Source organism: Centipeda sp. (in: firmicutes) (assembly GCF_057271695.1).
Genome location: NZ_DBHIVL010000012.1, coordinates 1 through 41,379 on the forward strand (window position 1 = coordinate 1; position 41,379 = coordinate 41,379).

Here is a 41,379-nt window from a genome sequence, read left to right on the forward strand (position 1 = left end):
ACAGGACAAAAAATCTGCACTAATCCGACGGACTTCATTTTATCAGCGATTCCTTTACTAACATAAAATATTCAGAAACGTCAACAAATGAGTGACCTGCGCGGCACAATATGGTATACTAAGAAAACAACATTAACGAAATGGGGAAACGCCCCCATTTTACGGAAGAGGAGAATTGCCCATGAAACGTGAAGAAGTCGTCAGCCACCTGAAGACATTTGACCCGGAGATCTACAACCTGCTCGAGGAGGAGCGCGAACGCCAGCGGTACACCCTCTCCCTCATGCCGAACATGAACGCCATGTCACCGTTCGCAAAGTACCTTGAGGGCAGCGTGCTCACGAACAGCATCTTTGACCGGCGAGACGATACCCCGACGGGTGGGCTGCACCTTGCCGGCATCGTCCGCCAGCGTGCCATAGATCTCTTTCGCTGCGACCATGCCATCGTCCGCCTCGGCAACATTGTCGCCGCCTCGCGCGTCGTCTTTCAGGCACTCCTGGAGCCGGGCGACACCGTCCTTTCCTTTAACCTCAGGAAAAAGGATCACGTCGCGGGTCTCTCCTACAAATTCGAGAACTACGGCATCGAGCCGGGCACGCAGGAGATCGACTGGGGCGCAGTACGGGCGCAGGCGGAGCGCGTAAAGCCGCGTCTCATCGTCTTCTCCCCCGTCAGCTATCCGCGCACCATCGACTACCAGATCCTCTTTGAGATCGCCCAGAGCGTCGATGCCTACTTCTGGGTCGACATCAGCCAGAGCGTCGGGCTCGTCGCGTCAAAGCTCGTCCCCTCGCCCGTGCCGCTTGCCGATGTCGTCACCTTCTCCACGCGCGACTCACTGCGCGGCCCTGACGGTGCCGTCCTCCTCACGAAGCAAGAGCTTGCTGCACGCATGGATACCGCCGTCATAAACACGGGGCACGAGGCGCTGCACATGAACCACCTCGCCGCGCTCGGCGTCGTCCTGCGCGAGGCAGGCAGTGAGAGCTACCGCACCTACGCCGAGCAGGTCCTGCGGAACGCACAGGTACTCGCACGCACGCTCGCCGACCACGGGGCATCCGTCCTCTGCGGCGGCACGGATACGCACCTCGTCCTCGCCTCCACCGCCGCCGGCATCGACATGCGCGAGGCAGTCAAGGCGATCGGACGCATGGGCATCCGCGTCAAGCCCGACAGCGTGCCCACGATGAACTCGGGGCTCTTCCTGCATGCCCTGCGCCTGTCGACCTCGAGCCCGACCACGCGCGGTATGGCAGAGCAGGACATTGCCTACATCGGCTCGCTGCTCGCCAAGCCGCTCACCACCATCCTCACCCCCGAGGAGATCGAAAAGACCCGTCAGGAAATTGTCGCCCTCGTCAAGGATGCGCCCATCTTCGACGATGAGTGGATGTGCGATTCCGAGGAGTGAGCACTCGGATTTCGACATTTGCATATTTGCATACAGCATAGAACCGCGCCCCTCCGAGAGATTCGGAGGGGCGCGGTTTGTTTTCATCCATTTTCATCTTGAGTTTACAATCTAAGGAATCGCTGATAAAATGAAGTCCGTCAGATTGGCGTAGATTTTTTCGTCCGAACAAGGAGACAAACCGGACGCATAGCAAGGGCTATGTGGAGGATCGAGGGCACAGTGCGGGCAAAAAAGATACGTCAAGATGGCGTGGCTGAATTTATCAGTGCTTCCCTAAGTGCAACGGCAAATAAAAAAGAAAACGTGACACATAGGAATCTGATACAATGGTGTTTGCAAAGAGCACATTGATCAAGGAGCATCCTATGTGTCACTACCACCATCTTACACTAATTGAACGGGAAAAGATAATGTTTTTTGCGCCCGGGGCAAAAATCTCTCAGTGATTGCCAAAGAGCTTGGACGCTCCAAGGCGACCATTTCAAGAGAACTGCGACGCAACGGCAGCGACACATTATATATTCCTGCAATGGCGCATAAACAGTATCGTACACGTCGCAAGAAATGCCGTCCGCACAAAAAACGGGACAACCCAGACCTGCTTGCTCTCGTCAAGGACAAATTCATCAAACATCAATGGTCGCCGGAAGAAATCGCAGGACGTTTACGTTTGAAAAAACATTGCGCATCCATCAGCTACGCTGCGATCTACCGAGGAATCTATGCAGGGATGTTCGATGAGGCGAAGCGATCCCGCGGCGCTCGTGGTGCAGCACGCAACCTGAGGCACAAGGGAAAAATGCGCCATAAGAAAGGGTATGAGGAGCGCCGTGGAAAAATTTATATCAGCAACGAGCTTTCTGCCCGTCCACGTGCAGGCAATCATCGGAGGCGGCTTGGTGATTGGGAGGGTGACACCGTTGCAGGAAAAACGGGGCGGGCATGTCTTGTCACACTCGTTGACCGAAAGAGCCGCTTTGCCACCGGCGGCAAGGCGGACAAAAAGAACGCATGTGAGGTCAACCGTGTCATGATTCGTGCGCTCCAAGGGCTTCCCGTAAAAACCATCACACCGAACCGCGGGAAGGAGTTTGCCCGTCACGCAGAGGTAACATCCGTCCTACAGGCATCATTCTACTTCCCTGAGCCACATCAACCTTGGCAGAGGGGAACCAACGAGAACACGAACGACTTGCTGCGAGAATATTTCCCGAAAGGACAGGATCTTACGGATATTTCGGAAGATCACATCCAAGAGGTTTTTGATGAGCTGAACAAGCGTCCACGTAAATGCCTCGGGTATCGTACGCCCTATGAAGTTTTCTATAAGAAAAAGTTGCACTTGACTTGACAATTCGCCGTCAAAAGCATTCTTCCACCCCGATGATTTCCTTCCATATATATCCCTCGCGCACGCCCGAGTCGCTGTAGAGGATATCCTCTGCGGCAAAGGTGTCGGCAAGAGTATGGGCGATGATCATGCCGGGGACGATGGTGTGAAGACGGTCGGGGGCGGAGCGGAGGAGGACGGCGGTATCGCGTTCGCTAAGTTTCTGCCCGCTGCCAAGCCGCTCGATCATCGCGGGGAAATGCGCGACGCGCAGGAAACGTGCGGGCTCCTCGGGGTAGAGGAACGCGTGCATGCGGCTCGCACTGCTGAGCACGCCGCCCATACCAACCATGTGAGCGGCACGCAGAGCACATACGTCGGGGGCATCCGCGAGGATGTCCTCCACCGCCGCACGGATTGCTGTGCACTCCGCAGAGGTCGGGAGCAGCCCCGCAACGTGCGCCTTGCTTATGGCGAGCGAGCCGAGGGGCAGACTCCACCGCCCCTGCATCTCGTGTGCAGCGTAGTGAATGATCTCGGTGCTGCCGCCGCCAATGTCCACCATGATGCCGTCCGCGTGGGCAATGTTCTGCGTCGCACCGACGAAGTCGTACGCCGCCTCCTCCTCTCCGCTGATGATGCGGATGTGGACACCCGAGCGACACGTGATCTCCTCCACGGCAGCGCGGCTGTTCGTTGCGGAGCGCAGAGCCGCCGTCGCAAAAGCATGGACATGCGGGATACCAAACGTCTCAATAAAGTCCATGAATCCGCGCAGGATCTTGACGGTCTTTTCAATCCCCTCACGTACGAGGCGGCCGTGGTCGAGGTAGCCCGCAAGTCCCACGGTATGCTTGCGCTTGAGCAGGAGGTCGAAACTGCGCCCCTCGATCTGATAGACCGCCATGCGGATGGTATTCGAGCCAATGTCGATGATGGCGTGCAGCATGGACTACCGCTTCAGCCCGCTGCCGGGCACGGGGATGACGACGCGATAGTTGTCGGGCATCCCATCCGCAAAAAATGTACGCGCCCCCGCCAGTGCCGCCGCAGCCGTGAGTTCGGCGTAGACACCGCGTCGGTTGAGCGTCTTTGCAGCCTTCAGGATATCGCTGTCCTCAACAGCAACCGCATCGCCACCGCTCCGACGCAGGGCTTTGACAATCCCCTCCATGCGCGGCGGTGCGCCCACGCGGATGGTCTCGGCGATGGTGTTCTTGCGCGGCGTCTCGGGCAGCTCGTGGAACGCCTCGACGACGGGTGCGCACTTCGTACTCTGGACACCGATGAAGTGCGGCAGCCGTCCGAGCGCGGCAAAGCCCTGATAGAGACCGAGGAGGAGCGAACCATTTCCGATGGGGACAAAGATGTAGTCAGGCACGGCATCGCCGAGCTGATGGTAGATCTCCTCCGCCATGCTTTTAATCCCGTCGGCAAAAAGCGGGTTGTAGACGTGGGAGGCATAGTAGTCGCTGCCCAGCTCCGCACGCAGCGTACTGCTCGCATTCATGCGCCCGTTCGGTACGCGCACAACCTCTGCACCGTATGCCGTAATCTGCTTTGCACGCTCGGCGGAAATATCGTCGGGGACGTAGACGCGGCACGTCATGCCCGCCGCCGCCGCATATGCCGCGACTGCTGCCCCGGCGTTGCCTGCCGAGTCGACGGCGACGTGGTTAATGCCGAGGTGCGCAAGCTCGCCGATGAGTCGTTTCGCCCCGCGATCCTTGAACGAGCCGGTCGGCTGGCGATCCTCCATCTTGAAGTAATACCTGCAGCCGTCAATGACGACGGGCAGCAGCGGCGTCTCCGTCTCGCCGAGCGTCACCGCCTCGTGACGGTCATCTGCGTCCATCGCGCTCTGATACAGACGAAAAAGCCCCCCGCATTCGCACAGATAGGCGTGCGTTGCGATGGGGTATTCCTTTTTGCAGTGCTCACAGTAGAAGTGCATGACGACTCCTCCTTTGGAACGTATGAAGTTTCAATTTTATCATAAGAATGGCGCGAAACACCGCTATGCGTACTCCACGCAGCACTGCATAGCTACTGCGCCTTTCCCTCCATCTTCAGCCCCTCATCTGTCGTATCCTCCGTCAGTGCGTGGTTGCCGAACATCGTCGTCAGCGTCTCACGCGTGAAGCCGTAGGCGGGGCTTGAGAAATCCTGCCGCGGGTCGTAGCGGTTCGACGGTGCGCCGAGGAGGCCGCAGACCGTATCGTACATCATGTCGTTGGTAAAGTACGCCTCGCGCCGCCCGGCAAGCGTCGCCGCCCGCTGCGGCAGTGCCGCACGATACTCCGGCGAGAGGTAGATAAAGAACGGAATGCGCACCATGTCGAAGGTGAACACGTCGGGATTGTGCGAGATCTTGAGATTTTCCCCATGGTCGGAGAAATAGACCATCGCGCGGAGGTTCAGATTCTTCTCGGCGTAGCTGAAGACCTGCGAGAGAATGTAGTCCGTGTAGAGAATGCTGTTCGCGTACGACGGTGCACTTGTCATCGCCGATTCGCCATCTTCAGCGGCGAACTTCGCCCATTCATCGGGATAGCGGTTGTTGTAGTAGATGTGACTGCCCATCAGATGCAGGACAATGAAGTTGTTCACGTTTGGGTCAATACGCGTGAGGTACGGGAGCAGACTCTCGTCAAACTTTGTCGTAAAGGTGTACGAGTCATCCGTCCACTCCGCCACGTCCGCCGTCTTTGCAACCATCGTGATTGCACTGTCGAACTGCCCGTAGCGCCCCTGATTGCTGAACCAGTAGGTGTGGTAGCCGATTTTTTTTGCCACGTCGAGGAGGGAGGCCGACTCGAAGAACTCCTTGTCGTTGTACTGGCTCTTTTCCGTCAGGGCACGCTCGAGGACAGGCACGGTCTGCGTCCACGAGGAATAGGTATTGCGGTAGACGAGGAAGCCCTCGCGCTCCGCCGCCATCTGCTCCATCCACGGCGTATTCTCGTACGGGAAAGACGGCGTGTAGTAGTGCATATAGTTGCGCGATGCCGACTCGCCGATGATGAAGATGACCGTCCCCGGCGCACGCGCCGCGAGGGTATTCTCCGTATCAATGATGAGCGACGCATACCGCTCGTCCTGATTCAGACCATACGACTGCGTCTCCTCAACATACGTCGTCACGTCCTTGTAAAGTCCCGCGATCGAGCACTCCGGAATGAGGACGATATGTACCCCCGCCGCGACAATCATGACGAGGACGAGACTGCCCATACGCGAGCCCTCTGCACCGGGGTATATACGACGTGCAAACACAAGATAACTGCGGTACGAGAGATAGATGAGCAGGAGCAGGATCAGGATGACAAGCGTGGCAGGCAGAATCCCCACCGTCGACTCGATGTAGTCCCCCGCCTCGTGCCAATTTGTCAGGTAGAGTGCCATGAGCGATGCAGGGCTGAGTGCGTGCCAGACCGTCATATAGTAGGCGATCTGCGTGAGCGGAATGAGCGACAGGAGGAAGCCGAGCACGGCGAGTGCCGCCGCCGTCAGACGTTTGTGTCCGAGGTGGAAGAGCACGCCGCCGAGCGCGGCGAGCACGAGCATATGCGCCGTCCCGATCAGAAAATCAAAGAAGATCAGCGAACGATACCAGTCCCGCGCGTACGTCCATGTGTAGAGGAGCGGGAAGGTCAGACACCAGAGCAGCCCCGGCACCATCGCCGCGATCATACCGCGTGAGAAGAGCGGCACGCCCGTCCCGTACTGCATGAGCATGAGAACACCGAGGACAGGAAGGAGCGCGGGGAGAAAATACTCCGCGCCCATATCCTGTCCCATATTGATATAACACGCGGTCAGCGTCAGGAAATATGCGCCCGCCGCGACTGCTGCGCGAATCCACTCATTCGCCCGCTCCGTTGAAAGATTCATCGTTTACTGCACTACTCCATGATAAAGATTTCGAGATCCTGCCGTCCAAACATCAGAGCCTCTGCATGCGTATCAAAGGCGACATCAATACGGTGTCCACGAATTGTACCACCGATATCCTCTGCGACCGCTTCGCCATAACCGGGAATAAAGACGCGTGTGCCGAGCGGGATGACCGAGGGGTCGACTGCGATCACACCACGCCGCACAAGGGTTCCCGTCGCCGTACGGTTGCCGTTGCCGGGGTCATGTGCGCTGTACGCCGTCGCCGACACATAGAGCGCACGCCCGCCGCCGCGACTGACCTCATGAGGACGCTCCTCGTGAATCCCGAGTGCCACGGGGTCGTATTCTGCGCCGCCCGAGAGCGCACGATAGGTCGCCGCACCGCAGATGCCATCCACCGTAAGACCATGATCCTTCTGGCACGCCTCAATCGCCGCCCGTGTCAGAGGCCCTGCGACACCGTCCGCCGCTCCATCCAGATAGCCGCCCTTGATGAGCAGCTCCTGTACGTGCTGCACCGCCGCACCGCGCATCCCCTCCTCCACGCGGATGTGCGCCGCCTCAGCGGGCGCATGGAGTGCAAGCGGCGCAGTGACGGCAAGTGCTGTCCCAACCGAAAGCGCACTGCGAAATCGCCGCAGTTCCCTGTGCTTCCGTGCCCTCCGCATGAGGTTTTGCGCTGTCAAAAGGAGTTTCCGTATCTTCATTCCATCGTGCTCCCTTTATTTCTCTTTCGATAATATCTCTTATAGATAGATAGATAGATAGATAGATAGATAAGAATATTTTACTATAAAGAAGGGGGTTACGTCAAACGCGTGCGAGCGCGATCTCAGGTGCGTGGTCGATCAGACCGTCCTGTGCCGCATATTCGTAGAACAGGCGCAGCCCCGCGAGCGTCGCCGCGTCCAGCTGCCAGACCACCGCACTGCCAAGGTACTCCGTCAGCTGCGCACGTGTGAATCGCCCGTCCGCGAGCACCTCCGTAATCGCCGCCGCCTTCACCCTGTCCCAATCACGAAAGGCCTGCGCAATCCGTCCGTGCACCATCCGCAGGGCATCGGGCTGCGCCTCGGCGAAGGCACGCGCCGCCGCCCAGATGCCGAACACCATGCGTGCGCCCGTCAGCCGCTTCCACTCCTGCGCGAGATCATAGATGCGCAGCCCATCGGGTGGATTGTGATAGAGTTCGAGCGCATCGTCCCCGATGAAGAGCGATGCCGCCGCCCCCTCGGGTACGGGATCGGACGGCACGAGTGCACGCGTCTCGTACTGCGGCGCGGCATCGTACGCACGGCGCAGGATAATCTTGAGGAGCGCGTGCGAGGACGCGGACTTGTCCGAGAGCAGAACGCGCGCATTTCCAATCTTCTCCGCAGGAATGCGGCTCACGAGCAGCACACTCCGCACATCACCATCGGACGCGATGCACACATCCGGCAGAACGAGGAGATCATCCGCATGCCGCGCATATGTGATCGAGGAGACCCCTGACACATCCAGATTTTTCGCCTCGAGCCGCCCGTTCAGCTGCGCGGGCGTCGCACGCAGAATCTCCAGCCCCTCCGCAGCCCCGTGCGCGAGCGCGTACGTCAGCGGCAGCACATTCAAAAACGCAATATGACCCAGACGCGGTACCATGCACATCCCCTCTCTTTCTCTTTCTCTATTATAATCCTTCCGCACAGAAAAATACAGTATCTTTTGAACCTTGCTCTGCGTAACGGGCAATAAAAAAGAGCTGACCGTGTATCACGGCAACGCCTTTTCTGTGTCTATGATTCGGCAGGATGGTACATCCGTCAAATCGTTTTATGTGTGCGCCATTCATACCTCAGTTGAAAATCTCCCCGTGCACCGTTATAATGGAAGCACAGCAACACACTGCGAGAAAAAGGAGCGCTCACGATGAACGAAATCGAACTCAAATACGGCTGCAACCCGAATCAGACGCCTGCCCGCGTCTACGCAGAGGGCGGGCTGCCCTTCACGGTGCTGAACGGCCGTCCCGGCTACATCAACCTGCTCGACGCGCTGAACAGCTGGCAGCTCGTCCGTGAACTGAAGGCAATGTCGGGACTGCCCGCCGCCGCCTCGTTCAAGCACGTCAGCCCCGCAGGAGCAGCACTCGGGCTGCCGCTCTCGGCGACACTGGCACGTGCGACCCATGCGCCGGGGGGCGAGCTCTCGCCTGTTGCGTGTGCCTATGTGCGTGCTCGCGGCGCGGATCGCATGAGCTCCTACGGCGACTTTGCCGCCGTCTCCGATGTCTGCGACGAGAGCCTTGCAGAATTCCTGCGCGGCGAGGTGTCCGACGGCATCATCGCACCGGGCTATACGGAGGGTGCACTCGAAATTCTGAAATCCAAGCGCAAGGGCAGCTACCTCGTCCTCCAGATGGACGAGAACTACACGCCGCCTGCGCTTGAGCGCAAGGACGTGTACGGCGTCACCTTCGAGCAGCAGCGCAACGACGTAGCAATCACGGAGGACTGCCTTAGTGACCGCCCGACGGCAGTGAAGGACATCCCCGATGCCGCGCGCCGCGACCTGCTGCTCGCCCTCATCACACTGAAATACACGCAGTCCAACTCCGTCTGCTACGCCCTAGGCGGACAGGCGATCGGCGTCGGTGCGGGACAGCAGTCGCGCGTCCACTGCACCCGCCTTGCAGGAAACAAGGCGGACATCTGGCAGCTGCGCCAGAGCCCGCAGGTGCTTGCCCTCCCGTTCAAGGACGATATCCGCCGCCCCGACCGCGACAACGCCATCGACGTTTATGTGGCGGGCGACGAGGACGACTACGCGCTCCTCGCGGCAGACTGGCAGCGGCTCTTTACGGAGAAGCCCGCGCCCTTTCCCCGTGCGGAAAAACGCGCCTACCTCAGCACCATCAAGGGGGTCGCGCTCGGCTCGGACGCATTCTTCCCGTTCGGCGACAACGTAGAACGTGCCCACATGAGCGGCGTTTCCTACATCGCGCAGAGCGGCGGCTCGATCCGCGACGACAACGTCATCGAGACCTGCGACAAGTACGGCATCGCAATGGCGATGACCCATATCCGCCTGTTCCATCACTGAGAATGTAGATGTGAAACGAGCCAAGAGCACGAGCAAAAGCGCAGCGTGATTGGAGGACGAGTCCCCCGTTTACGGGGCGAGGGGTGTTGTACGAAGTTTTCGGCTTCGTACAACACCCTTTTTTGGTCTCATAAATTGCGCATCAATGAAGGAAACGCGGCTAAATGCAGCTGCGCCATCTTGACGCATCTTTTTTCCCGCTCAATGCCTGCAAATCCTCCCCACAGCTTTGGCTATGCGTCCGGTTGGTCTCCTTGACCGAACAAAAAATATGCACCAAACCGAAGATCCATTTTATGAGCGATTCCTTAAATTTTCTGCTTGCGGTATTTATCCGAATTGTGGTATGATTCCCTTATCATCTAATAGAATGACTCTCATTCGACGCTTTTATTCTGTAACATCAGGAGGTGTTCCTATGTCCCATCTCACCGCGCGTCGCTCACACCGCGCACTCGCCCTTGCCATTCCCGCCGCGCTCCTCGGCGTCCCCGTCTGTGCGGCGGCCGCTGATGGCGCAGACACCCGTGCGGTGTTCACCGACGCGATTATCGTGACCGGCTATCAGGCGCGCACACCACTCACACTCATAACCGATCCGCGTGAGCCGCGCCAACCCATCCCCGCTGCTGACGGTGCGGGCTATCTGAAGACGATCCCCGGATTCTCCGTCGTCCGCAAGGGTGGTGTCAGTGCCGATCCAATGATGCGCGGCATGGGCGGATCGCGGCTCATGATGCAGATGAACGGCGGCATGATGGGCGGTGCCTGCCCGAACCGCATGGATCCTGTCGCGACCTACGCCTTTCCCGAGACGTTCAGCAGCATTACCGTGACCAAAGGCCCGCAGAGTGTCCGCTACGGTGCAAGCGTCGCGGGCAGCGTCGTCTTCGAGCGTGAGACAACGCGCTTTGAAAATCCCGGCGTGCGCGGCAACATCTCCGTCCTCGGTGCATCCAACCATCGCTTTGACAATGTTGTCGATGTCACAGCGGGTGGCAAGGAGGGCTACCTACGCCTCATTCAGACACGCAACTATGCGCAGGACTATGCAGACGGGAGCGGGCATCGCATCCACTCCGGCTACGGACGCCACAGTCTCTCAGGAATCGTCGGCCTCACCCCTGACTCCGACACCCTCTTCGAGCTCTCTTACGACCGCAGTCGCGGCTGGGCAAAATTCGCCCACGGCATGATGGACGGCGCACAGTTCGACCGCGACAGCTACGCGATGAAGTTCGAGCGTGCCCACATCTCACCCGTGGTGGAAAAGCTCACACTCAATTTCAACCACGACACGGTTGACCACATTATGGACAATTACAGTCTGCGCCCCGGCGGTATGATGGGCATGGAAGTCACGCGGCGGCAATACAGTGCCCGCGCCGTAGCGGATCTGTATTTCTCCCCGCGCACGACGGGTGCGCTTGGCGTTGATCTCAACCACGCCGAGCATACCTTTGCACGCGCAAACAAGGGCGTACCGCGCGGCGCGGAGAACACGGACATGACAATCGGCAATGTCGGCATATTCGCCGAGTACAACCGCGACCTCGCCGCACACTCACACCTTTTCACAGGGCTGCGCTGGGATCGCATGACCGACCACTATCACCGCTACATGACGTTCACACAGGGCGACACGACCGATCACGCAGTCAGCGGTTTCATCCGCTGGGAGCGCGACAGCCAGGAACGTCCGCTGACCTTCTACGTCGGACTCGGGCACGCCGAGCGTCCCGCCGACTACTGGGAGTCGTTCCAGACGTGGCGCGCGTATGCGAATACAGCACCGTCCGCGACGCGTCCGCGCAAGGAGAAGAATACGCAGCTCGATCTCGGCTGGATTTACACGAGTGAGAAAACAAATGCAAATCTCTCGCTCTACTACGCGCACATCGACGACTACATCCTGCGTCTGCCCCCTCTCGGCAGAAACATCCCCTATGGCAATGTGGATGCGCGTCTCTATGGGCTGGAGGCGGAGATCACGCACACGCTCTCTCCTCAGTGGACGCTCGGCGCGTCACTCGCCTACACACGCGGCGACGACCGCACGAACGATGCCGCACTCCCGCAGATCGCGCCGCTCGAGGCGAATCTCACGGCGAAGTACCGGCAGGGCAAGGGCGAGGCGAATGCTGTCTGGCGTCTCGTCAGTCGTCAGAACCGTTACCACAAGAACTACGGCAGCGTCACGGGCATCGACTACGGCCCCACGGGCGGATTCGGAATTCTCTCGCTCAGCCTCGCCTACCGTCCCGACGAGAACCTCACTTTCTCCCTCGGCGTCGACAATCTCTTTAACAAGACCTATGCCGAGTTCGTCAACTACAGTGAGGCGGCGATCAGCACCCTCGGCGTCACGGGCGGCGGACACATCACCGAGCCGGGACGCACACTCTGGCTGAGAACCAACTACAGCTTTTGATGCCTCCCCACCTGCAGCAACTGCCGCCATTCGCGCGGCAGTTTTTCATTGCGTACAAAAATGCGGGTTCGTACGAATCCTTTTCCCTTCCCCTTTTCGCTCCTCTGTGCTATAATGACTTATTATAAAAATGTCACACAAAGCGCGGGGAGGTGGTTGGTCGTGATCGAAGCGGCCAAGACATTCAAGGAATATATTAAGAAGGAAAATATCACGGGGTTTCAGATCCGTGAGGCGGGCGACGACCGCAGCACGACGATCTTCGAGAGTGAGATTGAAGTGGAGGGGCGGCGGCTCCCGATCGTCGTCATCATCGACGCGACCGCCTACGCGACCATCCGCATCCGCCTCGCGCAGAACGCCGTGGACGATACGAATGCCATGCTGCTGACGGGTTGGCTCATGCGGCAAAATCAGGACAGCCGCCTCGTCAAGTTCTACCTCACCCCAGACACCGCCATCCACGCCGATGTCGTCGTTCCGCACAACCCCGAGGCGTTCGACCCGGAGGTCATGGTGAGCGTCCTGCGCGTCTTCATCCGTGACATCACGAAGCTCATGCCCGATCTCGCCATGCTCCTGCCCGAGGAGTAAGCCCCCCATTGCATTACAGCCCCCTAGGCCACTTGCCTTAGGGGGCTTTTTTGTAAAAATTTTTATTGTACCTATTGGCGTTATGTTTTTTGCGTGCTATACTCCATTTATAACCAAGTTGATTACAAAACGTTTTACGGAGGTATGGAATATGAAAATTGCAGTTGTAGCATCCAATGGAAAGGCAAGCCAGGCAATCATTGCGGAGCTGATCGCACGCGGCCATGTGGTGACAGGCTTTGCACGGAGCGAGAACAAGAGCGCGGCACAGAATTTCGTGCAAAAGGACATCATGGCACTCACAAAAGAGGAGCTGGCGGGTTTTGATGCCGTCGTTGACGGATTTGGCGCGTACACTCCGGAGACGCTGCCGCTGCACACGCAGACGAGTCAGCACCTCGCAGATCTCATGGCGGGCACGGCGGCACGGCTCTATATCGTGGGCGGTGCGGGCAGTCTCTATGTCGATGCGGCGCATTCGGTGCAGCTGCTCGATACACCGGAGTTCCCCGCTGCATTCTACGCACTAGCGAAGGCGCAGACGGAGGAGCTCGCGGCACTCCGCTCCCGCACGGATGCAAAGTGGGTCTTCGTCAGCCCTGCGGCGGACTTCCGCGCGGACGGAGAAAAGACGGGCAAGTACATCCTCGGCGGCGAGGAGCTGACGCTCAGTGCCGCAGGCGAAAGTGTCATCAGCTATGCGGACTATGCAGTCGGGATGGTCGATCTGATTGAGAGCAGCGCACATATCGGCGAACGCGTATCGCTGGTACAAGCGTAAATAGGAAGGGGCGCCCCTTCCACCGCTTGCGCGGTCCCCCTCCTCCGTGTCGCACGGAGGAGGCTTTGCATTACAGTATATTAGGGAAGCACTGATAAAATAGACCCTCAGATTGGCGTAGATTTTTTGTCCTGTCAAGGAGACAAACCGGACGCATAGCAGAGGCTATGTGGAGGATCGAGGGCGCAGAGAGGGCGAAAAAGATGCACCAAGATGATTGGGCTGAATTTCCCCCGCCGAAGCGGGGGAAGTGGCGAGCCTGCGAGCCGATAGGGGCGTTCGTGCAACAGGCTCTTCTGTTATGCAATTCTAAACACGAGGCATACGGGCGCCTTGTGCCTTTTTTATTTCCTTCATCTACACAAAAACGAAATATATTTTCTTTTACATAATAGATATAAAATATATTAACCTTTTTATAAAATATAATTGCATTTTAGTCTAAACTGTGTTATATTACAGGAGAATTCAGACAGATACACAGAGAGGAGTATCGCAATGCGTATCATTTTTACGGATACCTATAAAAAGATGAGCGAGGAGGCGGCAAAGATCATTGCGGGGCAGCTCTGGATCAAGCCGGACTCGGTGCTCGGGCTTGCAACAGGCAGCACCCCGGTCGAGCTGTACCAGAACCTCGTCTGGCTGTATAAGACGGTTGGCCTGGACTTCTCGCAGGCGACCTCGTTCAACCTGGACGAATACGTCGGGCTTCCGGAGGACGATCCGCAGAGTTACCATCGCTTCATGCACGAAAACCTCTTCGACCATGTGAACATCCGCAAGGATCACGTATTCTTCCCGAACGGGCTCGCTGCAGACAGCGCGGCGGAGAGCGAACGCTATGAGGCAGCGATCACTGCGGCGGGCGGTATCGACATGCAGCTCCTCGGGATTGGACGCAATGCACACATCGGGTTCAACGAGCCGGCGGACGCATTCACACGCATCACACACAAGGTCGCGCTCAAGGAGAGCACGATCGAGGCAAATACGCGCTTCTTCGCGTCGCGGGACGAGGTTCCGCGCGAGGCAATGAGCATGGGGATCGGCACGATCTTCCGCGCACGCCACATCGTCCTGCTCGCGAGCGGCGCGGAGAAAGCAGAGGCGGTACAGGGCGCGGTACAGGGCGCGATCACGCCCGCCGTCCCCGCCTCCATCCTCCAGCTGCACCCCAGCGTGACCCTCATCGTCGATGATGAGGCGGGCGCGCTCATCAAGGCGAAAGCGTGACCCCTGATGAAAGTCATTCAAAACGGCATTCTCATCCTGCCGGACGAGCGCGGACGGTTCACGACACAGACGGAGCACATCCTCTGCTACGATGAGCGGATCACGCGCATCGTCCCCGCAGCGGAGTTCACGGCGGAGGGGGTGGATGAGGTGATCGACGCGGCAGGCGCATACGTCGCCCCCGGCTTCGTGAATGTACACATCCACGGCTGTGACGGTGCGGATACGATGGACGAGGATGCGGATACCCTCGGGAAAATTGCCGCATTCCAAGCGCGGACAGGCGTGACCTCCTTCCTGCCGACCACGATGACCTGCGCCTACGACGCAGTGGAGCGGGCACTCGACCGCATCCGCCGTGCAATGACGGAGAAGCCGCACGGTGCACGCATCCTCGGCGCACATATGGAGGGGCCCTTTATCAGCCCCGCAAAGAAGGGCGCACAGGACGAGCAGTACATCCTCCCCCCCACATTTGCAAGGATCGCGCCCTACCGTGATGTCATCAAGATCATCACCGTTGCGCCGGAGATGATTGCGGAGGAAGACTTTATCGAGAGCTGCTGCAAGAGCGGCATCATCGTCTCCCTCGGACATACGGCAGCGGACTATGAGACGGCACGCGCGGCGATTGCGTGCGGTGCATCGCACATCACGCATCTGTGCAATGCGATGACGGGGCTGAATCACCGAAAGCCCGGCATGCTCGGCGCAGCACTCGACACCGATGCGAACTGTGAGCTGATCGTGGACAATGTACACGTCCACCCCGCCATGCAGCGCATCATCTACGCAGCAAAGCGCGGTGCGCACATCATCCCCATCACGGACTCCATGCGTGCCTGTGGTCTCTCGAACGGCGTCTCGGAGCTCGGCGGACAGAAGGTCTACGTCAAGGGAACGCTCGCAACCCTTGCCGATGGGACAATTGCGGGCAGCGTGCTCCGCATGAACGACGGGCTGCGCATCCTCCACGGGAATCTGGGCATTGCCATTCCCGCCATCGTCGAGATGGCGACGCGCACCCCCGCCGAGGAGCTGAATGTATATGATAAGCTTGGCTCACTCAGCGTCGGAAAATACGCGGATATTGCGATTTTCGATGAGGATTTCCGGATACGGCGGACAATCGTCGGCGGTACAAGCTATTTTGTCGAAGCGTAAAGAGTGATGATACTCCAAAGCACCGCTAGTAAAACAAGTGCGTAAAGCGTACAAGCACGCGGTCACTTGCGCAGCTAAGCGTTCGCGTTGGGTAGTCTCATATAGCGAAATCAAAAGCAATACATTTAACTATAAAATATTATGCTATAAATTACGATAAATAATAATAAATTGGAGGCGCTTTTATGGATTTTTTCTCAGCCGTGAAGGGAAAACTCATCATCTCCTGTCAGGCTCTGCCCGATGAGCCGCTGCACAGCCCGTTCATCATGGGGCGCATGGCGCGTGCGGCAAAGGAGGGCGGCGCGTGTGCAATCCGCGCGCAGAGCGTTGCGGACATCGAGGAGATCCGCGCCGTCGCGCAGCTGCCCGTCATCGGTCTCATCAAGCAGAACTACGCCGACTCCCCCATCTACATCACCCCGACCATGCGTGAGGTGGAGGCTCTGATCGGAACGGGCTGCGAGATGATCGCCCTCGACATGACGGCGCGTGAGCGTCCGCAGAAAACCGACGTGCGCGATCTCATCGCACGCATCCACGAGGCGCATCGTCTCATTCTCGCCGACATCTCCACCTACGAGGAGGGCATGAAGGCGGCGGAACTCGGTGTCGATGCCATCTCGACCACGATGTCGGGCTACACCCCGTACAGCCCGCAGCTTGCGGGTCCCGACTACGAGCTGATGCGCCGCCTCGCGCAGGACGCATCCATCCCCGTCTTTGCCGAGGGTCGGATCAACACCCCCGAGGAACTGACCGAGGCGATGAAGACAGGCGTCTACGGCGCGATCGTCGGCTCGGCCATCACGCGTCCCCAGCTCATTGCGCGTCGCTTCACCGACGCGATCGCATAAAGGATATACCTTATTATGGAGCTTGCTCCCCACCCAACCGATTCTAAGGAGGAAATCATCATGAGAGAACTCAAAGGCCTTTATTCCGCACTGCTCGGCGCGTTCCATGAGGACGGCTCGATCAACGAGAAGGGACTCCGCCAGATCATCCGCCACAACATCGACCACAACAAGATGGACGGACTCTATGTCGGCGGCAGCACGGGTGAGAACTTCATGCTCTCCACCGACGAGAAGAAGCGCATCTTCGAGATTGCAAAGGATGAGGCGAAGAACGACATCACCCTCATGGCGCAGGTCGGCTCCATCAACCTCAAGGAGTCCGTCGAGCTCGCGAAGTTTGTCGTCGATCTCGGCTACGATGCCATCAGTGCAGTCACGCCGTTCTACTATAAGTTTGGCTTCGACGAGGTGCGCCACTACTACGAGACCATCGTCGCCGACGTCGACACGCGCATGGTGATCTACTTCATCCCCTTCCTCACCGGCGTGAACATCAGCATAGACCAGTTCGCCAAGCTGTTCGAGAACAAGAAGATCGTCGGTGTCAAGTTCACGCAGGGCGACTTCTACCTCCTGGAGCGTATGCGCAAGGCATTCCCCGACAAGCTCATCTTCGCAGGGTTCGACGAGATGCTCCTGCCCGCAACCGTCCTCGGCATCGACGGCGCAATCGGCTCGACCTACAACGTCAACGCCGCCCGTGCCCGTCAGATCTACGACCTCACCCGCGCGAACAAGATCGCCGAGGCACGCGAGGTGCAGCACGTCACGAACGACCTCATCACCGACATCCTCGACAACGGCCTCTACGGCACGATCAAACTCCTCCTTGAGGAGCAGGGCATCGAGGCGGGCTGCTGCCGCGAACCAATGAAGGGATATACGCCGGAGATGCGTGCCCGCGCAAAGGAAATCTACAAAAAGTATTTCTGAGCTCTATAATCATCTCAGGAGGAGATAACTATGCAACAGGGATTTACCTGGATTGACACGGCAGTCCTCGTCATCTACCTGCTCGGCGTTCTGCTCGCAGGTCTCTACTACTCGAAAAAAGAAATGCAGGGCAAGGAGTTCTTCAAGGGCGACGGCACGATACCGTGGTACGTCACCTGCGTCTCCATCTTTGCGACGCTGCTCAGCCCCATTTCCTTCCTCGCCATCCCGGGCAACTCATACCACGGCTCGTGGATCTTCTGGTGGGCACAGCTCGGTATGCTGTTCGCGATCCCGCTCACAATCCGCTACTTCCTGCCGATCTACAGCAAACTCGAGATCGACACCGCGTACCACTACCTCCAAAAGCGTTTCCAGAGCGGCAACCTCCGCATCCTCGGCGCACTCATGTTCATCGTCTATCAGCTCGGACGTATGTCCATCATCATGTACCTCCCGTCCATGGCACTCGCCGAAGTCACGGGCCTCGATGTCAACATGCTGATCGTCGTCATGGGCGTCATCGCCATCATCTACTCCTACTCCGGTGGTCTCAAGGCGGTTCTCTACACCGACTTCATCCAGGGCATGGTTCTGATCGTCGGCATCGCCCTCTCGCTTGTTGTCATGATCGGCAGCATCCACGGCGGCTGGGGAACGCTCTGGGATACCCTCACCACGGGGCATAAGTTCATGCTCGAAAACGAAGTCTGGTTCAGCCCCGACATCGTCTCCTCCAGCGTCTTCATCATCTTCATCGGCGGAGGTCTTGGCACATTTGCATCGTACATCTCCAGTCAGGACATTGTCCAGCGTTTCACCACAACCACGGACATGAAGCAGCTCAACAAAATGACGCTCGGCAACGGAGTTGTCTCCATCTTCGCCGCGACGGTCTTCTTCCTTGTCGGTACGGCACTCTTCGTCTTCTATCAGCAGAACCCCGACCTGCTCACAACCGATCGCCGCGACCTCGTGCTCGCAGCCTACATCACATACGAGCTGCCCGCAGGTCTCACGGGTATCCTCCTCGCTGCCCTCTTTGCAGCGGCGCAGTCCACCCTCTCCACAGGCATCAATTCCGTTGCAACCAGCTGGGTGCTCGACATCCAGTCCATCCTCAACCCCGCGATGGAGATGAAAAAGCAGACGCGCATCGCGCAGTTCATCTCTCTGGGCATCGGTATCCTCTCCATCGTCGTCGCCATCGTCATGGCAGGCAGTGACATCCGCTCGGCATACCAGTGGTTCAACAGCTTCATCGGACTCGCACTCGGAGCTCTGGCGGGCATGTTCGTCCTCGGTGCGTTCTGCCCGAAGGCAAACGCCAAGGGCGCACTCATGGGCTTCATTGTCGCGACGGCAGTCGTCCTCTACCTCAAGTACTTCGTGCCGTCCGTCTCCTTCTGGTCGTACACACTCATCACCATCGTCATCTCCCTCATCGTCGGCAACGTCGTCAGCCGCATCACCGAGCCGAACTACGAAGCTCCTGCGGGCACGACGGTGCAGAGCACGCGGAGCTGATAACGATTGTAAAAAAACCGTAAGGAATCGCTGATAAAATGAAGTCCGTCAGATTGGCGTAGATTTTTTCGTCCGAACAAGGAGGCAAACCGGACGCATAGCCAAAGCTATGTGGAGGATCGAGGGCGAAGTGCGGGCAAAAAAGATGCGTCAAGATGGCGCGGCTGAATTTATCAGTGCTTCCGTAAGTTTGATAGGATAGACAGGCAAGTTGTTCACTGCTCCTCGCGAGCCCCTCACAAACGAGGCGTTCGCGAGGAGCATGAACAACACCTGCATATATCGACTGATGCAAGGAGGTTCTATGATCTACGGCAGCATCTACCACGAGAAGACCTACGCATTCCTCCCGCCGCGCGTACAGCAGGCACTCGCCTTTGCCCGCACGCACGACCTTGCCGCGCTCCCCAAGGGGCGCAACGACATCGACGGCGAGGATGTCTACGTCAACATCGCCCACTATACCACGGGCGAACGCAGCGAAAAGATCTGGGAGGCGCACCGCGCCTACATCGACATCCACATCCTCGCCGAGGGCACGGAGAAAATCGACGTGAGCCTCATCGAGCGGATGCAGACGCACCCGTACGAGGAGGACAAGGACTATGTGCCCGCTGACGGCGCCCTCACCCAGACCACCATCATGCGTCCCGGCGACTTCCTCATCTGCTTCCCCGAGGACGTACACCGCTCCGGGGTGAAGGTCGATGAGGCAGCCCCACTGAAGAAAGGAATTTTCAAAGTAAGGGTTGGATCAATATCGGAGTAGAGAGGAAAATACGATGTATATCTGCATCGACATCGGCGGCACTGCCATCAAATACGGTGTTGCAACAGCGGAGGGCACATTCCTCACACGCGGCTCCATCCCCACCAAGGCGAAGGGGTACGGCGGCAGTGGCATCGTCTGCAAAGTCTCCGCCATCGTGCGCGAAGCGCAAGAGACACACACCATCACGGGCGTCGCCATCTCCACGGCGGGCATGGTCGACCCGAAGGCGGGCTGCATTGTCCATGCGCTCGAGGCTGCCATCCCCGACTACACGGGCACGGACTGGAAAGCCCTCATGCACGACGCATTCGGGCTTCCCGCCTCCGTCGAGAACGATGTCAACTGCGCCGCGCTCGGCGAGCTGTGGAAGGGTGCGGGGCAAGGCTGCTCCTCCCTCTTTGCCATGACCGTCGGCACGAGCATCGGCGGATGCCTTATCGTGGATGGGCGCGTCATACACGGCGCATCCATGAGCGCGGGCGAAATCGCCTATATGCGCGTCCCCGGCGGACGGCTGCACGAACGCTGCTCCGCGACCCGCCTCGTCTCCTCCGTCTGCCGCACAAAGGGACTGCCCGCCGGCAGCATCGACGGGCACGCCGTATTCGACCTCCTCGCCAAGGGTGACCCCGTGGCAGCGGAAGAAGTCGCGGAACTCATCGATGCGCTTGCAGATGCCATCACCAATGTCGTCTGCGTTGCCAACCCTGAGCGCATCGTCCTCGGCGGCGGCATCATGGCGCAGGAGACGGCACTGCGCCCCCTCCTCGAGGAGGCACTGCATGAGCGCCTCTCGCCCCTCGTCTACGAGGCAACCACCATCGCATTCGCCGCCACACAGAACGACGCAGGTATGCTCGGCGCACTTCGCCACTTTTTGCAGGAGCACGGAGATCTCGCATAACGATCTGCATGTAAAATGCCGCCCCACACGGACGGCGTTTTCTTTTTCATCAAAATCTGCTATGATAGCCGAGGAACACTGATAGATGCAGCGATTCCCTCAGAAGAACGGAAGAGGTGATACCATGAAGATACTCAGCCGCCTCGATGATCCGCCGTTCCGCGTTTCCAAGGGCGACCGCAAGATCATTGAATGCATCCGCGCGCGTCTTACCGACATCCCACGCATGACCATCTCCGAGATCGCAGCCGCGAGCGGCACCGCTGAGGCAACCTGCACCCGCTTCGTCCGCAAAATGGGCTTCGCTGGACTTGCCGACTTCAAGGCGGCACTCGCCGAGGAGGGCGCGGAGCTCGGCCGCTACCTCGGCCGCAGCAACATACGGAACAACGAACCCCCACGCGAGACCGCGCACAAGCTCCTCTCCGCAAATATGATTGCCCTCGAAAAGACGCGGGATCTCATCCGCAACGAGACCATCGACCGCTGTGCGCAGTTTCTCATCAGCGCACAGCGCATCTCCTTCATCGGGCTCGGCTACTCCGGCATCATCGCGCAGGACTCCTATTTCAAATTCCTGCGTATCGGCATGAACTGCATCGCCCCGCGCGACAACCACAGTATGCGCATGATCGCCGCCATCATGGAGCCGGGAGATGTCATCTTTGCCATCTCCCACTCGGGCGAGACCGCAGAGATCCTGGACACCGTCGCCCTTGCGCGCGCGCGCGGTCTCAGGATCATCTCGCTCACTGAGAACCACCCATCTGCCCTGCGTGACGCCTCCGACGTGAGCCTGACCTACATTTCAGAGGAGACACCGCTCGAGACCGGCTCCATCGCCTCGAAGATTGTGCAGTTCTTCCTCGTCGACCTCGTCTATACCGAGGTGCTGAAGATCCTCCCCCCGAGTGCCATGGAAAAAAAAATCCGCACGACCGAAGCCGTGCGGCAGAAAAAATAGCACCCCAAGGGAACACATACAAAAAAGGGGCTGTTGCACGAAGCTAGAAAACTTCGTGTAACAGCCCCATTTTGTATCCCATCAGAGCGGTGGAAAGACCAGCCGCCCCGCATCCAATCCGTAGCGAATCGGAAGATGTGCGTCGGCAGCGTAGTCCACCGCATACGAGCAGACCGGCTCACGCGTCGTGATGTACGCATCCGATGCCTTGAGTGCCGCCACCGAGAAGGGCTGCGCCCCGCCGCACCGATGCGTCAGAATCAGCGGCGCACGCTCCCCCATCTCCGCCACCCGTGCGGCAATCGCCTCAGTGTAGGCATCTACGCCTTTGCCATTAGGTATGGCAAGCACGAGCGCCGCCGGATCCTGTGCCGTATATGCTGCGAGGAAGCTGTCAACCACGCGTGTCCAAACAGCGTATGGGACTTGAATGTTAAAGTCAGGAATAAAGTAGGAAACCGTATAGCCCTGCGCCCGAAGACGCCGAATGGCATCCGCCGTCTCATCCGGCTCCTCTGTCTCCTCCGACACATCGAAGCGATCCAAAAAAGCCTCCATATCATCGTTCAACGCCGGAATATGCCGCTCAATCTCCTCCTGCGGCCAGTTCCACCATTTGATTCGCTGGAGACGTTCGATGGTCTCTGCGTCGAAGCGGTACTTGATCACGCGTGCGGGATTGCCGACCACAACGGCATAGGGCGGCACATCCTTTGCCACCACCGCCCCCGCGCCAATGACCGCGCCGTTGCCAACGTGCACCCCGCTCATCAGCATCACATCCGCGCCGATCCACACATCGTTTCCCAGAATGAGCTGGTGGCGGTTGTAGGCAGCGTGCTCATTGCCCTGCGCACCCGTCAACACAGACATGGGATAGCTCGTGACCGCACGATGATTATGACTCAGTCCCAGATAAAAATGCAAATTGTGAGCGAGAGAACTGTAATTGCCGACGAGAATGTGCGCGTCCGTCGTATAGCTCTCCCCCACACCGCCCACGAGATAGCTCCGTGCGCCGAGCGTCATGAGCGACATCTCCGGATATGCCTCATAGGGAACTTTACGCCAGGATGGCGAGAAATCCGTCATTACAATCGACTGATACACTCCTCTGATCCCCTTTCACGGGAAATGCCGCTGTGTTTTGATTCGGTTACTCGCCCGTGCTGTCGACGATGCGGTTCATGGTTGCCATGGAGGCGACGCGGTCGCTTTCGCCGAGGGTCATGAGCTTCACGCCCTGTGTGTTGCGGCTGATGAGGGAGATCTCGTCAACCATGGTGCGGATGACAAGCCCATCGGTCGTGATGAGCATGAGTTCCTGGTTCTCACGGACAACGCGGATGCCGACGACGGGACCGGTCTTGTCGGTGACCTTCATGTTGATGAGCCCCTTGCCGCCGCGCGTCTGCGTGCGGTACTCCTCGGCGGTGGTACGCTTGCCGTAGCCGCCCTCGGTGACGGTGAGCACCTCGGAATCCTGCTTCAGGATGTCCATCGCGACGACCTCATCGCCGTCGCTGAGATTGATGCCGCGCACGCCGCGCGTGACGCGCCCCATGGAGCGCACGCCGTCCTCGGGGAAGGCGATTGCCTTGCCGTGGCGTGTGCCGAGCATGATACGGTTCTCACCGTCGGTGAATTTCACACCGATGAGCTCGTCGTCCTCGTCGAGGTTGACCGCCCGCAGCCCGCTCTTGCGGATGTTTGCAAACTCGGCGAGCGGGGTTTTCTTCACCACGCCGCGCTTCGTCGCGAGGAAGAGGAAGCGGTCGGCGCGGAACTCCTTGATCTGGATGACAGCGGTGATGCGCTCATCGCTCTCAACGGCGAGGAGGTTGACGATGGCGGTGCCCTTCGCCTGCCGCCCGCTCTCGGGGATCTCGTATGCCTTCAGCACAAACGCACGCCCACGGTTGGTAAAGAAGAGGATGTCGTGGTGCGTCGTCGTGATGAGGAGGTCGCTGACGATGTCCGTCTCCTTCGTCCCCATGCCCTTCACGCCGACGCCCCCGCGCCGCTGACGGCGATAGGTGTCGAGCGGGATGCGCTTGATGTAGTTGTTCAGCGTGAGCGTGACGACGACATCCTCCTGTGCGATGAGGTCGGTAATGTCCATCTCGCTCGCGTCAAATGTGATCTCTGTGCGGCGTTCGTCGCCGTATTTGTCGCGTACCTCGATGAGCTCGTTTTTGATGATGGCGAGGACTTTCATGCGGTCGGCGAGGATGCCCTTGAGCTCCTCGATCATCCGCAGTACCTCTTGGTACTCCTCCTCGATCTTCTCGCGCTCAAGACCGGTGAGACGCTGCAGTCTGAGATCAAGGATCGCCTGTGCCTGCTTCTCCGTAAGTTTGAACCCATCCATCAGTGCCGTGCGTGCGATGTCCGCTGTACGGCTCTCGCGAATCGTTGTAATGACAGCGTCGAGATGATCAAGGGCAATCGTGAGTCCTTCGAGGATATGGGCGCGTGCCTGTGCCTTTGCGAGCTCGTACTGCGTGCGCCGCGTGATGACCGTTTCCTGATGGCTGATGTAGTGCCCGAGCATCTGCTTGATGTTCATGATGACGGGCTGCCCGTCCACGAGGGCGAGCATGATGATGCCGAAGCTGTCCTGCAGCTGCGTGTGCTTATAGAGCTGGTTGAGTATGACGTTGGGCGCACTGTCGCGGCGCAGCTCAATGACGATGCGCATACCACTGCGGTCGGACTCGTCGCGCAGATCCGTCACGCCGTCGATCTGCTTGTCGCGGACGAGCTCGGCGATTTTCTCGATGAGACGTGCCTTGTTGACCTGGTACGGGAGCTCGGTGACAATGATGCGCGGCTTGCCGTTGCTCATGGTTTCAATATGGGCGCGTGCACGCATCTTCACCACGCCGCGCCCCGTCATATATGCCTTGCGGATCTCCTCCGTGCCGAGGATGAGCCCTGCCGTCGGGAAGTCGGGGCCCTTGATAACGCCCATGAGTTCCTCGATGGTTGTCTCGGGGTTATCAATGAGCATCAGCGTGCCGTTGATGACCTCGACCATGTTGTGCGGCGGGATGTTCGTCGCCATGCCGACGGCGATGCCCGCCGTGCCGTTGACGAGCAGCTGCGGGAATTTCGCGGGGAGGACGGTCGGCTCTTTCTCCGAGCCGTCGTAGTTGTCCGTAAAGTCGACCGTTTCCTTGTCGATGTCACGCAGCATGAGCTCTGCGATCTTCGACATGCGTACCTCGGTGTAGCGCATCGCCGCCGCAGAATCCCCGTCGACCGAGCCGAAGTTGCCGTGCCCGTCCGCGAGCATATAGCGCATGGAGAAGTCCTGCGCCATGCGGACGATCGCGTCATAGACGGAGGTGTCGCCGTGCGGGTGATATTTACCGAGCACTTCACCGACGATACGCGCCGATTTTTTGTACGGCTTGGAGCTCGTCATGCCCGAGCCCTGCATCGCGTAGAGGATGCGGCGGTGTACGGGCTTCAGTCCGTCGCGCACATCGGGGAGGGCGCGTGCGACAATGACGCTCATCGCGTAGTCGATGTAGGAGTTCTTCATCTCGTGTTCGAGGTTGACCGGGACGATGCGCCCCTGTCCAAAATCCAGATCCAAAATGTCACCTCTTTATGTTCGTTCGATAATATTCCACGATGATTATAGCATTTTCACGACGAAAAGTCTATGTCTGCGGGGAATACGGGGGTGTCCTTCTACTTGTGCGCTCCTCGCAGAACCCTCGTTACGCAAGCGGCCGCACACTTATCTGCCTAAATACCTGCGGATTCCAAACGCGCTTCGCTTGAACGGTTAAAATCCGCAGGGGGCAGAACGTGTGCTTTTCCCGCTCGCTTCACTAGGGTTTGCTACGGAGCACACATAGCCGCAGGATAGCGGTAATAAAGGATTTCCCTGCGCCCTCGTCGAATAACAATTTGAGGAAGCACTGTACGGAGGAGGCGGACGCATGAAGAAGATAGCGGCGCGGCGACAGAAGATGCTCGTGCGGGCGAATGCGCTGTATGAGGCGCGGGAATATGCACGCGCAGCGGAGCTGACGGGGGAGATGCTCGCCGCTCTGCCCGAGGATGTAGAGATGCGCTACATCCGTGCAGCGGCACTGACGGGGCTTGGGACGTACGAGGAGGCGCGTGCGGAGATTGCACGCATCCGTGCGCTGCGTCCCGACCACGTGGGCGCGGCACGGCAGGAGATCTACATCGACCGCGCCGAGGGAAAGTTCTGCACCGCGATCACGCATCTGCGCTCCTTGATCGCCGCACTCGAACAGCGCATTGCCGCAGGGGACAATCCTGCCTACCACACAGTCTTTCTCGCGAGTGCCTACAGTCTGCTCGGCGAAGCACTGACGGTGACGGGCGCGAGCGCGGCGGCGGTCGATGCCTTCCGCGCATCGAGCCGTCTCGAAACGACGCGTGAGAAGAAGGCGATCGAATACAGCAACGCGCTCTTTGCCGCGAACTATCTGCCCGCCGCGCAGCGTTCCTCCTACGCAAACCTCGCACGCGGCTACGCTGCGCTCTATGCGGATGTCACGCCGCTCGCATCTCGTGCAGACGCTATGCGCGGGCACGACCGCATCCGCATCGGCTACATCTCGCCTGACCTGCGCGCACATCCCGTCGGAACGCTCGTGCGCCCGCTCCTGCATCGCTCGGATCGCTCCCGTTTTGCCGTCTACTGCTACATGAACGGCGCGGAGGATCGTGTCTCAGAGGAGTTCCGCGCACAGGCGGATGCGTGGCGCAACATACAGGGGATGGCCGCAGAGGAGATTGCGGCACGCGTACGCGCGGACGAGATCGACATTCTCGTGGATCTTGCGGGGCACACGCAGAACAACTGCCTTCCCGTCCTCGCGCACAAGCCCGCGCCCGTACAGGTGACGGGCATCGGCTACTTCAACACGACGGGACTGCCCGCCGTCTCGTATATGCTCTCGGATGTGTACGTCGATCCCGTAGGCACGGCGGACGATGCCTTTACCGAGGAGATGATCCGCTTGCCGCGCAGCCATTTCTGCTACACGCTGCCCGCAGATCTGCCCGCCATCACCCCGCCGCCGATGGAGCGCAGCGGCTCTGTCACGTTCGGCTCGTTCAACAATTTCAACAAAGTGACCGATGAGGTACTCCTTCTCTGGCGGGAAGTGCTTGCGGCAGTGCCGGGGGCGCGTCTCCTCCTCAAGAGCAAGCTGTTCGGCAGTGCGGAGGGACGTGCGCACGCGGCGGAGCGTTTCGCCCGCTGCGGAATTCCCGCAGAATGTGTGGAGATGCGCGGATTCACCCGCGACCATCTCGCGGAGTACGGGGATATGGACATCGCACTCGACACATTCCCCTACACGGGCGGCATCACCACCTGCGAGGCACTGGCGATGGGCGTCCCCGTTGTAACGCTTCGCGGGGAGAGCCACGGCGCACGCTTCGGCGAGAGCCTGCTCATCAACGCGAATCTACCCGAACTCATCGCGAAAGATCCCGCAGACTATGTGCAGATCGCACGGACACTCGCCTCCTCCCCCGAAACGCTGTGCGCTCTGCGGATGAATCTGCGTGCCATACTGGGACGCGCACCGCTGACCGACGCGCCGCTCTACGTCCGTGCCGTGGAGGATGCATACGCGGAGATCTGGGAGAAATTCGTACACAAAGTTTGAAAAGAAAAACACCGCCGAAAGACGACTGCCCTTGGGCGGTATTTTTTCGTTCGAAAACGGAATGATTAGGGAAGCACGGATAAATTCAGCCACGCCACCTTGGCGCATCTTTTTCGTCCGCACGTCGGCGGGAAATCCCCACAGAGCACCGCTCTGCGTCCGGTTTTCCACCTTGTTCGGATGAAAATCTACACCAATCGGGAGGACTTCATTTTATCAGTGATTCCTATTAAAAAATGCCGCCGAAGGATTGTTGTCCTTCGGCAGCACTGCGTTTATGCTTATTGCATCAAGCAACCGTATGTCCCAAGAGTTCACGCGTATGGGCGGCGACGGCCTCGGGTGTGACGTCCGTCAGGCGGGCGACGCCGGTGTCGAGCGCAGCCTTTGCGACGGCGGAGGCGACGGCGGGTGCGACGCGCGGGTCGAGCGGGCTCGCGATGATGTTGGTCTCGTTGAGCTCGCACTCAGGGATGAGGGAAGCGATTGCATTCGCGGCAGCGATCTTCATCTCATCGTTGATCTCCTTCGCACGCACGTCGAGTGCCCCACGGAAGATGCCGGGGAATGCAAGGAGGTTGTTGACCTGGTTGGGGAAGTCGGAGCGACCCGTGCAGACGATGCGTGCGCCTGCCGCCTTTGCCTCGTCGGGCAGGATTTCGGGGACGGGGTTCGCCATCGCCATGATGACGGGATCCGCATTCATGCTCTTGATCATCTCGGGGGTGAGGCTGCCGGGCGCAGAAACGCCGATGAAGATGTCCTTGCCCTTGACGATTTGTGCGAGCGTGCCCTTTTCCTTCTGACGGTTGGAGACCTTTGCAAGCGCGTCCTTGTAGGGGTTCATGTTCTCCGTACGCCCCTCGTAGACCGCGCCCGTCGTGTCGCAGAGGACAACGGTCTGGATGCCGTAGGAGAAGAGGAGGCGCGCGATTGCCTGTCCTGCCGCGCCCGCACCGTTGATGACGATCTTCGCCGTGCGCAGATCCTTGTCGAGGTACTTGTAGGCGTTGAGGAGCGCGGAGACAACGACGATGGCAGTGCCGTGCTGGTCATCGTGGAACACGGGGATGTCGAGGGTCTTCTTCAGCTCGCTTTCGATGTCAAAGCACTGAGGTGCCTTGATGTCCTCGAGGTTGATGCCGCCGTAGGTGGGGGCGATCAGCTGGCAGACCTTGACCACATCCTCGACTTTCTGGCTGTTCACGCAGACAGGGACGGAGTCCACACCCGCAAAGCCCTTGAAGAGGATGGATTTGCCCTCCATGACGGGCAGGCCTGCGCCCGCGCCGATGTTGCCGAGGCCGAGAACGGCGGTGCCGTTCGTGACGACGGCGACCATGTTGCCCTTGGTGGTGTAGTCGTAGATGGTCTCGGGGTTCTCCTTGATCGCAAGGCACGGCGCAGCAACGCCCGGTGTGTAAGCGCGGCTGAGGTCGTCGCGCGTCTCGAGGGGAACAGTCGGTGTGATTGCGAGTTTGCCCTGATAGCGTTTATGGAGTTCGAGTGCCTCTGCGTCAAATTTGCTTGCCATGATACATCTTCCTTTCTGCGGGAAACCTCCCGTATGCTCTCCTAAGGAAGCACTGATAAATTCAGCCCAATCATCTTGGTGCATCTTTTTCGCCCTCTCTGCGTCGACAAATCCTCCACATAGCCTCTGCTATGCGTCCGGTTTGTCTCCTTGACAGGACAAAAAATCTACACCAATCTGACGGACTTCATTTTATCAGTGATTCCCTAAAAATTATTCTTCCTTGCCCGTGTCCGCACTCCCGCGCGTTGGCGCATCGGAGCTCGCACTGCGGGTTGTCCGCGCGGCGGGCTGCTCCACGGGGGCGTCTGCGCTCTGCCGCGTGCTCGCGTGCCGCCCCGAATCGGTGGCGGGGACGGGTTCACTGCTGCGACCGGGACGCGTGGTGCGCTCGTCTGCCGCGTCACGCGCTTTTGTGCGCGTGTCCGTGTGCGTGCGCTCGTCAGTGTTCGTCCTGCGCTCGTCGGCATCCTCTTTCGCGGTGCGGTCGGACGATTTTTTCCGACTGCTGCCGAGGGCCTCATCGACACTGACGGCGTGTCCGACGGAGGTATCGCCTGCGGGCAGCTCGGTCGCATCTGCGGGGATGGAGTCCTCATACTCACGCACGGCGCGCTCCATGCGGCTGCGCTCGGTGTTCGTGAGGGTGACGCCGAGGGCGTTCGCCATGCCGCGCCGCAGCTGCGCCATATCGGGCACCCAGTAGCTCACGCCGTCGATGTAGAGCGGGCGGCCGGGCACCATGTCGGTGCGCAGCCCCTTTGCCTGCGACTCCTTGAGCGTGCCGATGAACTCGAGCATCTGGCGGACGCTGAGGTCGGTCTTGACGCTGTCGATGACGCTGCTGATGATGCCCGGCAGGCGCGGCAGGATCGCGGGCGTGGTGACGGCATCGACGCACGCACGCATGAATTTCTGCTGGCGTTTGACGCGCCCGATATCGCCCTCCTCGTCGCGGTAGCGGACGTAGGTGACGGCGGTTTTGCCGTCCATGTGCTGCCGCCCCGGGCGCAGGTCGATGATGAGCCCGCCATCGTCGTCCCACGGGTCTTCATAGTACATCCGCTTTTCCACGTCGATGTCGATGCCGCCGATGGCATCGACGATCTTTTGAAATGCGTGGGTATTGATGATGACATAGTGGTCGATGCGCACGCCGAGGAGATCCTCGACGGTGGTCTGCGTCAGTTTCTCCCCGCCATAGGCGTAGGCGGCGTTGATCTTGTCGTATCCGTTCCGCGGGATGGCAACGCGCGTGTCACGCGGGATGGAGAGGAGTGCAGTCTCATTGCGCACGGGGTCGATGGTGGCGACCATGAGCGTATCGCTGCGCCCCACGTCGCCCTCGCGCTCGTCGACGCCCATAATCATGATCGTCGCCTTGTCCTTTGCAACGAGAAGCTCCTCCTTGTGGTCGCTCTTCGTGCGGTCGAGCAGACTGCTCTGGGCGAAGAACGCGCCCGCAACCGCTGCGAGCACAAAGATGAGGAGGGTGCCGAGCAGGACGTACGGCCAGATGCGCTTCTTCGTTGTGCGTCTCTTCGGTGGTAATGTAGTCAAAACGGGATCGATCCTTTCCTCCCTTGTATTCCTGTGGGCGAAGCATTCCCTGCCTGCGGATGTGTATTCAGCGCGGTGTGGTTGCGCTCCGCAAAAAGTGCTGTTACAATAACTCCATCCGTTCAGTATCACATAATATATAGCAAACGCGCGGAATATGCAAGGTATTCTTCAATAGAATCCAGAAAGGACGCGGCTTCATGGGTGTTGAAATCGAACGAAAATTCAAGGTTGCGAATACGTTCCGACCGACAGGCATCGGAATTGAAATGGCACAGGGCTATCTCTCGCGTGATCCGAATCGAACCGTACGAATCCGAACGGCAGGTATACAGGGATTCCTGACCATCAAAGGAAAAACAGAGGGAGCGCGACGACTCGAATACGAGTATAAGATCCCCCTTGCCGAGGCGCAAGAACTGCTCGCGCTCTGCGACGAGCCGCTTGTGGAAAAAACACGCTATGTGGAAAACTATGCCGCGCACATCTGGGAGGTGGATGTTTTCCACGGTGCGAACGAGGGGCTCGTCATCGCGGAGATCGAGCTCACGTCCGAGACGGAGGAGTTCGCCCTGCCCCCATGGATTGACACGGAGGTAACGGGGTTGAAACGCTACTACAATGCAGCTCTGATCGCACATCCCTATCGTGTGTGGCGTGTGGAGGAACGCTGATGGGGCTGTGCAAAACTGCGGGAGCATCGTGGAAAGTTTTCCCTGTTTTTTCCCGTCGGGCTGTGGATAAGTTTACCGTTCCATCGCACAAAATATAGATTTTCATATATTTTTCACTCCATATATGGGGTTATCCACCGTTTTATCCACATTATCCACAGAAATTGTAAAATCGTTCGTAAAAATTATGAACACTGTGTAAAACTATGTGGATAAAGGCGTTTTCGGACTTTTGAACAATTTTGTCCACAGAGTTCTGCACAGTTGTGGATAATGTGGAACAGTGCTCATCTGTACTCCTTGCGAGGAATACGAATTTGACAAACATATATTTATAGAAGGGAAGTATCTCATGCAGGAATGGGAGATCTGTCTGCGTCTCGTGCTCTCGTGCGCGATGGGCGGAATCATCGGCTATGAGCGGCAGATGCGGCACAAGTCTGCAGGGCTTCGGACAAATATGCTGGTTGCGCTCGGCTCGTGCCTTATCATGCTGATGTCACAGGCACTGTACGACAACGTGGAGGGGAAAACGAACGCCGACCCCGCACGACTCGCGGCGCAGGTCGTCAGCGGCATCGGCTTCCTCGGCGCGGGTGCGATCATGAAGGAGGGGCTGACCGTCACGGGGCTTACGACGGCGGCGACGCTCTGGGTGGTCGCAGGCGTGGGGCTCGCGGTCGGCGCGGGATTCTACCTCAGCGCAGGTGTGACGACGGCGATTGTCTTCCTGATCCTCGGCAACCTCTCGCGCCTCGACGCGTGGGTCGACCACGATCACATGCTCTCGCTCTCCATCCACACCGTTGACCGCCCCGGGCAAATCATGCGCATCAGCGCGTGCATTGAGGATCTGCACCTGCGCTCGCGCGGCGTGAAGGTCAAGACGGACGAGGACGAGGCGGAGACTCCCGGCGAGCGGCGCGTCTATCTGAACTTCGAGGTGTATAACGGCGAACATCTGAAGCCCACATTCATTGTGGACACACTGCGCCAGATCGACGGCGTGCTGCGCGTCGACCTCGTGTGAACGCAAAGCATACGCCGAACCGCAGGGGTGTGTCACCCCTCTGACCGAGCAGATGTCCTGATAAGGAGAAAGACCACATGATTATTCCATCCCAAGACCACTGTGACGTGCTTGTGCTCGGCGCGGGCATTGCCGGTGTCTGTGCGGCGATTGCGGCGGCAAAAGAGGGCTGCGCCGTCGTGCTCACGAGCAGTACGGAGATCTTTTCCGGCTCCAGCTTTTTCCCGGGGACGTGGGGACTGGGGCTGATCGGTCCTGTGGACGCGGCGGACGAGGACGACCTTGCCGCAAGCATTGCACGAGTCGGGGCAGGGATGACGACACCCGCGCTCGTCAAAACCTTCGTACACAAGATCAATCCCGCGATCAACACGCTGAAAGCACGCGGCATACGGCTGCGGACGGCGGAAAAATCCGATGAAAAAGAGTTTATCCCCTGTTTTGACCACAAGCGGCGAAATTGGAACGGTCTGGAAGCCGCCCGTATGCGTGCCGTCTTCCAAAAGGAGCTGTCGGAATACGGGGTGCGGCTCTGCCCCCATCATGAGGCATTGGAACTCGTTCAGCGCAGCGGACGCGTGTGCGGCGCAGTGTTCGCAGCGAAGAACCGCCTCCTCGCCATTCGCAGCAAGGCGGTCGTCCTCGCCACGGGCGGTTACAGCGGGCTGTTTCAGAACTGTCTCACGACCGCCGATGTCACGGGGACGGGACACGCCTTGGCACTGCGGGCGGGGGCACGGCTCATCAATATGGAGTTCATGCAGATGATGCCCGGCTTCCTCTCCCCTGCGCCAAAGACCGTATTCAATGAAAAGACCTTTCGTTTTGCCACCTTCTGCGACGCGGACGGAAACGACATCTTGGCGCATCTGCCGAACCGCGCCGCACTGTTGGCGCAGCGCTCCACGCACGGGCCGTTTACCTCTGCGGGCGCGGATCGCGCGGTCGACTTCGCCATTGCACGCGCGGAGCAGAGCGGCGGGGCGTATGCGAGCTATTCGGACGAGATGAAGCAAAATCCGCCCGAGTTTATCGCGACCTATTTCGACTGGCTGCGCGAGAAAAAGGGGCTGACCCCGAACGATCCCGTGCGAATCGGGATGTACGCCCATGCAGCGAACGGCGGCATCGTGATCGACAGCGATGCCGCAACGGATGTCCCCGGCCTTTATGCCTGCGGCGAAGTGACCGGCGGGATACACGGGGCGGATCGGATCGGCGGGCTGTCCAGTGCAAACGGGCTTGTATTCGGAGAGATCGCGGGCAAATCCGCCGCCACGGAGGCGCGCGGCACAATGGCTGCGGACGATGCGATCCTCCTGCACGCGCACAGCATCCCCGACGCAAACGCCACACGCAGCCGTCTCCGCAGCCTGATGACAGAGAATGCCATGATCGCACGCAGCGCGGAGGGGCTGACGCGGGCAATCCGCTTCTGCACGGATGCACTGGAGGAAATGGAGCGTAATGCTCCCGCGACGGCTGCAGCGGATGCAGCTGCATCCCTTCGCCTGTCCGCCCAGCTGCGGACGGCGACGGCAGTTCTGACAGCAGCTCTGCTCCGACGGGAAAGCAGGGGCGCACACTACCGCACGGATCACCCCGACACACTGAAATCGGAGGAAAAGAGGATCACCGTTACCGAAACGAACGGCGCAATCACGGCGCGGCACGAAAGTTCCGAAGAATGCATGAATAATATGAAAAATATTTGAATTTTATCGTCAAATATGCTATCATTTCCTTGTAAAAATAGAAAATATTTTAAGGACTCGCTGATAAAATGGAGTCTATCGGATTGGTTCAGATTTTTCCCGTCAGAGAGATCGGTCGAATGCATAGCCAAAGCTAAAGCTGTGGGGAGGCTCGACAGCGCAGTACAGGTGGAAATATGCGCCAAGATGATGGGGACTGCGTGTATCCGCGCTTCCTATGCCCCGATACAAAAGGAGGAAATGATATGACTCGTTCATTCCGTCACGCCGTGCTCGCGGCACTCATCGCCCTTGCCCCGCTCACGGCTGCAGCCGCGCCCGCCGAGGTCGGCACACCTGCGCTCGCGTGGCAGTCGGTCGGCACACTCTCCCCCGCCGCAGGATACGCGGAGAACATCGGCGTTGCGGGTCTCGTACAGGGGACGTTCGGCGACTGCATCATCGTCGGAGGCGGCGCGAACTTCCCCGATGGCGGGCCGCTCACGGGCGGGGCAAAGGTGACCTATCCCGACATCTACGTCCTGCGCGCCACGCCAGCAGGGCTCACCGAGACAGATCACGCGCAGATGCCGTACCCCGTCGGCTACGGCGTATCCGTGACGACACCGGACGGCGTGCTCTACTTCGGCGGCAGTACCGACGAGATAGGGGCGCGTGCAGTGACACGCCTCACCGCGCCGAACGGAAAACTCCATACAGAGACGCTGCCCGCCCTGCCCTTTGCCCTCCAGAACGGTGTTGCCGCCTATGACAAGGGCACAGTGTACCTCGGCGGCGGCAAGCAGGACGGCACACTCAGCAAGCAGTTCTACACCTACGATGTACGGACGGGAACGCTCACCACACTGCCCGACTTCCCCGGCGAGGCACGCGAGCAGTCCGTTGCGGAGTTCCTCGGTGGGCGGCTCTACGTGTTTAGCGGCGGCGCGAACGTAGCGTACACGGACGGCTATGCCTACGATCCGAAGGCGCGCACGTGGACAGAGGTCAAGGGGCCGAACGTGAACGGCACCCCCGTCTCGCTCCTCGGTGCGCGTTCCGTACGTCTCAATGCGGACGAGATGCTGGTCGTCGGCGGCTTCAACCACGAGATTTACAACTGGGCAGTATCGAATCTAAGCACTCTGCAAGGCGAGGAAAAAGACGCATTCCGCGCCCACTACTTTACCATGTCCCCCGAGGACTACCATTGGAATCGCGACATCCTCGTCTATAACGCCAAGACCGACGCATGGCGCACCGTCGGACAGCTGCCGTTCCCCGCACCCTGCGGTGAGGCACTCGTCATGGCAAAGGGCGCACTCTACTCCATCAGCGGCGAGATCAAGCCGGGCGTGCGCAGCCCGCGCCTCTATCGCGGACTCTTCGTGAAGTGAGCGCAACGCTTGACGAACTGCGCGAATTGAAGTAAAATAAGCATAGAAAAAGGGCACTGCCGATGGGCGGCCGCCCCTAATGCTAAAGCAGAGAGATTCCCCGCCTACGATTTGGAGCGCAAGGCGGGGTTTTCTCGTTTATCTTTTTACTGACAGAATCAGTATGGTATATACTATGAGAAATGATAGGAACTCATAGGTATCCATGTGTATTCCCCCTTTCGGGGGCGAGATTAGCCGCCTACCGTTTTTGACAGCAGTGCCTTTTCTCATTATAACAAACGAACGTATGTTGTGCAAGGAGAGTAGTATGATTATCTCTTGGGACGAATACTTCATGGGTGTTGCGATCTTCTCCGCCTACCGCAGCAAGGACCCGCACACGCAGGTCGGCGCGTGCATCGTCAACGAGGACAAGCACATCGTCGGCGTCGGCTACAACGGCATGCCGAACGGCTGCGATGACCGCGAGTACCCGTGGGGGCGGACGGGCGAATTCGCCGAGCAGAAATACCCCTACGTCGTGCACGCCGAGCTGAACGCCATCCTGAATGCGAGCACGTCACTGAAGGGCTGTCGTATCTACGTCTCCCTGTTCCCGTGCAACGAATGCTGCAAGGCGATCATCCAGAGCGGCATCCGCGAGGTCATCTACCTCTCGGACAAATACGCCGCGACCGAGGCGACGAAGATCTCCAAGCGGATGTTTGACTCTGCGGGCATTCGCTGGCGGCGGATGGAGACAGAGCTGCGCGAAGTACCTGTGAATTTCATTGTATCGGAATAACACAAAGATAACATATTTTATGTGACATAATCCAAAGGAATCCTGATGTGAATACCACTACAGATTATGATATCATCGTGATTGGCGCAGGTCATGCAGGTGTCGAGGCGGCACTTGCCGCCGCGCGTCTGGGACAGCGCACACTCATCGTCACGCTCTCGCTTGACAACATCGCTATGCTGCCATGCAACCCCTCCATTGGCGGCCCCGGCAAGAGTCATCTCGTCCGTGAGATCGATGCACTCGGCGGGGAGATGGGCATCGCCGCCGACCGTGCGAGCATTCAGCGGCGTCTCCTCAACACGGGCAAGGGGCCTGCTGTCCATTCCCTCCGTATGCAGGCGGACAAGTTCCTCTATCAGCGCATCATGAAGGAAACCGTCGAAAACACCGAGAACCTCGCGGTGCGTCAGCTGCTTGTGACAGAGCTTCTCACAGAGGAAACTGCGGGGGAAAAGCGTGTCACGGGTGTCCTCTGCGAGACGGGCGAACGCCTCACCGCACGCGCCGTGATTATCGCCACGGGGACGTACCTGCGCGGGCGCATCATCCTCGGTGAGACCATCTACGACAGCGGTCCGAACGGACAGCGTCCTGCGATGGCACTCTCGGACTCGCTCAGCGCACTTGGCCTGAAGCTCATGCGCTTTAAGACCGGCACGCCCGCACGCATCGACCGCCGCACCATCGACTTCAGCAAAACCACCATACAGGCGGGTGACCCGACGGCACCTGCATTCTCCTTTTTGACGAATACGATGCCGGACGAACAGACACCGTGCTACCTCGGCTATACAAACGAAGTGACGCACGAGGTTATTCGTGCAAATCTCCACCGTGCCCCGATGGCGAACGGTGTGATTGAGGGCGTCGGGCCGCGCTACTGCCCCTCCGTCGAGACGAAGATCGCACGCTTCCCCGACAAGGAGCGTCACCAGCTCTTTCTCGAACCCGAGGGACTGCATACCAACGAGATTTACGTGCAAGGCATGTCCACCAGTCTGCCGACCGACGTGCAGGAGGCATTCCTCACGACCATCGCGGGACTTGAGCACGCGCGCATTATGCGCCCCGGCTACGCCATTGAGTATGACTGTCTCGACCCGCTCCAACTCGCCCCAACGCTTGCCGTCATGCACATCCGAGGGCTCTACTCTGCCGGACAGTCGAACGGCACGAGCGGCTACGAGGAGGCGGCGGCGCAGGGACTCATCGCCGGCATCAATGCCGTGCGCGAAATCAAAGGGGAGGAGCCGCTGATCCTGCGCCGTAGCGACGGCTACATCGGCGTCCTCATCGACGATCTCGTGACAAAGGGTACAGACGAGCCGTACCGCATGATGACAAGCCGTGCCGAGTACCGCCTCATCCTCCGGCAGGATAACGCCGATCTCAGACTCACCCCCATTGGCCGCACCATCGGTCTCGTCAGCGACGCACGGTGGGCTCGCTTTACGGCAAAGAGGGATGCCATCGAGGAGAGCCTGCATCGCTTGGAAGCGACAAAACTCAGCCCGAGTGCCGATACCGAAGCGCGTCTTGGCGCAGCAGGTCTATCCCCCCTGCGCGTCCCCATGACGCTTCTCGCCCTCCTCTCACGCGAGGGAAGCTATGACGCGCTCGCCCCGCTCTTTGACCTCCCGCCTCTTGCGGCAGATGTCAAGGAGGAGGTCGAGATCATGGCGCGGTATGACGGATATATAAAGAAGCAACGCGAACAGATCGCACGCACGCAGCGTCTGGAGAGCTGCCGCATCCCCGATGGGCTGGACTACAGTGTCATCACAAGTCTGCGCCTTGAGGCGGCGGAAAAACTCGCCGCCATCCGCCCGCGCTCCATCGGACAGGCATCCCGCATCAGCGGTGTCTCCCCCGCCGACATCTCCGTCCTCCTCGTCTACCTTGAGAAGGAACGGCGCACGGAACAGGGATAACCGCCGCATCATCGAAATGCACGTGCACCGATCCGACAGATTTGACAAACGCTGCCGAATCTGCTATCATAGGACTGTTCGCGGGCGTAGTTCATCGGTAGAATGAAAGCTTCTCAAGCTTATATTCCACACTTTGGAGCGAATCCCGTAGAGCAAAGAATACCAAGCCTTTGCAGAATTTTCTCAGAGGCGAAAAACGAAGTCCTTACACCTTATTTACACCTTATCGGGCTTCCAAAAATTGCGGGCATAGTTCATCGGTAGAATACGAGCTTCCCAAGCTCGGGAGGTGGGTTCGATTCCCATTGCCCGCTCCATAGAGAGCACTGCACTGTCAGGAATGATGGTGCTTTTTTGTTTTCTAGCACTTTCGTTTACTATTTATAAACGTTTCTCGTGGTTATAAACAGTGTTTTATGCTATAATATTCTCATAGGAGGAGATTTTATGACAGATTCTATCAAGATACTCCGCATACGTTATGAGAACATCCCACTCTTTCATGATGGTTGCTTTGAGTTTAGTCTCATGGCTGAGGATCGTGTCTCTGATCCTACACAAGTATTTCAGGTGCGTAAGAGTCTCTATACACAAAAACTTGCTGCATTTGTTGGCATCAATGCATCCGGCAAAACATCTTCACTGAAACTAATTTTTTTTGCCATGGCATTTCTCTTAGACCATGTAAGTCTCAATGAAATTTCATACGGGAAGGAGCTCTTACAAGAAGGAACAAAAATTATCTTAGACTTTTCCTATCGAGGTATGTGCTATGAGCTGAGCTCTATTATAGGCATAAGAAAAGCGTCTCGGATTGCTGACACAGAGCTTTATTTTCAAGAGGAAATCCTTTTCAAGAAACCTCTTGCATCTATGAAGTCAAAAAAGGACGTACTATATTTTGGTGACACAAAGCCGATGCTTTATCGGTCAAAGTTACCACAAGAAACTCTTGTTTTTTTACAAGATGACGATAGCATAATAATAAGAATCGCACGTAGTCAGCGATCTTGTTTATGTTCGTTAATTAATTCAGCAAACATCAATTTTTTACACCAAAGAGGATCTTCGCCCACTGAGATTCTGAATGTTTTTGACCCAACTCTGGATGAACTCACTGCCTCTGAGTCAAATGATGATGTTACCTATACTGTAAAATTCAAAAATGATTCGCGCCCTATAAGTGGCACAAATGTGTGGAGGATCAATAACCTCGTCTCCTCTGGTACAATCAAGGGGCAGAACATCATGATGCTCATTGAGAATGTTCTCCAAACAGGTGGGTATCTTATTGTTGATGAGCTTGAGAATCACATGAACAAAGAGCTCGTGCGCATGATTACGAATATCTTTAAAAATGAGCGTATCAACAAGCATGGCGCATGCCTCATTTTCTCCACGCACTATGCAGAAATCCTCGATTTTATGGATCGCAAGGATAACATCTATATTACGCGCCGTAATCAGACAGACGCCTCAATCGAGCTGCTGAACTACGCATCCGAGGTCAAGCGGAATGATGTCAAGAAAAGCGATGTAATCCTCTCGAACTATATTGAGGGAACGGCTCCGTCATACGAGAGCATTCAGGCGTTGGAGGACTATCTATGCAGCAAGATGGGCTAAACTTCGACCACCTGAAAGAAGAATATGTCATCTGCATCTGCGAGGGCGCGGCGGAGCAGGCAATCATTGAATTGCTGCTCGACCATAACAGCCTCGTATTTGCTCATGATAATCTGGTTGGAAGAGAAGTCACCCGCAAGCGAAAGTCCTCTGAGATTCAGTCTTCCTTTCTGAATCGAGCATACCAACGGCGTGTGAATATCCTGCGGATTCTGGATTCCAAAAAGGATTCCTTCAAACTCCCACCCCTCTATGCAGAACGCTATCCTGTGCATAACATCTACACACGCCCAGAAATTGAGATGCTACTGATTATCGCTGAAGGGCAAGTCGAGAAGTATCTGCAAAAAGACAAGACGCGCTATAAGCCCAGCTCCTATTGCGCAGAGATCCTCTTTCCGGGCGAGCACATCAAAAGTCGCGATTTCATACAGCGTTACTTTGCGGATATCGATAAACTGCATAATGCGATCCGCCTCTACCATGAACAGTCAGGAAAACGTGGAGAAGCCCATCTGTTTCACCTACTCTCTGCAAACTTGATATGGACGCCGTAAAGCGTTGTGAGATCTCAGAGCTGTCATTGCTGGCAGCTCTTTTTGTTATGCTCCCGCCAGTGCCCGCTTCTGACAGTCCATACAAAGCATACGATGGTATCTGCTCTCAGAGAATGCCCGCACCTTATCGGTCAGCTTTATGCCGCACTCCTCACAGTAAGATGCAGCACCCGCAGCGGGGCGTTCCTGCTTCAGTGGAATCGCAACAGCGCGACTCTTTGCCGTCGTTTTGATCGGAGTGGTTTTTCTTGAGGGGTCAACGGACGTACTCTCATCCGTCCGCGCATCTGCCTCTGGATCGTCGCCTGTGCTGATGGATAGACTGAGCATATAGGCGTATTTAACGGCTGCGGTCTGCGCCTTCATCACCGCCTTATCACCGCTGTCCTGCCCACTCCCAAGCCCCGTAATGAGCATGCTCTCATCCGAATCACGGTCGATCAGCGTGATATTCACCTTCACCGTCGCAAGGTGCTCGATGCTGCCCTTTGCCGTCTTGACCTCCTCCAAGCTGATAAGCTCAGGAATAACAAGCGAGGCAAGCCCCTGCTGTACAAGAGCAGCATTCACTTTGCTCAGAACATCAGCACACGTCGCGTAGGTGTATCCATAAAAGCTGTTCGTTCCATTTTTTGCGATATGACTGCACTCGCGCATGACCGCAATCATTTTTGCCGCAATTTTCTTCATTACATATTCCTCCCAAAAGATTTCCCCTGTACCATACGCGGCACAGGGGATTCATCCATTATTGAATCTGAATATTATTGTACTCCATCAGCGTAATCCCCGGCAGGAGCACACCCTGCCGCAGCGCATCTTTCAAGCCTTGCTTGTCCACCTTATCTGGCACAGGAATCAAATACGCTGGTGGAATGGCAGCCCCTTCATCAATATGAATTCTCCGGCTCTTACGCCAACCAATCGAAAACTCTTTGTCCTGAATCTTCTCCCCATGGAGGCAATCGGACAAATACTGTTTGAGCCTGTCCGCCTTGTTCTTCGCCGCTGACTTACGCG

Annotated in this window: 34 protein-coding genes, 1 tRNA gene and 2 pseudogenes; 25 read left to right on the forward strand and 12 right to left on the reverse strand. The window is 58.1% G+C overall.

Annotated elements, in window-relative coordinates:
* Positions 1-181: 181 nt before the first annotated feature.
* Together ACO6BQ_RS03325 and ACO6BQ_RS03330 are read left to right on the forward strand one after the other, a co-directional pair.
* Entirely contained in the window at positions 182-1,417 is a 1,236-nt protein-coding gene (locus tag ACO6BQ_RS03325; RefSeq protein ID WP_489119507.1) for a serine hydroxymethyltransferase, read from the forward strand.
* Positions 1,418-1,785: 368 nt separating this feature from the next.
* A pseudogene (locus ACO6BQ_RS03330) lies at positions 1,786-2,771 on the forward strand (IS30 family transposase).
* Positions 2,772-2,781: 10 nt separating this feature from the next.
* On the opposite strand, the gene ACO6BQ_RS03335 reads toward ACO6BQ_RS03330, so the two are convergent.
* The 5 genes from ACO6BQ_RS03335 to ACO6BQ_RS03355 all read right to left on the reverse strand — a co-directional run bounded on the left by ACO6BQ_RS03335 (position 2,782) and on the right by ACO6BQ_RS03355 (position 8,291).
* Positions 2,782-3,699 carry a Ppx/GppA phosphatase family protein gene (locus tag ACO6BQ_RS03335; protein WP_489119508.1) on the reverse strand — a complete coding sequence of 306 codons (918 nt, stop codon included), beginning with the start codon at positions 3,697-3,699 and terminating at the stop codon, positions 2,782-2,784.
* A gap of 3 nt (positions 3,700-3,702) precedes the next feature.
* On the reverse strand, positions 3,703-4,704 hold the full coding sequence (locus ACO6BQ_RS03340) for a pyridoxal-phosphate dependent enzyme (protein WP_489119509.1): 1,002 nt from the start codon (positions 4,702-4,704) through the stop codon (positions 3,703-3,705).
* 92 nt (positions 4,705-4,796) lie between these two features.
* A complete protein-coding gene (locus ACO6BQ_RS03345) occupies positions 4,797-6,644 on the reverse strand; it encodes a phosphoethanolamine transferase (protein ID WP_489119510.1) in 1,848 nt (615 codons plus the stop codon).
* An 11-nt stretch (positions 6,645-6,655) separates the two neighbouring features.
* On the reverse strand, positions 6,656-7,357 hold the full coding sequence (locus ACO6BQ_RS03350) for a 3D domain-containing protein (protein ID WP_489119511.1): 702 nt from the start codon (positions 7,355-7,357) through the stop codon (positions 6,656-6,658).
* A gap of 103 nt (positions 7,358-7,460) precedes the next feature.
* Complete coding sequence (locus tag ACO6BQ_RS03355; protein WP_489119512.1) at positions 7,461-8,291, reverse strand: menaquinone biosynthesis protein; 831 nt, start codon at positions 8,289-8,291, stop codon at positions 7,461-7,463.
* A gap of 267 nt (positions 8,292-8,558) precedes the next feature.
* Between ACO6BQ_RS03355 and ACO6BQ_RS03360 the strand changes: the two genes are divergently transcribed.
* The 13 genes and pseudogenes from ACO6BQ_RS03360 (at position 8,559) to ACO6BQ_RS03420 (ending at position 21,897) form a co-directional block, all read left to right on the forward strand.
* A complete protein-coding gene (locus tag ACO6BQ_RS03360) occupies positions 8,559-9,731 on the forward strand; it encodes a phosphoribosylaminoimidazolecarboxamide formyltransferase (protein WP_489119513.1) in 1,173 nt (390 codons plus the stop codon).
* Between the two features lie 418 nt (positions 9,732-10,149).
* Positions 10,150-12,162 (forward strand): TonB-dependent copper receptor, encoded by a 2,013-nt coding sequence (locus ACO6BQ_RS03365; RefSeq protein WP_489119514.1) that lies wholly within the window; start codon positions 10,150-10,152, stop codon positions 12,160-12,162.
* A 162-nt stretch (positions 12,163-12,324) separates the two neighbouring features.
* Complete coding sequence (locus ACO6BQ_RS03370; RefSeq protein WP_489119515.1) at positions 12,325-12,756, forward strand: LktC family protein; 432 nt, start codon at positions 12,325-12,327, stop codon at positions 12,754-12,756.
* A gap of 151 nt (positions 12,757-12,907) precedes the next feature.
* Complete coding sequence (locus ACO6BQ_RS03375; RefSeq protein ID WP_489119516.1) at positions 12,908-13,537, forward strand: NAD(P)-dependent oxidoreductase; 630 nt, start codon at positions 12,908-12,910, stop codon at positions 13,535-13,537.
* Positions 13,538-13,658: 121 nt separating this feature from the next.
* Positions 13,659-13,810: pseudogene (locus ACO6BQ_RS03380) on the forward strand (secretion protein HlyD).
* Positions 13,811-14,035: 225 nt separating this feature from the next.
* The gene (gene nagB / locus ACO6BQ_RS03385) at positions 14,036-14,773 is read left to right on the forward strand and encodes a glucosamine-6-phosphate deaminase (RefSeq protein WP_489119517.1); all 738 of its coding nucleotides are present in this window, start codon (positions 14,036-14,038) and stop codon (positions 14,771-14,773) included.
* 6 nt (positions 14,774-14,779) lie between these two features.
* A complete protein-coding gene (nagA, locus tag ACO6BQ_RS03390) occupies positions 14,780-15,937 on the forward strand; it encodes an N-acetylglucosamine-6-phosphate deacetylase (RefSeq protein WP_489119518.1) in 1,158 nt (385 codons plus the stop codon).
* A 185-nt stretch (positions 15,938-16,122) separates the two neighbouring features.
* Positions 16,123-16,794, forward strand: a complete 672-nt coding sequence (locus ACO6BQ_RS03395; protein ID WP_489119519.1) for an N-acetylmannosamine-6-phosphate 2-epimerase — start codon at positions 16,123-16,125, stop codon at positions 16,792-16,794.
* A gap of 60 nt (positions 16,795-16,854) precedes the next feature.
* Positions 16,855-17,730, forward strand: a complete 876-nt coding sequence (locus ACO6BQ_RS03400) for an N-acetylneuraminate lyase (protein ID WP_489119520.1) — start codon at positions 16,855-16,857, stop codon at positions 17,728-17,730.
* 30 nt (positions 17,731-17,760) lie between these two features.
* Positions 17,761-19,257: a sodium:solute symporter family protein gene (locus ACO6BQ_RS03405; RefSeq protein ID WP_489119521.1), complete on the forward strand. Its 1,497-nt coding sequence runs from the start codon at positions 17,761-17,763 to the stop codon at positions 19,255-19,257.
* 304 nt (positions 19,258-19,561) lie between these two features.
* Positions 19,562-20,026, forward strand: coding sequence for a NanQ anomerase/TabA/YiaL family protein (locus ACO6BQ_RS03410; RefSeq protein ID WP_489119522.1), 465 nt, complete (start codon positions 19,562-19,564; stop codon positions 20,024-20,026).
* A gap of 13 nt (positions 20,027-20,039) precedes the next feature.
* Positions 20,040-20,933: an ROK family protein gene (locus ACO6BQ_RS03415; RefSeq protein ID WP_489119523.1), complete on the forward strand. Its 894-nt coding sequence runs from the start codon at positions 20,040-20,042 to the stop codon at positions 20,931-20,933.
* 124 nt (positions 20,934-21,057) lie between these two features.
* Positions 21,058-21,897: a MurR/RpiR family transcriptional regulator gene (locus tag ACO6BQ_RS03420; RefSeq protein ID WP_489119524.1), complete on the forward strand. Its 840-nt coding sequence runs from the start codon at positions 21,058-21,060 to the stop codon at positions 21,895-21,897.
* An 81-nt stretch (positions 21,898-21,978) separates the two neighbouring features.
* Here ACO6BQ_RS03420 and ACO6BQ_RS03425 read toward each other — a convergent pair whose 3' ends face one another.
* Entirely contained in the window at positions 21,979-23,007 is a 1,029-nt protein-coding gene (locus ACO6BQ_RS03425) for a CatB-related O-acetyltransferase (protein ID WP_489119525.1), read from the reverse strand.
* 46 nt (positions 23,008-23,053) lie between these two features.
* Entirely contained in the window at positions 23,054-25,501 is a 2,448-nt protein-coding gene (gene gyrA, locus ACO6BQ_RS03430; protein ID WP_489119526.1) for a DNA gyrase subunit A, read from the reverse strand.
* A gap of 352 nt (positions 25,502-25,853) precedes the next feature.
* Here gyrA and ACO6BQ_RS03435 point away from each other — a divergent pair, with 352 nt between their 5' ends.
* Positions 25,854-27,566, forward strand: a complete 1,713-nt coding sequence (locus ACO6BQ_RS03435) for an O-linked N-acetylglucosamine transferase, SPINDLY family protein (RefSeq protein WP_489119527.1) — start codon at positions 25,854-25,856, stop codon at positions 27,564-27,566.
* 289 nt (positions 27,567-27,855) lie between these two features.
* Here ACO6BQ_RS03435 and ACO6BQ_RS03440 read toward each other — a convergent pair whose 3' ends face one another.
* From ACO6BQ_RS03440 to ACO6BQ_RS03450, 3 genes are read right to left on the reverse strand one after another with little or no spacing between them, the layout of a single operon-like run.
* Positions 27,856-29,100 (reverse strand): NAD(P)-dependent malic enzyme, encoded by a 1,245-nt coding sequence (locus ACO6BQ_RS03440; protein ID WP_489119528.1) that lies wholly within the window; start codon positions 29,098-29,100, stop codon positions 27,856-27,858.
* A 41-nt stretch (positions 29,101-29,141) separates the two neighbouring features.
* On the reverse strand, positions 29,142-29,267 hold the full coding sequence (locus ACO6BQ_RS03445) for a secretion protein HlyD (protein WP_489119540.1): 126 nt from the start codon (positions 29,265-29,267) through the stop codon (positions 29,142-29,144).
* Positions 29,268-29,313: 46 nt separating this feature from the next.
* Positions 29,314-30,660 carry an LCP family protein gene (locus ACO6BQ_RS03450; protein ID WP_489119529.1) on the reverse strand — a complete coding sequence of 449 codons (1,347 nt, stop codon included), beginning with the start codon at positions 30,658-30,660 and terminating at the stop codon, positions 29,314-29,316.
* A 200-nt stretch (positions 30,661-30,860) separates the two neighbouring features.
* On the opposite strand from ACO6BQ_RS03450, the gene ACO6BQ_RS03455 reads away from it, so the two are divergent.
* The 9 genes from ACO6BQ_RS03455 (at position 30,861) to ACO6BQ_RS03495 (ending at position 40,359) form a co-directional block, all read left to right on the forward strand.
* On the forward strand, positions 30,861-31,334 hold the full coding sequence (locus ACO6BQ_RS03455; protein ID WP_489119530.1) for a CYTH domain-containing protein: 474 nt from the start codon (positions 30,861-30,863) through the stop codon (positions 31,332-31,334).
* A 352-nt stretch (positions 31,335-31,686) separates the two neighbouring features.
* Positions 31,687-32,364, forward strand: a complete 678-nt coding sequence (locus ACO6BQ_RS03460; RefSeq protein ID WP_489119531.1) for an MgtC/SapB family protein — start codon at positions 31,687-31,689, stop codon at positions 32,362-32,364.
* Positions 32,365-32,441: 77 nt separating this feature from the next.
* Positions 32,442-34,079, forward strand: a complete 1,638-nt coding sequence (locus ACO6BQ_RS03465; RefSeq protein WP_489119532.1) for an FAD-binding protein — start codon at positions 32,442-32,444, stop codon at positions 34,077-34,079.
* A 245-nt stretch (positions 34,080-34,324) separates the two neighbouring features.
* The gene (locus ACO6BQ_RS03470) at positions 34,325-35,455 is read left to right on the forward strand and encodes a cyclically-permuted mutarotase family protein (protein ID WP_489119533.1); all 1,131 of its coding nucleotides are present in this window, start codon (positions 34,325-34,327) and stop codon (positions 35,453-35,455) included.
* A 310-nt stretch (positions 35,456-35,765) separates the two neighbouring features.
* Complete coding sequence (locus ACO6BQ_RS03475) at positions 35,766-36,242, forward strand: deoxycytidylate deaminase (RefSeq protein WP_489119534.1); 477 nt, start codon at positions 35,766-35,768, stop codon at positions 36,240-36,242.
* Positions 36,243-36,289: 47 nt separating this feature from the next.
* Positions 36,290-38,176, forward strand: a complete 1,887-nt coding sequence (gene mnmG / locus ACO6BQ_RS03480) for a tRNA uridine-5-carboxymethylaminomethyl(34) synthesis enzyme MnmG (RefSeq protein ID WP_489119535.1) — start codon at positions 36,290-36,292, stop codon at positions 38,174-38,176.
* Between the two features lie 243 nt (positions 38,177-38,419).
* Positions 38,420-38,493: transfer RNA gene (locus ACO6BQ_RS03485), tRNA-Gly, on the forward strand.
* 130 nt (positions 38,494-38,623) lie between these two features.
* Entirely contained in the window at positions 38,624-39,802 is a 1,179-nt protein-coding gene (locus ACO6BQ_RS03490) for an AAA family ATPase (RefSeq protein ID WP_489119536.1), read from the forward strand.
* Positions 39,784-40,359, forward strand: a complete 576-nt coding sequence (locus ACO6BQ_RS03495; RefSeq protein ID WP_489119537.1) for a hypothetical protein — start codon at positions 39,784-39,786, stop codon at positions 40,357-40,359. Before ACO6BQ_RS03490 ends, ACO6BQ_RS03495 begins: the two co-directional genes overlap by 19 nt.
* 45 nt (positions 40,360-40,404) lie before the next feature.
* Here ACO6BQ_RS03495 and ACO6BQ_RS03500 read toward each other — a convergent pair whose 3' ends face one another.
* Both ACO6BQ_RS03500 and ACO6BQ_RS03505 read right to left on the reverse strand, forming a co-directional pair.
* On the reverse strand, positions 40,405-41,049 hold the full coding sequence (locus tag ACO6BQ_RS03500; protein WP_489119538.1) for an ERF family protein: 645 nt from the start codon (positions 41,047-41,049) through the stop codon (positions 40,405-40,407).
* 58 nt (positions 41,050-41,107) lie between these two features.
* Positions 41,108-41,379 (reverse strand): siphovirus Gp157 family protein (locus tag ACO6BQ_RS03505; RefSeq protein ID WP_489119539.1); only part of this gene is annotated, 272 nt, incomplete at its 5' end.

Excerpts from the sequence above, each read along its gene's own strand:
- ACO6BQ_RS03460 (WP_489119531.1), top strand. The coding sequence starts at position 31,687 with ATGCAGGAATGGGAGATCTGTCTGCGTCTCGTGCTCTCGTGCGCGATG.
- ACO6BQ_RS03340 (WP_489119509.1), bottom strand. The coding sequence starts at position 4,704 with ATGCACTTCTACTGTGAGCACTGCAAAAAGGAATACCCCATCGCAACG.
- ACO6BQ_RS03400 (WP_489119520.1), top strand. The coding sequence starts at position 16,855 with ATGAGAGAACTCAAAGGCCTTTATTCCGCACTGCTCGGCGCGTTCCAT.
- ACO6BQ_RS03410 (WP_489119522.1), top strand. The coding sequence starts at position 19,562 with ATGATCTACGGCAGCATCTACCACGAGAAGACCTACGCATTCCTCCCG.
- ACO6BQ_RS03335 (WP_489119508.1), bottom strand. The coding sequence starts at position 3,699 with ATGCTGCACGCCATCATCGACATTGGCTCGAATACCATCCGCATGGCG.
- ACO6BQ_RS03350 (WP_489119511.1), bottom strand. The coding sequence starts at position 7,357 with ATGAAGATACGGAAACTCCTTTTGACAGCGCAAAACCTCATGCGGAGG.
- ACO6BQ_RS03435 (WP_489119527.1), top strand. The coding sequence starts at position 25,854 with ATGAAGAAGATAGCGGCGCGGCGACAGAAGATGCTCGTGCGGGCGAAT.
- ACO6BQ_RS03415 (WP_489119523.1), top strand. The coding sequence starts at position 20,040 with ATGTATATCTGCATCGACATCGGCGGCACTGCCATCAAATACGGTGTT.
- ACO6BQ_RS03465 (WP_489119532.1), top strand. The coding sequence starts at position 32,442 with ATGATTATTCCATCCCAAGACCACTGTGACGTGCTTGTGCTCGGCGCG.
- ACO6BQ_RS03440 (WP_489119528.1), bottom strand. The coding sequence starts at position 29,100 with ATGGCAAGCAAATTTGACGCAGAGGCACTCGAACTCCATAAACGCTAT.
- ACO6BQ_RS03420 (WP_489119524.1), top strand. The coding sequence starts at position 21,058 with ATGAAGATACTCAGCCGCCTCGATGATCCGCCGTTCCGCGTTTCCAAG.
- ACO6BQ_RS03365 (WP_489119514.1), top strand. The coding sequence starts at position 10,150 with ATGTCCCATCTCACCGCGCGTCGCTCACACCGCGCACTCGCCCTTGCC.
- ACO6BQ_RS03500 (WP_489119538.1), bottom strand. The coding sequence starts at position 41,049 with ATGAAGAAAATTGCGGCAAAAATGATTGCGGTCATGCGCGAGTGCAGT.
- ACO6BQ_RS03325 (WP_489119507.1), top strand. The coding sequence starts at position 182 with ATGAAACGTGAAGAAGTCGTCAGCCACCTGAAGACATTTGACCCGGAG.
- ACO6BQ_RS03360 (WP_489119513.1), top strand. The coding sequence starts at position 8,559 with ATGAACGAAATCGAACTCAAATACGGCTGCAACCCGAATCAGACGCCT.
- ACO6BQ_RS03405 (WP_489119521.1), top strand. The coding sequence starts at position 17,761 with ATGCAACAGGGATTTACCTGGATTGACACGGCAGTCCTCGTCATCTAC.
- ACO6BQ_RS03395 (WP_489119519.1), top strand. The coding sequence starts at position 16,123 with ATGGATTTTTTCTCAGCCGTGAAGGGAAAACTCATCATCTCCTGTCAG.
- ACO6BQ_RS03470 (WP_489119533.1), top strand. The coding sequence starts at position 34,325 with ATGACTCGTTCATTCCGTCACGCCGTGCTCGCGGCACTCATCGCCCTT.
- ACO6BQ_RS03355 (WP_489119512.1), bottom strand. The coding sequence starts at position 8,291 with ATGGTACCGCGTCTGGGTCATATTGCGTTTTTGAATGTGCTGCCGCTG.
- ACO6BQ_RS03345 (WP_489119510.1), bottom strand. The coding sequence starts at position 6,644 with ATGAATCTTTCAACGGAGCGGGCGAATGAGTGGATTCGCGCAGCAGTC.
- nagA (WP_489119518.1), top strand. The coding sequence starts at position 14,780 with ATGAAAGTCATTCAAAACGGCATTCTCATCCTGCCGGACGAGCGCGGA.
- ACO6BQ_RS03375 (WP_489119516.1), top strand. The coding sequence starts at position 12,908 with ATGAAAATTGCAGTTGTAGCATCCAATGGAAAGGCAAGCCAGGCAATC.
- ACO6BQ_RS03490 (WP_489119536.1), top strand. The coding sequence starts at position 38,624 with ATGACAGATTCTATCAAGATACTCCGCATACGTTATGAGAACATCCCA.
- ACO6BQ_RS03475 (WP_489119534.1), top strand. The coding sequence starts at position 35,766 with ATGATTATCTCTTGGGACGAATACTTCATGGGTGTTGCGATCTTCTCC.
- ACO6BQ_RS03455 (WP_489119530.1), top strand. The coding sequence starts at position 30,861 with ATGGGTGTTGAAATCGAACGAAAATTCAAGGTTGCGAATACGTTCCGA.
- nagB (WP_489119517.1), top strand. The coding sequence starts at position 14,036 with ATGCGTATCATTTTTACGGATACCTATAAAAAGATGAGCGAGGAGGCG.
- ACO6BQ_RS03495 (WP_489119537.1), top strand. The coding sequence starts at position 39,784 with ATGCAGCAAGATGGGCTAAACTTCGACCACCTGAAAGAAGAATATGTC.